The 57,201-nt window shown below is 69.7% G+C and carries 50 protein-coding genes (2 of these 50 cut by a window edge); 29 read left to right on the top strand and 21 right to left on the bottom strand.

Features of this window, described 5'->3' with window-relative positions; genetic code table 11:
• On the top strand, window positions 1-799 hold the 3' portion of the coding sequence (dinB, locus tag HPY32_RS35080; protein ID WP_067589224.1) for a DNA polymerase IV. The gene continues 437 nt to the left of window position 1, outside the view; 799 of the gene's 1,236 nt are visible here — the last part of the coding sequence; its start codon lies beyond the left edge, outside the window; it ends in the stop codon at window positions 797-799.
• An 11-nt stretch (window positions 800-810) separates the two neighbouring features.
• On the opposite strand, the gene HPY32_RS35075 is transcribed toward dinB, so the two are convergent.
• The 3 genes from HPY32_RS35075 to HPY32_RS35065 form a co-directional block, all read right to left on the bottom strand.
• Window positions 811-1,236, bottom strand: a complete 426-nt coding sequence (locus tag HPY32_RS35075) for an NUDIX hydrolase (RefSeq protein WP_067595922.1) — start codon at window positions 1,234-1,236, stop codon at window positions 811-813.
• A gap of 10 nt (window positions 1,237-1,246) precedes the next feature.
• Window positions 1,247-2,473 carry an FAD-dependent oxidoreductase gene (locus tag HPY32_RS35070; RefSeq protein WP_082871489.1) on the bottom strand — a complete coding sequence of 409 codons (1,227 nt, stop codon included), beginning with the start codon at window positions 2,471-2,473 and terminating at the stop codon, window positions 1,247-1,249.
• A gap of 91 nt (window positions 2,474-2,564) precedes the next feature.
• Window positions 2,565-3,146 carry a Uma2 family endonuclease gene (locus HPY32_RS35065; protein ID WP_231951936.1) on the bottom strand — a complete coding sequence of 194 codons (582 nt, stop codon included), beginning with the start codon at window positions 3,144-3,146 and terminating at the stop codon, window positions 2,565-2,567.
• Between the two features lie 265 nt (window positions 3,147-3,411).
• On the opposite strand from HPY32_RS35065, the gene HPY32_RS35060 reads away from it, so the two are divergent.
• Complete coding sequence (locus HPY32_RS35060) at window positions 3,412-4,131, top strand: YoaK family protein (protein ID WP_067589230.1); 720 nt, start codon at window positions 3,412-3,414, stop codon at window positions 4,129-4,131.
• Window positions 4,132-4,142: 11 nt separating this feature from the next.
• Here HPY32_RS35060 and HPY32_RS35055 read toward each other — a convergent pair whose 3' ends face one another.
• The 5 genes from HPY32_RS35055 to HPY32_RS35035 are packed head-to-tail and all read right to left on the bottom strand — an operon-like array spanning window position 4,143 to window position 9,049.
• A complete protein-coding gene (locus HPY32_RS35055) occupies window positions 4,143-5,021 on the bottom strand; it encodes a phosphoribulokinase (protein ID WP_067589232.1) in 879 nt (292 codons plus the stop codon).
• Between the two features lie 28 nt (window positions 5,022-5,049).
• Window positions 5,050-6,117, bottom strand: a complete 1,068-nt coding sequence (locus tag HPY32_RS35050; protein WP_067589234.1) for a class 1 fructose-bisphosphatase — start codon at window positions 6,115-6,117, stop codon at window positions 5,050-5,052.
• An 11-nt stretch (window positions 6,118-6,128) separates the two neighbouring features.
• Window positions 6,129-7,160 (bottom strand): AAA family ATPase, encoded by a 1,032-nt coding sequence (locus HPY32_RS35045; RefSeq protein ID WP_231951674.1) that lies wholly within the window; start codon window positions 7,158-7,160, stop codon window positions 6,129-6,131.
• Entirely contained in the window at window positions 7,157-7,588 is a 432-nt protein-coding gene (locus HPY32_RS35040) for a ribulose bisphosphate carboxylase small subunit (RefSeq protein WP_067589238.1), read from the bottom strand. Before HPY32_RS35040 ends, HPY32_RS35045 begins: the two co-directional genes overlap by 4 nt.
• 18 nt (window positions 7,589-7,606) lie before the next feature.
• Window positions 7,607-9,049 carry a form I ribulose bisphosphate carboxylase large subunit gene (locus HPY32_RS35035; RefSeq protein WP_067589241.1) on the bottom strand — a complete coding sequence of 481 codons (1,443 nt, stop codon included), beginning with the start codon at window positions 9,047-9,049 and terminating at the stop codon, window positions 7,607-7,609.
• A gap of 123 nt (window positions 9,050-9,172) precedes the next feature.
• Between HPY32_RS35035 and HPY32_RS35030 the strand changes: the two genes are divergently transcribed.
• From HPY32_RS35030 to HPY32_RS35020, 3 genes are all read left to right on the top strand, one after another.
• Entirely contained in the window at window positions 9,173-10,054 is an 882-nt protein-coding gene (locus HPY32_RS35030) for a LysR family transcriptional regulator (protein ID WP_231951675.1), read from the top strand.
• A 143-nt stretch (window positions 10,055-10,197) separates the two neighbouring features.
• Window positions 10,198-12,129 carry a hypothetical protein gene (locus HPY32_RS35025; RefSeq protein ID WP_156674519.1) on the top strand — a complete coding sequence of 644 codons (1,932 nt, stop codon included), beginning with the start codon at window positions 10,198-10,200 and terminating at the stop codon, window positions 12,127-12,129.
• 22 nt (window positions 12,130-12,151) lie between these two features.
• On the top strand, window positions 12,152-13,744 hold the full coding sequence (locus tag HPY32_RS35020) for an ABC transporter substrate-binding protein (protein ID WP_067589245.1): 1,593 nt from the start codon (window positions 12,152-12,154) through the stop codon (window positions 13,742-13,744).
• Here the strand turns inward: HPY32_RS35020 and HPY32_RS35015 are convergent.
• Entirely contained in the window at window positions 13,707-14,651 is a 945-nt protein-coding gene (locus HPY32_RS35015) for an LLM class flavin-dependent oxidoreductase (RefSeq protein WP_067589247.1), read from the bottom strand. The genes HPY32_RS35020 and HPY32_RS35015 overlap by 38 nt on opposite strands.
• A 129-nt stretch (window positions 14,652-14,780) precedes the next feature.
• Here HPY32_RS35015 and HPY32_RS35010 point away from each other — a divergent pair, with 129 nt between their 5' ends.
• From HPY32_RS35010 to HPY32_RS35000, 3 genes are all read left to right on the top strand, one after another.
• Entirely contained in the window at window positions 14,781-16,622 is a 1,842-nt protein-coding gene (locus HPY32_RS35010) for an MFS transporter (protein WP_067589249.1), read from the top strand.
• Window positions 16,619-17,065 (top strand): MarR family winged helix-turn-helix transcriptional regulator, encoded by a 447-nt coding sequence (locus tag HPY32_RS35005; RefSeq protein ID WP_082871490.1) that lies wholly within the window; start codon window positions 16,619-16,621, stop codon window positions 17,063-17,065. Before HPY32_RS35010 ends, HPY32_RS35005 begins: the two co-directional genes overlap by 4 nt.
• Before the next feature lie 141 nt (window positions 17,066-17,206).
• Window positions 17,207-18,190 (top strand): aldo/keto reductase, encoded by a 984-nt coding sequence (locus HPY32_RS35000; RefSeq protein ID WP_067589251.1) that lies wholly within the window; start codon window positions 17,207-17,209, stop codon window positions 18,188-18,190.
• 43 nt (window positions 18,191-18,233) lie between these two features.
• On the opposite strand, the gene HPY32_RS34995 is transcribed toward HPY32_RS35000, so the two are convergent.
• Window positions 18,234-18,638 carry a PASTA domain-containing protein gene (locus HPY32_RS34995; protein ID WP_067589254.1) on the bottom strand — a complete coding sequence of 135 codons (405 nt, stop codon included), beginning with the start codon at window positions 18,636-18,638 and terminating at the stop codon, window positions 18,234-18,236.
• Window positions 18,639-18,887: 249 nt separating this feature from the next.
• Here HPY32_RS34995 and HPY32_RS34990 point away from each other — a divergent pair, with 249 nt between their 5' ends.
• On the top strand, window positions 18,888-20,780 hold the full coding sequence (locus HPY32_RS34990) for an elongation factor G (protein WP_067589256.1): 1,893 nt from the start codon (window positions 18,888-18,890) through the stop codon (window positions 20,778-20,780).
• Window positions 20,781-20,792: 12 nt separating this feature from the next.
• Here HPY32_RS34990 and HPY32_RS34985 read toward each other — a convergent pair whose 3' ends face one another.
• Window positions 20,793-21,602 (bottom strand): hypothetical protein, encoded by an 810-nt coding sequence (locus HPY32_RS34985; protein WP_067589258.1) that lies wholly within the window; start codon window positions 21,600-21,602, stop codon window positions 20,793-20,795.
• 177 nt (window positions 21,603-21,779) lie between these two features.
• Between HPY32_RS34985 and HPY32_RS34980 the strand changes: the two genes are divergently transcribed.
• Entirely contained in the window at window positions 21,780-22,496 is a 717-nt protein-coding gene (locus HPY32_RS34980) for a TetR/AcrR family transcriptional regulator (RefSeq protein ID WP_067589260.1), read from the top strand.
• A gap of 4 nt (window positions 22,497-22,500) precedes the next feature.
• On the opposite strand, the gene HPY32_RS34975 is transcribed toward HPY32_RS34980, so the two are convergent.
• Both HPY32_RS34975 and HPY32_RS34970 read right to left on the bottom strand, forming a co-directional pair.
• Window positions 22,501-22,851 carry a hypothetical protein gene (locus tag HPY32_RS34975; RefSeq protein WP_067595925.1) on the bottom strand — a complete coding sequence of 117 codons (351 nt, stop codon included), beginning with the start codon at window positions 22,849-22,851 and terminating at the stop codon, window positions 22,501-22,503.
• Window positions 22,852-22,859: 8 nt separating this feature from the next.
• Window positions 22,860-23,618, bottom strand: coding sequence for an AraC family transcriptional regulator (locus HPY32_RS34970; RefSeq protein WP_067589262.1), 759 nt, complete (start codon window positions 23,616-23,618; stop codon window positions 22,860-22,862).
• A gap of 144 nt (window positions 23,619-23,762) precedes the next feature.
• Here HPY32_RS34970 and HPY32_RS34965 point away from each other — a divergent pair, with 144 nt between their 5' ends.
• Window positions 23,763-24,182, top strand: a complete 420-nt coding sequence (locus tag HPY32_RS34965; protein WP_067589264.1) for a response regulator — start codon at window positions 23,763-23,765, stop codon at window positions 24,180-24,182.
• An 11-nt stretch (window positions 24,183-24,193) separates the two neighbouring features.
• Complete coding sequence (locus tag HPY32_RS34960) at window positions 24,194-28,519, top strand: HAMP domain-containing protein (RefSeq protein ID WP_171983206.1); 4,326 nt, start codon at window positions 24,194-24,196, stop codon at window positions 28,517-28,519.
• Here the strand turns inward: HPY32_RS34960 and HPY32_RS34955 are convergent.
• The gene (locus tag HPY32_RS34955; protein ID WP_156674520.1) at window positions 28,447-28,794 is read right to left on the bottom strand and encodes a hypothetical protein; all 348 of its coding nucleotides are present in this window, start codon (window positions 28,792-28,794) and stop codon (window positions 28,447-28,449) included. The two genes, HPY32_RS34960 and HPY32_RS34955, sit on opposite strands and share 73 nt — an antisense overlap.
• A gap of 155 nt (window positions 28,795-28,949) precedes the next feature.
• Between HPY32_RS34955 and HPY32_RS34950 the strand changes: the two genes are divergently transcribed.
• Window positions 28,950-29,384 carry a pyridoxamine 5'-phosphate oxidase family protein gene (locus HPY32_RS34950; protein ID WP_231951676.1) on the top strand — a complete coding sequence of 145 codons (435 nt, stop codon included), beginning with the start codon at window positions 28,950-28,952 and terminating at the stop codon, window positions 29,382-29,384.
• On the opposite strand, the gene HPY32_RS34945 is transcribed toward HPY32_RS34950, so the two are convergent.
• Together HPY32_RS34945 and HPY32_RS34940 are read right to left on the bottom strand one after the other, a co-directional pair.
• Window positions 29,381-30,760: an FAD-binding protein gene (locus HPY32_RS34945; protein ID WP_171983205.1), complete on the bottom strand. Its 1,380-nt coding sequence runs from the start codon at window positions 30,758-30,760 to the stop codon at window positions 29,381-29,383. The two genes, HPY32_RS34950 and HPY32_RS34945, sit on opposite strands and share 4 nt — an antisense overlap.
• On the bottom strand, window positions 30,732-33,047 hold the full coding sequence (locus HPY32_RS34940) for an ATP-binding protein (protein ID WP_082871492.1): 2,316 nt from the start codon (window positions 33,045-33,047) through the stop codon (window positions 30,732-30,734). Before HPY32_RS34940 ends, HPY32_RS34945 begins: the two co-directional genes overlap by 29 nt.
• A gap of 173 nt (window positions 33,048-33,220) precedes the next feature.
• Here HPY32_RS34940 and HPY32_RS34935 point away from each other — a divergent pair, with 173 nt between their 5' ends.
• Complete coding sequence (locus tag HPY32_RS34935; protein WP_156674521.1) at window positions 33,221-33,379, top strand: hypothetical protein; 159 nt, start codon at window positions 33,221-33,223, stop codon at window positions 33,377-33,379.
• On the opposite strand, the gene HPY32_RS34930 is transcribed toward HPY32_RS34935, so the two are convergent.
• Complete coding sequence (locus HPY32_RS34930; protein ID WP_082871865.1) at window positions 33,380-34,816, bottom strand: glycosyltransferase family 39 protein; 1,437 nt, start codon at window positions 34,814-34,816, stop codon at window positions 33,380-33,382. It lies immediately after the preceding gene.
• Between the two features lie 249 nt (window positions 34,817-35,065).
• On the opposite strand from HPY32_RS34930, the gene HPY32_RS34925 reads away from it, so the two are divergent.
• A complete protein-coding gene (locus HPY32_RS34925) occupies window positions 35,066-37,531 on the top strand; it encodes a GcvT family protein (protein ID WP_067589276.1) in 2,466 nt (821 codons plus the stop codon).
• A 20-nt stretch (window positions 37,532-37,551) separates the two neighbouring features.
• Here HPY32_RS34925 and HPY32_RS34920 read toward each other — a convergent pair whose 3' ends face one another.
• A complete protein-coding gene (locus HPY32_RS34920; RefSeq protein ID WP_067589278.1) occupies window positions 37,552-38,223 on the bottom strand; it encodes a GntR family transcriptional regulator in 672 nt (223 codons plus the stop codon).
• A 106-nt stretch (window positions 38,224-38,329) separates the two neighbouring features.
• Here HPY32_RS34920 and HPY32_RS34915 point away from each other — a divergent pair, with 106 nt between their 5' ends.
• From HPY32_RS34915 to HPY32_RS34880, 8 genes are read left to right on the top strand one after another with little or no spacing between them, the layout of a single operon-like run.
• A complete protein-coding gene (locus HPY32_RS34915; RefSeq protein ID WP_067589280.1) occupies window positions 38,330-39,565 on the top strand; it encodes a sarcosine oxidase subunit beta family protein in 1,236 nt (411 codons plus the stop codon).
• Between the two features lie 12 nt (window positions 39,566-39,577).
• Window positions 39,578-39,856, top strand: a complete 279-nt coding sequence (locus HPY32_RS34910) for a sarcosine oxidase subunit delta (RefSeq protein ID WP_067589282.1) — start codon at window positions 39,578-39,580, stop codon at window positions 39,854-39,856.
• The gene (locus tag HPY32_RS34905; RefSeq protein ID WP_067589284.1) at window positions 39,853-42,708 is read left to right on the top strand and encodes a 2Fe-2S iron-sulfur cluster-binding protein; all 2,856 of its coding nucleotides are present in this window, start codon (window positions 39,853-39,855) and stop codon (window positions 42,706-42,708) included. The genes HPY32_RS34910 and HPY32_RS34905 overlap by 4 nt, the downstream gene beginning before the upstream one ends.
• Entirely contained in the window at window positions 42,701-43,222 is a 522-nt protein-coding gene (locus HPY32_RS34900) for a sarcosine oxidase subunit gamma (protein ID WP_067589286.1), read from the top strand. The genes HPY32_RS34905 and HPY32_RS34900 overlap by 8 nt, the downstream gene beginning before the upstream one ends.
• Before the next feature lie 29 nt (window positions 43,223-43,251).
• Window positions 43,252-43,668, top strand: coding sequence for a glycine cleavage system protein H (locus HPY32_RS34895; RefSeq protein ID WP_067589288.1), 417 nt, complete (start codon window positions 43,252-43,254; stop codon window positions 43,666-43,668).
• Window positions 43,665-45,047 carry an L-serine ammonia-lyase gene (locus tag HPY32_RS34890; protein ID WP_067589290.1) on the top strand — a complete coding sequence of 461 codons (1,383 nt, stop codon included), beginning with the start codon at window positions 43,665-43,667 and terminating at the stop codon, window positions 45,045-45,047. Before HPY32_RS34895 ends, HPY32_RS34890 begins: the two co-directional genes overlap by 4 nt.
• Before the next feature lie 19 nt (window positions 45,048-45,066).
• A complete protein-coding gene (locus HPY32_RS34885; RefSeq protein ID WP_067589292.1) occupies window positions 45,067-46,152 on the top strand; it encodes an S-(hydroxymethyl)mycothiol dehydrogenase in 1,086 nt (361 codons plus the stop codon).
• Between the two features lie 42 nt (window positions 46,153-46,194).
• The gene (locus HPY32_RS34880; protein WP_067589294.1) at window positions 46,195-47,004 is read left to right on the top strand and encodes an IclR family transcriptional regulator; all 810 of its coding nucleotides are present in this window, start codon (window positions 46,195-46,197) and stop codon (window positions 47,002-47,004) included.
• A gap of 10 nt (window positions 47,005-47,014) precedes the next feature.
• Here HPY32_RS34880 and HPY32_RS34875 read toward each other — a convergent pair whose 3' ends face one another.
• From HPY32_RS34875 to HPY32_RS34865, 3 genes are read right to left on the bottom strand one after another with little or no spacing between them, the layout of a single operon-like run.
• Entirely contained in the window at window positions 47,015-48,133 is a 1,119-nt protein-coding gene (locus HPY32_RS34875) for an aromatic ring-hydroxylating oxygenase subunit alpha (protein WP_067589296.1), read from the bottom strand.
• Window positions 48,130-49,308, bottom strand: a complete 1,179-nt coding sequence (locus HPY32_RS34870; protein WP_067589298.1) for an NAD(P)/FAD-dependent oxidoreductase — start codon at window positions 49,306-49,308, stop codon at window positions 48,130-48,132. The genes HPY32_RS34875 and HPY32_RS34870 overlap by 4 nt, the downstream gene beginning before the upstream one ends.
• Window positions 49,305-49,664 carry a bifunctional 3-phenylpropionate/cinnamic acid dioxygenase ferredoxin subunit gene (locus HPY32_RS34865; RefSeq protein WP_067589300.1) on the bottom strand — a complete coding sequence of 120 codons (360 nt, stop codon included), beginning with the start codon at window positions 49,662-49,664 and terminating at the stop codon, window positions 49,305-49,307. The genes HPY32_RS34870 and HPY32_RS34865 overlap by 4 nt, the downstream gene beginning before the upstream one ends.
• 188 nt (window positions 49,665-49,852) lie before the next feature.
• On the opposite strand from HPY32_RS34865, the gene HPY32_RS34860 reads away from it, so the two are divergent.
• From HPY32_RS34860 to HPY32_RS45160, 6 genes are all read left to right on the top strand, one after another.
• Window positions 49,853-50,902 (top strand): quaternary amine ABC transporter ATP-binding protein, encoded by a 1,050-nt coding sequence (locus HPY32_RS34860; RefSeq protein WP_067589302.1) that lies wholly within the window; start codon window positions 49,853-49,855, stop codon window positions 50,900-50,902.
• A complete protein-coding gene (locus tag HPY32_RS34855; RefSeq protein ID WP_067589304.1) occupies window positions 50,902-52,896 on the top strand; it encodes an ABC transporter permease in 1,995 nt (664 codons plus the stop codon). The genes HPY32_RS34860 and HPY32_RS34855 overlap by 1 nt, the downstream gene beginning before the upstream one ends.
• A complete protein-coding gene (locus tag HPY32_RS34850) occupies window positions 52,893-53,876 on the top strand; it encodes an ABC transporter substrate-binding protein (protein WP_067589306.1) in 984 nt (327 codons plus the stop codon). The genes HPY32_RS34855 and HPY32_RS34850 overlap by 4 nt, the downstream gene beginning before the upstream one ends.
• A gap of 33 nt (window positions 53,877-53,909) precedes the next feature.
• Window positions 53,910-55,583, top strand: a complete 1,674-nt coding sequence (betA, locus tag HPY32_RS34845; protein ID WP_067589308.1) for a choline dehydrogenase — start codon at window positions 53,910-53,912, stop codon at window positions 55,581-55,583.
• 84 nt (window positions 55,584-55,667) lie between these two features.
• Complete coding sequence (locus tag HPY32_RS34840; protein ID WP_067589310.1) at window positions 55,668-56,561, top strand: class I SAM-dependent methyltransferase; 894 nt, start codon at window positions 55,668-55,670, stop codon at window positions 56,559-56,561.
• Window positions 56,562-56,721: 160 nt separating this feature from the next.
• Window positions 56,722-57,201, top strand: partial view of a hypothetical protein gene (locus HPY32_RS45160; protein ID WP_231951678.1) — the 5' portion only. It continues 471 nt past the right edge of the window; only the first 480 of its 951 coding nucleotides appear in the window; the start codon lies at window positions 56,722-56,724; its stop codon lies beyond the right edge, outside the window.

Below are 57,201 nucleotides of genomic sequence, written 5' to 3'. Positions count from 1 at the left end.
GGGGTTGCCGATCTCGGTGGGTGTGGCGCGGACCAAGTTTCTGGCGAAGGTGGCCAGCGCGGTGGCCAAACCGGACGGGCTGCTGCTGGTGCCGCCGGAGGGGGAGCTCGACTTTCTGCATCCGCTGCCGGTCGAAAGGCTGTGGGGCGTCGGCGAAGTGACCGCCGCGGCGCTGCATGCCCGGGGCATCACCCGTATCGGTCAGCTGGCCGAGCTCGGGGAGCGGTCGCTGGCGGAGATGCTGGGGCCGGGCGCGGGGCGTCATCTGCATGCGCTGGCGTGCGCTCGCGATCCGCGGCGGGTCGAGACCGGGCGTCGGCGTCGTTCGATCGGTGCGCAGCGGGCCCTGGGTCGGCGGCCGCGATCGGATGCGGAGATCGAGGCGTATGTGCACGGGCTGGCCGATCGGCTCGGCCACCGGCTGCGGGCCGCGCGGCGCGTGTGCCGAACGGTGGTGCTGCGCTTACGATTCGATGATTTCGGGCGGGCCACCCGTTCGCACACCCTGCCGGAGGCCACCGACCACGGGCCTACGATTCTGCGCACCGCCCGCGCCCTGCTGGCCGCGACCCGGCCGCTCATCCGCGATCGCGGCGGCCTCACCCTGATCGGGCTGAGCCTGACCAATCTCGCCGATGCCACCACCATGCAACTGCCCCTGCCGTTCGAGCCGCGCCCGCGATCCACACTCGACACCACCCTGGACGAGCTCCGCGATCGCTTCGGCGCCGGAACCGTCACGCGCGCAGCGTTATTGGGCCGTGGCGAGGGACTGTCGGTGCCGATCCTCCCCGACTGAGGATCGCCGACTCAGCGCGCGCGAACGGGAGTCGCGGGCAGCAGTCCCACCCGCACGAGGTCGTCGAACAGCAGTTGATCAACCGGCGGTACGCGGTCGCGGTCGGCGTAGGTGAACCAGGCCGTTTCGTCGATTTCGCTGCTGGGGGCGATGGTTCCGGTGTAGTCGGCGGTGTAGCAGCTCATGCGGACCAGACCCGGTGTGGGGCCGGGTAATTCGGCCTCGTAGGTGCCGACGTGGACGGCCGTGTCGGGAGCGAGGGCGACGGTCAGTTCCTCGTCGATCTCGCGCAGCAGGGTTTGCAGGTCGCTCTCGTCGCCCTCGCGTTTGCCGCCGGGGATGTAGAACACGTCCTTGCCGCGCGGCCGGGCGCACAGGATTCGGCCGTCCTCGATCAGCACCCATGCCACGGTGTCGATGAGCCGCTCGGTCTGCATGCCGGGCAGCCTACCGGCCTGCGCGCCGCGCGAACTCCGGCGCATGCTCCTGCCGCAATCCCAGGCCCCCGATATACGCCGTCACCCCGGCGAGCACCGGAAACCGGTCGATCACCCGCAGCATCCCCGGAACCTCCGACAGCGTGCCGTCCATCGAGGGCTCCAGCAGCATGGCGTGCTCGCCGCGCTGCGACTGCTGGGTCGCGACGGTGGGCAGCAGGCGGCGGCGCTGCACCCGGGCCAGGGTGCGCGCCGGGACCGGGCCGCGGCGCAGCGGTGCGGCGAGGATGCGGGCGGCGGCGACCGCGTCCTGCACGGCCAGGTTCACCCCGACGCCGCCGACCGGGGACATGGTGTGCGCGGCGTCGCCGAGGCAGAGCACGCCGTCGGTGTACCAGCGCGGCAGGCGGCCCATGGTGACCTCGAGCAGTTTCACGTCGTCCCAGTCGCGAATCCCGTTCAGCACCTGCGCATCCCAGCCGAACAGCTGCGCGAACTGCGCGCGCAGCCATTCGATTCCGTTGGCGCGCAGGCGTTCGTCGGCGCCCTTGGGGATCAGGAAGGAGGTCTGGTAGTAGTCGCCGCGGTCGAGCGTGACCGCCGCCCGCCCCGCGTCGAAGCGCGCGAACACGGTGCCGTCGTGCCGGTCGCCGGGCCGCGCGGGCACCCGGATCCACCACACGTCCATCGGCACCTCGATCATGCGCTGCCGCAGCCCCGCCGCCGCGCGCACCGCGGAATCGCGTCCGTCGCAGGCCAGCACGAGATCGGTCCGCACCCGGTGCTCGGCGCCGTCGGCCGTCCGGTACTCGACCCCGGTGACGCGCCCGGATTCCTCGACGAGCCCGGTGAATTCGGCGCCCATGCGCAGGGTGAAGGTCGGCTCGTCGGCGCCCGCCTCGGCGAGCAGGTCGAGAAAGTCCCACTGCGGCACCATGGCGATATGCCGGTGCCGCCCCGGAAGCCTGCCGAAATCGGCCGCCAGCACGGTCTTTCCGCCGATCACCATGTGCATGCGCGCCAGCCGCCGCTGCGGCAGCGCCGCGAACCGCTCCCCGAGCCCGATCTCGTCCAGCAGCCGCAGCGTCGACGGATGCACGGTATCGCCCCGAAAGTCCCGCAGAAAGTCCCCATGCTTCTCCAGCACGGTCACCCGAATCCCGGCCCGCGCCAACAAAAGCCCCGCCATCATCCCGGCCGGACCACCACCCACCACACAGCACTGTGCGTATTCCATTGCGCCTCACTCCCTCCCACCTCTACTACACCCTATAGTAGCGGTGCTCGTGCTGGAGGAACCGGGCCTGCCGCCGTGTTTCGATCCGAACTCACCCGTCCATGCTCGCGAAGGTGACCACCGCCGGGAACGGACGCTCGAGCAGGAGAGCGTCTTCGTGGGTTTCGACCAGTCGGTAGACCCGGCTGGCCCAATCCAGCCGATACTCCTGAATCATCTTGACGTACAAGTCGCTGTCCAGATGCACGATCAGATAGACCGCAATTCCCTCGTACGCGTATTCCGCCAGCTTGTCCACCGTATCCGTGTAACCCGAACCGGGTGAGACCACTTCGACGACCAACAACGCATCGGCCGTGGTCAATTTGGCGCCGCGGTCGACGCAGCGGTAAATCGTCACGTCGGGACGACGAAACGAGAACGCGCCATCGCGATTCCGCCGTTTCGTGAAGTGAACGTCGACATCGGTCGACACCCGCGTACACGGGTCTTCGGGCTTCGCGGCCTCGAGCTGATTCGCCAGCCGACGCGCCACATCGCTGTGCTCGGCACTTCCACTCCGGCAACGGATTACGCTGCCATCGATCACCTCGATCAGCTTGCGCAGCTGATCGGGCAGCCGGTCGTACTCCTCCTCGGTGATCCTCAACGCGTCCGGGTCATCGGCCCACACCGGCAATTCGGTCACTGGTCGCCTCATTCGAAGAGAAGGGGCTGGTCCGGATCATGGTACGTGAGCCACCGGGTCGAGGCCGACCGCCGTAGCCCGTGCCGACACGATGCTGACAGTTGGCTGTCGGGTGCCGCGGGCGTGGGGGGGCAATCCGGTAGCATCTGGTTGCCGAGGTGTGTTTTCCTTGGTTCAGGTGTGTTGGGGAGCACAATCTTCGAGGGAATGGATCCATGCAGGGTTGTGCATATATTGCTAGCCTGTCGCTGTGACTCCGAACCCTCTCGACTCTCCCGAGCCGTTCTGGAATCTGGAGACCCAGTTGTCGTCCGTGTTGTTGACGCTGGCCGGATTCGTCGGCGCGTCCGCCTATACGCATTCGGCCGGTTACTTCGTCACCTTCATGACGGGTAATACCGAGCGGGCGGTGCTGGGCGGGTTCCTCGGCGATTTCACCATCGCCGCGGGCGCCTTCGGCCTGATTCTGTGCTTTCTCGCCGGTGTCGTCACCGCCTCGGTGTGCCGGCGGCGGTGGTGGCGTAATCATCCGCACGGGGCGACCATGCTGACGACCGGGGCGCTGGCCGTCGGGGCGCTGGTGGACAGCGCCATCTTCTTCCACGACAAGGATCTGGGGCTGACGCCGATTCTGTTCGTGGCCTTCGGCATGGGCTCGCTGAACACCTCGTTCGTGAAGAACGGGGAGACCGCCATTCCGGTCACCTATGTCACCGGCACGCTGGTGAAGTTCGCCCAGGGCATCGAGCGCCACCTCGCGGGCGGTACCCACCGCGACTGGCTGGGGTACGCGGTGCAGTACCTCTCGTTCGTGCTCGGCGCGTTCATCGGCGGCCTGGTCAGCCTCGTGATCGACGGCCGCGACATGCTTTTCGCGGCGGTCGCCGGGTCGGCGATCGTGGCCGCCTACACCTGGCGCGCCGATATCCGCTGGGTCCGCCGCCACGAAGCGCCGAACGAGAAGCGCTGAGGCGCAACGGCTCACGCGGTGCGCTGGGGCCGCTTGTCCATCAGCCGCAGGATCAGCGGGGTGAAGATGAGCTGCATGGCCAGCTCCATCTTCCCGCCCGGCACCACGATGCAGTTGGGCCGGGACATGAACGAATCGTGCAGCATGGACAGCAGATACGGGAAGTCGATCACCTTCGGGTCGGCGAACCGGATCACCACGAAGCTCTCGTCGGCGGTGGGAATCGTGCGGGCGATGAACGGATTCGAGGTATCGACGGTCGGAACCCGTTGGAAATTCACGTAGGTTCGCGAGAACTGCGGGCAGATGTAGTGCACGTAGTCCGGCATCCGCCGCAGGATGGTGTCGATCACCGCCTCGCTGGAGTAGCCGCGTTCGGTCTTGTCCCGGATCACCTTCTGAATCCACTCCAGGTTGATGATCGGCACCACGCCCACCAGCAGATCGGTATAGCGCGCCACGTCGACGCCCTCGGTCACCGCCGCGCCGTGCAGGCCCTCGTAGAACAGCAGGTCGCTGCCGGGCGCCAGCTCCTCCCACGGCGTGAAGGTGCCCGGCTCCAGCCCGTAGGGTTTGGCCTCGATCTCGTCGTGCAGGTAGCGGCGGACCATGCCGACGCCGCTGTCGCCGTAGTCGCGAAACAGCGTCTCCAGTTCCTCCAGCAGATTCGCCTCCGGCCCGAAGTGCGAGAAGTGCAGGTTTCGATCCTGCTCGGCCTCGGCCATGGCCAGCCGCATCTGCGAGCGGTCGAAGCGGTGGAACGAATCCCCCTCCACCACCACCGCATTGATGCCCTCGCGGCGGAAGATCTCCTGAAACGTCCTGGTGACACTGGTGGTTCCGGCACCGGAGGACCCGGTGATCGCCACCACGGGATGCTTGAGCGACATGACACCTCCACACGGACTGCGGGGAAAATCAGTGGCGCGCAGGGCGAAACAGCGACCGCGTGCCGAACAGCGAGGCATCGAAGCGGGGACCCTCGTCGGGATGCCGGTGGTAATGCTCGATCCGCTCCACCTCGTGACGGGAGCCGAAGATCAGCGGCACCCGCTGATGCAGGTCACGTGGTTGTACCTGGAGCACCTGTTCGCGCCCGGTGGTGGCCGCGCCGCCCGCCTGCTCGACGACGAACGCGATCGGATTCGCCCCGTACAGCAGCGACACCCGCCCCGGCGACCGGGTGTCGTACGGATACAGGTAGACCCCGCCGCGCGTCAGGATGTGAAAGGTGTCGGCGACCAGCGAGGCCACCCACCGCATATTGAAATCGCGCCCCCGCGGCCCGTCCACGCCCTCCAGGCACTCGTGCACGTAGCGGCGCACCGGCCGCTCCCAGAACCGCTCGTTGGCGGCGTTGATCGCGAAACCCGAGGTGTCCTCCGGGATGCGCAGGCGCGGATGGGTGAGCACGAACGCCCCGATCTCGCGGTCCAGGGTGAATCCGTCGACCCCGGTGCCGGTGGTCAGCACCAGCATGGTCGCCGGTCCGTAGAGCGTGAATCCGGCGCACACCTGCCGCGTTCCCGGTTGCAGGAAGTCGGCGGCCCCCGGTTCCCGCCCGTCCTCCGGGGCGCGCAGCACGCTGAAAATCGTTCCGACGGGCAGGTTCACGTCGATATTGGACGACCCGTCCAGCGGATCGAACGCCAGCAGATACTTCCCGCGCCGGTACTCGGACGGGACCGGGTGGAAACTGCTCGTCTGTTCCGACAGCAGCGCCGCCAGCGGCCCGGTCCACTGCGACTCCGACACCATGATGTCGTTGGCGATGGCGTCCATCCGCCGGTGCAGCGTCGAGGGGAGACTGTCGCCCGGTTGCGCGCCGAGGGAACCCACGATCCGCCCGCGCGTGACCCGGTTCGCGATGATCTTCGTGGCGGTGGCGAGCACGTTCACCAGCGCGGAGAACTCCCCCGACGAGCCGGGATGCCGGTGCTCCTGCTCGATGGTGTACCGGGTGAGCGTCTTCAATCCCTCGGGCATGGCTGCTCCTGTTATCCCGGTGCGGGCGGCGGTCCGGTCGCGGCGAAAACGCTGCTGCCGTAGACATCGTCGGCGGTGAGCGTGATCAGATCGGTCCGGCTCAGCGGCCGCGCCAACTCGACCAGCCGCTTCGCCTGCCGCAACCGGCAGCGGTCCAGGGCATTGCGGACGCTGCGGGCATTGGCGAATCGCGGCCGGGCCATGCGCAATTCGAGGTAGCGGCCGAACGCGGCGGCGGCGGCCGGGTCGAAGCGGAAATTCTGCTGCGCCACCATGAGTTCGGCGATGGCCGTCAGCTCGTCGTGGGTGTAGTCGGGGAATTCGATGTGGTGGGCGACGCGCGAGGACAGGCCCGGATTGGCGGAGAAGAAGGTCTCCATGCGGTCCGGGTATCCGGCGAAGATCACCACCAGGCTGGTGCGCTCGGTCTCCATCTCCTGCAACAGGATCTCGATGACCTCCTGCCCGTAGTCGCGCTCGTTCTCCGGCCGGAACAGGTAGTACGCCTCGTCGATGAACAGCACGCCCCCGGCGGCCTTGGCCAGCGCCTCCTTGGTCTTGGGCGCGGTGTGGCCGATGAACTGGCCCACCAGATCGTCGCGGGTCACGGTGTGCACCTTGGGTTTACGAATGTAACCCAGGGTGTGCAGCAGCTCCGCCATGCGCAGCGCCACCGTGGTCTTGCCGGTGCCCGGGCCGCCGGTGAAGCTCATGTGCATGGTCGGGCGGGCGGACTCCAGGCCGAAGCGCTGCCGCGCCCGCTCGACGAGCAGCCATGCCGCGATCTCGCGCACCCGCCGCTTCACCGTCGCCAGGCCCACCAGTTCCGCGTCCAGCCGGGCCAGCGTCGCGGCCACGTGCCGCGCCGCGAGATCCGCCGAAAGATCCAGCAGCGCATCGTCTTCCAGGACCGCCGCGCCCTCCTCGTCGGCCGTCACCGCGGCGAGCTCGCGCCCCGGCCGGACCGTGTGGCCGGGGCGGTGCATGCGGAACCCGGACGTGCCGTCCCGAATGCCCTGCGGCGGTGGCTGTTCCGCGCTCACGGTGCGCGACCGCCGTAGCGCTCGCCGGGCCGGGTGTCGGTCGCGTACGCGTGCAGCGCGTAGTGCTGGCGCCGGTCGTCGGAATCGGTTCGGGCCAGCCGGAATCCGGGCTCGTCGGCCGGGCGCTGCACCAGGAAGCTCAGCGCCGTGGTCTGCCGCCCGTAGCTCGCGTCGTAGGCGGCGACCCGGATGTAGTGGCGCGGGAACGTGGCCCGGCAGGCATCGATCTCGGCCAGCACCCCGTCGGGCTCGTCGAGGTCGAACAGCGGCAGCCCCCACATCTCCCAGTAGACGTTGCGCGGGTGCGGGTCGTCGGTGTACTCGATCGACACCGGCCAGTTGTTCAGCAGCGCGTACCGGACCTGGGCGCCGATCTCGGCATCGGTGAGCTCGGGCAGGTGCGAGAACGTGCCCTGACGCAGATACATGGGTTCGGCTCCTGACGGTCAGCGGGTCGCCGTGGGCACGGCGTCCGGGGCATCGGTGGAGGTGTAGTCGTAGGTGACATCGCCCCAGGTGGCGAGGGCGACCTCCAGGGGGCGGCAGTGCCGCGCGGCGTGCCGCAGCGCGTCCGGGCCCTCCTTCATCAGATCGCGACCCTCGTTGCGCGCCTTGACGACCGCCTCCAGCGCCACCCGATTGGCCTCGGCCCCGGCGGCGATGCCCATCGGATGCCCGATCGTGCCGCCGCCGAACTGCAACACCACGTCGTCGCCGAACAGGTCCAGCAGCTGATGCATCTGCCCGGCGTGAATGCCGCCGGACGCCACCGGCATCACCCCCGGCAGACTCGCCCAGTCCTGGTCGAAGAAGATGCCGTTGCGCGGGTTGGCCGGAATGTGGTTGTCGCGCAACGTATCGTAAAAGCCCCGCACCGTGTGCGGGTCGCCCTCCAGTTTGCCGATCACCGTCCCCGCGTGCAGGTGGTCCACGCCGATCAGGCGGCACCACTTGGCCAGCACCCGGAAGCTCACCCCGTGCGTCTTCTGCCGGGTGTAGGTGGAGTGCCCGGCGCGATGCAGATGCAGCAGCATCCCGTTGCGCCGCGCCCACTTCGACATCGACTGCATGGCCGTGTAGCCCACGGTCAGATCCATCATGACGATCACGCTGCCGAGCGATTTCGCGAACTCCGCCCGCTCGTACATGTCCTCCATGGTCGCCGCGGTGACATTCAGGTAATGACCCTTCAGCTCACCGGTTTCCGCTATCGCGCGATTGACGCCCTCCATGGCGAACAGGTAGCGATCGCGCCAGCGCATGAACGGCTGCGAGTTGATGTTCTCGTCGTCCTTGGTGAAATCCAGCCCGCCCCGGCACGCCTCGTACACCACCCGGCCGTAGTTCCGCGCCGACAATCCGAGTTTCGGTTTCACCGTCGCGCCCAGCAGCGGCCGCCCGTACTTGTCGAGATATTCCCGCTCCATGACGGTGCCGTGCGGCGGCCCCGGAAACGTCTTCACATACGCCACCGGAATGCGCATGTCCTCGAGCCGCAGCGCCCGCAACGGCTTGAAGCCGAACACGTTTCCGATCACCGAGGAGGTCAGATTGGTGATCGACCCCTCCTCGAAAAGATCGAGATCGTAGGCGACCCAGGCGAAATACTCCCCCGCCCGGCCCGGCACCTCCTCGACCCGATAGCACTTGCCGCGATACCGGTCGTGCGCGGTCAGCCGGTCGGTCCACACCACGGTCCAGGTGGCCGTGGAGGATTCGCCCGCGACCGCGGCGGCCGCCTCGATCGGATCCACGCCGGGCTGCGGCGTCACCCGGAACACCGCCAGCACGTCGGTATCCTTCGGGCGATATCCGGCGTCGTAATATCCCATCGACGCGTAGGACTGCACCCCCGGATCCCAGCGGTCGCGGATCGTGTCGTCGGCCATGGTTCCTCCCGTGGGCCCCGGTGTGCGCCGTGCAGTTTCAGGATGCGGGCCGCCGCGCGGACGAACAATTCGATTGTTTCTCGTCTCGCTCAATCGAATCGTTGAGTTTGCTACCGTCTAACGATGGGCACCGTGAGTGCGGTGCGAATGGAAACGTTCCTCGCCGTCGCCCGCCACACCAGCATCCGGCGCGCCGCCGCACAGCTGCACATCACCGAGGCCGCCGCCTCCGCCGCCGTCGCGCACATCGAGAAACAGTTGGGCGCCAAGCTGATCGCGAAGGCCGGGCGCGGGATCGCGCTCACCGAGGCGGGCCGGGTGTATGCCGAATACTGCCGCAGCATTCTCGGGCTCATGCACGAGGCGGAGGCCGCCGTGCGCCGCGCGGAGACCGGGCGGCTGCGCATCGGGGTGGTCGCCACCGCCGGGGAGTACGTGCTGCTGCGCCTGCTGGTGTCCTTCCGCGACCGCTACCCGGAGATCGAGGTCGGGCTGTCCATCCACCCGCGCGACGTGCTGTTCATCGAATTGCTGCACCACGAAACGGATCTCGTGATCGCGGGCCGCCCGCCGCGCGACACCGGGCTGGTGGTGCGCGCCCGGCGGCCCAGCCGCCTGGTGGTGGTCGGCTCCCCCGGCCGCTGCCCGAATCCGCTGGCCTGCACCTGGTTGCTGCGCGGCCAGGGCTCGGGCACCCGCGAGACCACCCTCGCCCTGCTCGACCGGCTCCAGATCCGCCCGCCCACACTGACTCTCGGCAGCCACGGCGCGGTGCTGGCGGCGGCGCGGGAAGGGTTGGGCGTCACCCTGATTCACAGCGACGCCGTGGAAGGCGATGTGTCGGAGGGCAATCTGGAGGTACTCGGCGTCGACGGCACCCCGCTGGACCGGCCGTGGCACGCGGTCACCACCCGCACGCCGACTCCGGCCGCACGTCTTTTCCTCGGCCACATCGTCGACGCCGATCGCGTGGGGGCGGCGGCATTTCGAGCCCCCGCAACGTAAACCAAACGACCGGTCCGAGATATGCCATTTGCAATACGGGTAATTTCTCAGCTACCGGAAATTCTTCCTGCCGGTACGATCACTGCGCGGGGGCGGTAATCACGGTAAAGTCCGGCACGCACGGAGGGAGTTACGGCGTGTTCGTGGGGCGCACAGATCAGCTCGGCGTCATCGATGCACTGATCGGGCCGCCGGCGGCGGGGGGATTCGAACGGCCGCGGCCGGTGTTCGTCGTGGTGGGCTGCGGCGGCTCCGGACGCACCGAGCTGTTGCGCGAGGTACGCCGGAAATGGCATCACCGCACACATCTGGCACTGGTCTCCCCGCGGGACTACCCGCCCGACGACGGCCCCGACGCCCACTCCCGCCACCCGATCCGCCCCCTGCTCACCGCGATCATGCTGCGGCTCGGCGACCGCATCCCCGGCTATCGGCTGACCCGCACCCGCATCCTGGTCGCGCACATCGCGCTCAAGGTCGACTTCTCCGCGCTGGCCCCCGACGATCAGGTCGAGCGGCTGCGCACCGAGATCGACAAGCACTGCGACCCAAGGACTTTGCGCACCTTCGTCGACGACCTGGCGCAGCGCCTCGGCGAGCTCACCACCGGGCTGAACCTCCCGCTCGGCTGGGCGTACGCGCCGAGGCTGGTGAATACGGTTGGCGCCCTGCTGGTCTGGGCCGTGCGGGCCCGGCTGCGCCGCCGCTATCGGCGCGCCGTGGCGTGGTTCGGGGATCGCGACCTGAATCTGAACCAGGACGCGGACCGGGCGCTGATCAATCTCAGCATCCACGCCCGCCGCCTCGACCCGGACATTCAGCGCGGCGTCGACGACATGCTCACCGCCGCACTGCTCGCCGATCTGCGAGACAGCGTGGCGCGCATGCCGAAACACACCCCGAATATCGCGCTGCTCATCGACGACGGCGACAGCCCGACGGCGGCGGCGTTCACCGGCTCGCTGCTGCGGGTGCGGCAGCTCATCGCGGACGCGGGCGGCCCGACCGCCGATCCGGTCACCCTGATCACCACCTCCTCCGGCTTCCTCACCGGCACGCTGGCCCGCGCCGCCGCGCCCGCCGACTGGTCCGACGCCGCGCTGCGCGAAGGGCCGGGACGGATCACCCGGCCGTGGATCCGGGCCCCGCTGGGCGGCCTGTCGGTCAGCGAGGTGAAGCTGCTCGCCGAGCGCAGCGACCCGTACCGCGCGGAAGCCGTTGCGAGCACGGTGCATCGGCTCACCCACGGCCATCCCGAGGCCACCGCGCAGTGCCTGCGCCGCATCGGCCGCCATCCCGAGCTGGCCGGGGACATCGACGGCCTGCTGCGCGGCACCGAGCCGGAGCTCGACGGCCCGCTCGAGCGGCATCTGCTGCGGGTGTTCGCCCGCGGCCTGAGCCGCAATCACCGCGACCACGAGGAGCTGCGGCAGGCGCTGGTGACCGTCTCCGCGGCCCGCACCCTCGGCGAGGCGCGACTACTGATGTCGCTGCTGCCCGACGTGTCCAGCCCCGAGGCGCCGGTGTTCACCTCCGAATCGCTGTGGAGCGGACCGACTCCGCAGGCCCGGCGGCTGCATCCGCTCGCCCGCTACCTCGGTCAGCGGGCGCTGGCGGCGCGGGCGGATCCGGAGGCGAGCTGGGAGCGGGTGTGCCGCAGGCTGCGCGATGCCGCCGACCCCGACGACCGCGCCACCCGGCTGCACTACGAGCGGCTGCTGCACAATCACGTCCAGGTGCTCGACGACCTCGCCCGCGACCTGCTCGAAACCCCTTCGGAGCGCTGGCTTTCGCTGTTCGACGAGATCGTGTCCAGCGTCGATCCGTGCCAGCCCGGCGTCGAGGAGATCCGGGGCAAGCACCCGGCGGAGTCGGTCGAGGGTCATCTCGCGGTGCTGCTGGGGTCGGTGCCCGTCTTCGAACTCGACCCCTGTCTCACCGATGTGGACCGGCGTCAGGAGCTGTGCCTGCTGATCGGGCACAGCTACCTGTATCTGGCCGGGAAGGCCGTCGGCCGGGCCCCGCTGCTGTTGCGCGCGAACCACTATTTCGCGCTGGCCCAACGGTTTCTGTGACGGCCGTGGAAGGAAACCCTCGATGAAGTTCCGACAGTGGTTGCGCCGCATCGTCCCCGATCCGAGGCGCCCCTATCCGCACCCGTGGACCGACTGGGTTCCGCTCGGCCTGGTGGTCGTGCTGGTCGCCGCGCTCGGCGTGGGCGTGCTGGAGCGGCAGACCACCCAGCACCTGGTCACCTGCAAGGACGGCTTTCAGATCAGCACCGCCACCTGGAGGGCGGGCAACCGCTGCGTCGGGTTGAGCGAGGGATCCTACGACTTCGGCGTCGACGGTATCGGGCCGGTGATGCGGCTGATCGACAGGCAGAATCGCGCGGCCGACAAGGACTGCCCGGGCACGCCGGTGACCGTCGGCGTGCTGGCCACCCTGACCGACCGCTTCGCCGGCGCCCGCGCCATTCCCGAGCTGGAGGGCATGGCCGTCGGGCAGCGCATCGCCAACGGCACCGGCTGCCTGCACCCGATGCACCTGGTGGTCGGGCAGCTCGGCGACTACTTCGGCTCCGGCGACGCGCTGGCCGTGGCCCGCGAGCTCGCCGACCGCGGCGAGGTGGTGGCCGTGGCCGGGGTCGGGCTCAGCTTCCAGACCACCGCCGATGTGATCGATCTCCTTGCCGCCCACAAGATTCCGGTGGTGTCGGACGTGGTGACCGCGGAGGGCTTCGACCAGACCGGCTCGCGCGCGGACAATCCCGGCTACGACGGCTGCGACCCGACCAGCACCTACCGCACCGGGGTCGGGCGAGATTACTACTACCGCATCGCCTTCCGGATGTTCGCCCAGATCCGGGCGCTGGGCACGGTGATCGGCACGCGGCCGGACTTCGTGATGGTCCCGACCGGCGGCTCGGACCCCTACACCTGCACCGCGCTGCCGCTGCTGCACCGGCAGTTCGGCGCGGACATGCCGGAGGTGAAATTCGATGCGGGCGAACCGAGTACGGTCACCCAGACCGCCAAGCGGGTGTGCGCGGTGGCCAAGGACGTCACGGTCGCGTATCTGGCGCGCGGCCGGGATCTGAGCCGATTCCTCTACGGCCTCGACGACGCCATCACCAACGGGCAGTGCGCCGCCGCCACCGTCACCGTGGTCAGCACCTCCGACGGAGATCGGCTGCGCGCCACCGAATCCGATCCGGTGCTGGAGGATCTGCGCTCGAAGGCGCTGGGCTCGCCCAGCTTCGCCGACGGCCGAATCCGATTGCTGTCCAGCCTGATCGCCGGGGCCGACCGGGGCGGGCCGAACAATCCCGCGTTCGACGGCTACCAGCGCGCCTTCGCCGACGCGGGACTCGACCCCGGGCACGCCACCGACGGCTGGGCGGTGAACGCCCACGACGCGGTCACCACCGTCTCCACCGCCCTGCGCGCCCTGCCCCAGAACAAGACCGTCTCCCGCGCCGACGTGAACACCACCATCAGCGGCTTCAGCTCCCCGGACCAGTCGGTGCCGGGCGCGGGCGGCCCGATCACCTTCGACAACAGCGGAAATCGGACCGGGCCGGGACCGTCGGTGGTGCGGGTGTGCCCGGTGCGGGCGGGTGACCGGAAGGTGAATGTTGTCGGGGTGCTGGCTACGCCGGGCCAGCCGTACCCGGAGTGTCCCCGCTGAGTTGCGGAATGACCTCGGCGGCAATGCGTTCCAGGTGTTCGCGGTCGTCGAACAGCGGGGTGAACAGGAGCAGTTCGGCGCCCGCGTCGATGACCTCCTGGATGCCGCGGACACAGTCGGATACCGTGCCGGTGACCGCGACGTCGGCGAGTTTCGGTGTGCCGTAGAGCTTTTCCAGGGAGGCGGCGATGCGTTGGCGGGCGCGGTCGGGGTTCTCGTCGATGGCGATGTAGACGCGCTTGGCGATGCCGAAGGTGGCGTCGCGGCCCGCGGCGGCCAGTTCGGTGCGCAGCAGGGCGACCTGGTCGGCGAAGGCGGCGGTCGTGCTCGAGCCCGCGCCGAAGAAGCCGTCGGCCAGCCGGGCCGCGCGGCGCAGCGCCTTCGGGTGGCCGCCGCCGAACCACACCGGCGGGCCGGGCTTCTGGAACGGCCGGGCCGCCGCACGCGCGTCGCTCAGCTGCCAGAACCGGCCGTCGAAGGTGACCGACGGCTCCGACCACAGCCGCCGCATCACCTCCAGGCCCTCGGTGAAGCGGGAGATATAGCCCTCGGGATCGATGCCGAACGCCGCGAACGCGCGCCCGGGGCCGCCGCTGCCGAGGCCGACCTCCACCCGGCCGCGGCTCATCTGATCCAGCGAGCTCACCGCCTGGGCCAGATGCACCGGGCTGTGCAGCGTGGACACGAAGACCGAACAGCCCAGCCGCAGCCGCTCGGTCGCCGCCGCCGCGTACGTCATGGTCTCGAGCGCGCTCAACTGCGGCATCCGATTGATCCGCAGCGCCTGCTCCTGGGTCCAGCCACTGTGGAACCCGAGTTCCTCGATGCGACGCACGTACGCGCGGAACGCATCCGGATCGAACTCACCGTCGTCGAAGATCTGCGGGATCGAGATCGCAAAGCGCATGCCGCCGACAACGTCGCGGTCGGCCTGTGTGTTCCGGGGGTCACGAAAATCCCCCTTTCGTTAGTTAGCGTACTGCAACTATATTAAGTGGAGGAATTATCCGTTTTTGCTGTTCAGGGGAGACACCTCTTGGGTTCCGCACCGACCTCCGGCGATCTGGATGTCGGCGACGTTCAGACGATTCGTCGCCGGCTTCGCGTGGATCGCGATCATCCGCACTACAAGTGGGTGGCGCTGTCCAACACCACGCTCGGCATGTTGATGGTGACCATCAACTCCTCGATCGTGATCATCTCGCTGCCCGCGATCTTCCGCGGCATCGATCTCAATCCGCTCTCGCCCGGCAATGTCAGCTACCTGTTGTGGCTGCTCATGGGCTTTCTGCTCACCTCCGCGGTGCTGGTCGTCATGTTCGGGCGGCTCGGCGACATGTACGGGCGGGTGCGCATCTACAACTACGGGTTCGTCGTGTTCACCGTCTCGGCGATCGCGCTGTCGTTCGATCCGCTCTCCCACGGCGGCGGCGCGATCTGGCTGATCGGGTGGCGCGTGGTGCAGGGCGTCGGCGGCGCCATGCTCATGGCCAACTCCGCCGCCATCCTCACCGACGCGTTCCCGGCCACTCAGCGCGGCGTGGCGCTGGGCATCAATCAGGTTGCGGCCGTGGCGGGTTCGTTCCTGGGGCTGCTGATCGGCGGCCTGCTGGCGGAGTGGGACTGGAAGGCCGTGTTCTGGGTGAGCGTGCCGTTCGGCATTCTCGGCACCGTGTGGTCGTACCGGTCGCTGCACGACTTCGGGCAGCGCAGCCCGGGGTCGCTGGACCTGCCGGGCACCCTCACCTTCGCGCTCGGCCTGACCGCGCTACTGACCGGCATCACCTACGGCATCCAGCCGCACGGCAGCGCCAAGACCGGCTGGACCAATCCGTGGGTGCTGGCCGCGGTCATCGGCGGCCTCGCGCTGCTGGCGGTGTTCTGCGTCGTCGAGACCAAGGTGGCCCAGCCGATGTTCCAGCTGTCGCTGCTGCGCAATCGGGCCTTCGGCCTGGGCAACCTGGCCGGTCTGATGGCGTCGGTGGGCCGCGGCGGCATGCAGTTCATGCTGATCATCTGGTTGCAGGGCATCTGGCTGCCGCTGCACGGCTTCGACTTCGAGTCCACGCCGCTGTGGGCGGGCATCTACATGCTGCCGCTGACCGCGGGATTCCTAGTGGCCGGGCCGATCTCGGGCTGGCTGAGCGACCGCTACGGGCCCCGGCCGTTCGCCACCGGCGGGCTGGCGCTCGCCGCGATCACCTTCGTGCTGCTGGTGATCCTGCCGGTCGACTTCAACTACTGGCTGTTCGCGCTGGTCATCCTGCTCAATGGCCTGGGCACCGGCATCTTCACCTCGCCCAATACCGCCGAGATCATGTCCGCGGTCCCGGCGTCGCAGCGCGGCGTCGCCTCCGGCATGCGGGCCACGCTGATGAACGGCGGCATGGCGCTGTCGATCGGAATCTTCTTCTCGCTCATGATCGTCGGCCTGTCCGGCACGCTGCCGGGCGCAATGCACTCCGGGCTGCGCGCGCAGGGCGTGCCCGGCGACGTGGCCGGGCAGATCGCGGACATGCCGCCGGTGGGCAGCCTGTTCGCCACGTTCCTGGGCTACAACCCGCTGAAGGAGCTGCTCGGCCCCAGCGGCACCCTCGACAAGCCGGGCGTGCACGCCGACGTGCTCACCGGGCAGCAGTTCTTCCCGCACCTGATCTCGGGCCCGTTCCATTCCGGCCTGGTCGTGGTGTTCCTCGCCGCGGCGGTCATGATGCTGATCGGCGCGATCTCGTCCTGGTTCGCGGGCGGGAGGTACGGCGTGGACGAGACCGAGGAACTCGCCGAGGCGGACCGTGAGGGCATACTTGCGGGAACAGAAAACGCCGCCGGGTTGCCGGACCGTGGTGCGCCGAACCGAGTAGGAGCGAACACGAGATGATCCAGCAGGAGCGTACGCGCAGCGCCGAACAGCTGGCCGAGGCGGCCGACATGTACCTGGCACTCGGGCGGATCACCCGGCTGCTGCGCCGCTCCGGCGATCTCGGTTCGCTGAGCCCGGGTTCCGCCGCGGCGCTGGCCACCCTGGTCCGCGGCGGGCCCATGCGGCTGGGCGATCTGGCCGCCGCCGAACGCGTGACCGCGCCGACGATGTCGCGGATCGTGTCGGCACTGGAGAAATCGGGGTATCTGGAGCGCACGGCCGATCCGGTGGACGGCCGCGCCCAGTTGCTGCGGGCGACCGAGCCCGCGCATTCGCTGGTCAACGGGCTCACCTCGGCCCGGATCCAGCGCTTCGCCGACGCCCTCGACGATCTCGACGACGCCGAGAAGGCCGCGCTGGCAACGGCTTTGAACAAGCTCGTGGGGCTGCTGGACGAATGATCCCGGCCAAAAGCATGCCGGGATGACGGGATCGAAGCATGCCGGGACCATGACTTGACTTGGAGTGCACTCCAGGTCGTAGCGTCGTGACTTGTGAGCGAGGCTCACGAGAATCGAAACGGACTTGAGAGGACTCTCCGCATGATCGCGACCCGCACACTGGGTGATCTGACCGTCGGCGCGCAGGGGCTCGGTTGCATGGGCATGAGTCACGCGTACAGCGGCGACCGCAACGACGACGAGTCGATCGCCACCATCCACCGGGCGATCGACCTCGGCGTGACGCTGATCGACACCGCCGATGTGTACGGCGCCGGTGTCAACGAGGAACTGGTCGGCCGGGCCATCGCCGATCGGCGCGACAAGGTCGTGCTCGCAACGAAATTCGGCATCCTCTGGGGTGCCGAGGGGCCGACCGGCGCGCGCGGTGACGCGGCGTATGTCCGGCAGTGCCTGGACGAGTCGCTGCGGCGGCTGGGCGTCGACCACATCGACCTGTACTACCAGCACCGGGTGGACCCGGACACCCCGATCGAGGAGACCTGGGGCGCGCTGTCGGAGCTGGTGACCGCGGGCAAGGTGCGGTACCTGGGCATCTCCGAGGCGGCGGCGGACACCATCCGGCGCGCGCACGCGGTGCATCCGGTGACGGCGCTGCAGAGCGAATGGTCGCTGTGGACCCGCGATATCGAGGCCGAGGTGGTGCCGACCTGCCGCGAGCTGGGCATCGGCATCGTGCCGTTCTCGCCGCTGGGGCGCGGCTTCCTCACCGGCGCGATCGGCTCGACGAAGGATCTGGCCGCCGACGACATGCGCCGCCGGCTCCCCCGCTTCAGCGAGGGCAACTTCGACCGCAACCTGGCCGTCGTCGAGGCGCTGCGCAAGCTGGCCGACGAAAAGGGCGTCACCGCGGGGCAATTGGCGCTGGCCTGGGTGCAGCATCGGGGCGCGGACGTGGTGCCGATCCCCGGCACCAAGCGGCGCACCTACCTGGAGCAGAACGTCGCGGCGACCGATATCGCCCTGACCGCCGAGGACCTGGCGCGCATCGAGGCGGCGGCCCCCATCGAGGCCGTCGCGGGCGCCCGCTACCCGGAGGACATGGCCCGCGCCGCCGGGCGCTGACGGGTCAGTTGCACCAGGACATGATCCCCGCCGCGCTGACGGGTCAGTTGCGCTTGTCCTGCGCGACCGAGAGCGTGACGGGCGTGGTGCTCGAGACCGGGGTGCCCGCGGCCGGGGATTGGGCGGTGATCGTCCACGGGAGGGTCATGCTCTTCGGGTCGTGCATGACGTCGCTGCCGTCGGCGGCCGTGATCGCGGTGATGTCGAAGCACAGGGCGGCGCCGACCACCGTGGCGCCCAGCCGCTGCCCGCGAAAATCGGGCAGCGGCCTCGGCCACGGCTGCGCCTGACACTGCGCGGCGGCGTCCTGCGCCGCGCTGGTCGGGGCCGCCTTGGTGGCCTGCGTCGAACTGCCCGCCGCGGTGCCGCCGCCCCCGCTCGATCCCCCGCACCCGGCGCAGCCGAGCGCAACGGCAAGAGCGGACACGACAATCGCAAAGCGGCGCATGGATATTCCTCTGTGGTCATGGCGATCCGAGCTCGACGGATGCGTGACGCACACTAATACGCCCGGGCGGCACGGGCGAAACCCGAATCGCTGTGTCATCGGCCACACGGAAAATTCGATTGCCGAGTTCCCTCCCGGCGTGCCACGCTGCGGTGACCCGTAGGCCACCGAGGGAGAGACGCATGCGCCGAGTCTTCGAAACACCCCAGACTCCCTGCTGGACAGTGACTTTCGAGGACTCTCCCCACGATGCCCATCGACCGTACCCGCAATATCGGGATTCTCGCCCATGTCGACGCCGGTAAGACCAGCCTGACCGAACGGCTGCTGTTCGACACCGGCGCCATCGACCGCCTCGGCAGCGTCGACGCCGGAACGACCCGCACCGACACCGGAACCATCGAGCGACAGCGCGGCATCACCGTGCGCTCGGCCGTCGAGTCTTTCCGCGTCGGCGATACCCAGGTGAACGTCATCGATACCCCGGGGCACCCGGACTTCGTCGCCGAGGTCGATCGGGTGCTCGGGGTGCTCGACGCCGCCGTGCTGGTGGTGTCGGCGGTGGAGGGTGTGCAGGCGCACACCCGGGTGCTCATGCGCACCGTGCGCGAGATCCGGTTGCCGGTGCTGATTTTCGTGAACAAGATCGACCGCGGCGGCGCGCGGTACGGCAGCCTGCTGAGCGAGCTGCGGAAAACCGTTGCGCCGCATCTGCTGTCGATGACCGCCGTGACCGGCATCGGGTCCGGCGCGGCCCGCGCCCTCCCCCGTTCCCTCGACGATCCCGCCTTCGCCGCCGACACCGCCGAGGCGCTCGCCGATCTCGACGACACGGTGCTCGCCCGGGTCGTGGACGGCCCCGCCCTCACCCCGCACGAGCTGCGCGCGGCGCTCGCCGAACACACGAATGCCGGTGCGCTGCACCCGGTCTACTTCGGTTCGGCACGCACCGGCGCGGGCGTCGCGGCGCTCGTCGATGCCCTCACCGGCCTGCCGGGGCCCGCGATCAGCACCGATACCGTCGCGCGCGGAACGGTTTTCGCCATCGATCGCGACCGCTCCGGCGGCAAGACCGCGTATCTGCGCCTGTTCTCGGGCACAGTCGGACCCCGCGACACCCTGACCGTCGAACGCGACGAACCCGAGGGCCGCACCCGCTTCCCCGTCCGGCCCACCGGGCTGCGGGTCGTCGGCTCGGCCGGGAATCGGTTGCACGCCGGGCAGATCGGGGCCCTCACCGGGGTCGACGCGGTCCGGGTCGGCGACCGGCTCGCCGACCCGAGCGAAACCGGCACGCGCCGACCGTATTTCGCGACTCCCACGCTGCGCAGCGTGGTGCGCACCCGCGACGGCGACGCCGCCCGGGTGCACGCGGCCCTGCGGCAGCTCGCCGAGCGCGACACCTTCCTGCGGGTGCGCACCGAACCCGACGGGGCCACCTCGGTTCTGCTGTACGGGGAGATCCAGCGGGAGATCATCGCCGCCACCCTCGCCGACGAGTACGGGCTCGAGGTGAGCTTCGACGCCGCGCGCATCGACTGCATCGAACGCGTCACCGGGACCGGAATCGCGGTGGAGGAGATGGGATATCGGGCCCCGGGACCGCACGGGTTCTGGGCCACCGTCGGGCTGCGCGTGGCCCCGGCCCCGCTCGGCTCGGGGAACGCCTTCGACTACGAGACCGAACTGGGCGCGCTCCCCCGCGCCTTGCACACCGCGATCGAGGAGACCGTGCACGCCGCCCTGCGCCGCGGCCCCGCCGGATGGCCGGTGCGCGACTGCACGGTCACCCTGGTCCGCTCCGGTTTCGCCGCGCCCCTCAGCACCGCCGCCGACTTCCGCTCGCTCACCCCGATCGTGCTGGCGCAGGCGCTGCGCCGCGCGGGCACCCGGGTGCACGAACCCACCCACGCCTTCGATATCGCCGTTCCCGCAGACACTTTCGCCGCCGTCACCGCCCTGCTCGCCACCCTGGAGGCCGAGATCGACACCACCGCGGACGGACCCGCCGGGTGGACGATCACCGGAACCATCCCCGCCCGCACCGTCCGGGCCGCCCAGCAGCGACTGCCCGGCCGCACCCGCGGGGAGGGCGTGTGGTGGTCACGACCGGACGGGTATCGGCCGGTGCGCCCGGCCTGAGCCCGCCCCCGGTCAGGCCGACTGCGGTACGCAGCCCGGGCACAGCGGCAGACCCGGCCCGAGCGCGGGACAGTGCGTGAACAGCGGGCGCACAGCACTTCTCGCGGCCGGGACCGGCGGCGCGGCCGAGCGCGGCGCGGGCACCGGCTCCGCGTGATGGCAGTGGGCCACGTCGTCCGGCATGCCGGGCGGGGTGAGAATTCCGGCCGCCCGATAGAGCTGCGGATGCGATACCACCGCGTAGGCGGCGGTGGTCGCCGCCGCCAGCGACCACCGCCGCATCGGCTCCGCCAGCGGCTGCCGCGATTCCACCGCGATGATCAGATCCGCGTGCGCCGCCCGCAGGTGCCGCGCCAGCGTCAGCAGCCGCATGGCCGGTCGCGGGGCGGCGGCCGGGTGCTGGGCCGCCAATTCCTCGATCAGCGACCGCAGCCCGCGATCCACCGGGGCGATCGGCACCCACGCCGTCAGCCGGACCAGCGCGCGCACCGCGAACGGCACCCGGCGCGGCGATGTTCCGCACGCGGTCAGCAGGTGACCGAACAGGGTCGAATTGCGGCTGGGGACGAGGGCGGCCACCGTCGCCCGGGCGGTCGCGCCGACCGGGCTCACCCCGCGGCAGTGCAGCAGCGACAGCACCGATTGCGCGCACATCCCGGTGCGCAGCAGGCCCACCAGCTCGCGACGGGACAGTCCGCGGCGGCGGTCCCGGCCCAACCGCCACCACAACCAGCTCCCGTATACCGAGACTCGTTGCCGCGGAAGGGTATCCAGGCCCGCGAGCGCGGACTCCCATCGACTGACATCGTCACCGCCGGACATCGTTGTCCCTCACGAGCTTTGGTCGCACCACGCGCCGACACCGCGATCCGGCGGGTCGGCACCCAGACACGAGTGTGATCGCCGTCACGCCCACTTGTCAACGGCGGGTGCGGCCTCCGACAAAGCGGCATCGCCGTTTTCGCCGCGGGGACGGCCACAGCTTGTAGCATCACAGAGATGGTGAACGGCGGAACGACCCCTCGTGCTCCCCGGGTCGATGCCCGCAGCGAACGCTGGCGCGAGCACCGGCGCCGGGTGCGCGCCGAATTCGTCGACGCCGCCCTGCGCGCGCTCGACACGCACGGCCCCGATGTCAGCATGGGCGATATCGCCAAGACCGCGGGAGCCGCCAAACCCAAGCTGTACCGGCACTTCTCGGACAAGGCCGACCTCTACCAGGCGATCGTGGACCGGCTCGGCGACGTGCTGTGGGAGCGGATCATGGCCACCATCGACCTGACCCACGACTCCGCCGCGGACCTGGTCCGCCGGACCGCCACCGAATACGCGCTGGTGATCAGCGATCACCCCAATGTGTTCCGGTTCCTGCTGCACGGGCATTTCACGCAGCAGGCCGACGCCTCCGAGCACGCCCTGCAATCGGCCCGGCGCTCGGCGCGCCGGGCCGCGCAGCTGCTCGCGGACGCCGTCGACGACGCGTCGGTGGACGCCGACAGCGCGGAGCTGGTGATCTATTCGACCTTCGGCGCGGTCGCCTCGGCCACCGACTGGTGGCTGGGAGCGCAGCGACTGACCGACCGGTCCATGCCGGTCGAGGACTTCGTCGGCTACCTGACCGCGATCATCGCCGCGCTCGCGCAGACCTCCGCCCGCCTGGCAGGGTTGTCGCTGGATCCGAATCAGCCGCTGCACCAGGCGTTCTCGCGCACCTAGCGGTTCAGTGCCAGAGCACCGCCACGAAGACGTTCGCGATGGCCAGCACGCCCGCGGCGTGGGTCATGCCCGCAACCGCCTTGCCGCGCTTGGCATCCGCGTGCCCCACCTCGGCGAGCCCGGCGACCGCCACCGCGATCACCAGCTTCACGATGATCTTCGCCAGGTCCAGGTGCTTGTCCAGCGAATGGATCGAGTCGGCCATGCCGACCAGCACCAGCCCGGTGAGGATCTGCGCTCGCGCACCCCAGACCATCACCTCCCCCACCGTCGGCCGACCGGCCGCGTACCCACCGATCACGGCCGCCAGGCCGAGCAGATGAGCGACGACCACCAGGTTGTAGACCACTGTCATGGACGACATTATGTAGTAGAAACGCCGAGGCGCTGGTGGGCGCCCGGGGTGTGGCCGAACGCGCGGCGGAAGACATCGATGAAGGCGCTGGTGGAGGCCCAGCCGCAGGTGTGCGCGACGACGGTGACCGGGGTGTCCTGGGCGAGCAGGCACAGCGCCTGGTGCAGGCGGAGCTGGGTGCGCCACTGCGGAAAGGTCATGCCCAGTTCGGCCCGGCAGAGCCGGGCGAGGGTGCGGTCGCTCACGCCGACGGCCGCGCCGAGCTGGGCGAGGGTCCGGGTGTCGGCCGGGTCGTCGTGCAGGATCGCGCACACCGCGAGCAGGCGCGGGTCCCGCGCGACGGGCACGTGCAGCGGTTGCTCGACGGATCGGCGCAGTCGATCGAGCAGGACGCCGCGCAGGCGGCGGCGTTCGGCGGCGGGATCGCCGGGGCGCTCGGTGTAGGCGATGATCAGCTCGCGCAGCAGCGGGCCGACGCTCAGCACCGCGAGCCGGGTCAGGCCGAGCGGGTTGTCGCGCACCGGCAATCCCACCAGGTACAGGTCGGTATCGCCGAAGGCGCGGTGGGCGTGGCTGGCGCCCGCCGGAATCCACAGCGCCCGATTGGCGGGCGCGATCCAGGTGCCCGCGTCGGTGGTGACCGACAGCACGCCGCGCCCGGCGTAGGCGATCTGGTGCTCGTCGTGCCGATGCGCGTCGATGCCCGCCCCGGCGGGCAGGGGCAGCAGGCGCGTCGACGCGCGTGGGGTGTGGCGGATTTCCGGCATCGGTCCCGATTTTATAGGCAACCGACCGGTATTCGATGGAGTAATTGCCTGTCTCGGATGCTGTACGAGCACAAGATGTTTCGCGCCTCGTCTCGGTTTCGCATACCGCGTCCGGACCGGATTCCGGTCGCCTAGACTGCGCCTATGCCGGGTGCATTCGGCGGCGATCCCGTGCGATTGCTGCTGGTCGAGGACCATCCGATGGTCTCGATAGCGTTGCGGGCCGCCTTCGAACTCGTCGAGGATATCGACCTGGTGGCCACCGTGGGAACCGTCGCGGCGACCCTCGCGACGGCGAGCGAGCTACGCCCACAGGTGATTCTGCTCGACCGCAGGCTGCCCGACGGCGACGGGATCGACGCGATCCCGCGGCTGCGCGGCGTGTGCCCGGAGTCGAGGGTGCTGGTGTTCACCGGCTACGCCACCCGCGCCATGACCGACCGGGTGATGGCGGTCGGCGGCGCCGGTCTGGTCCTCAAGGACGGCATGTTCGAGGATCTGGCGGCCGTGATCCGGCGGGTGGCCGCGGGCCAGGACTGTTTCGACACGACACTCGGACATTGACACAGAGGGCGATGGCAGTGAGCGGCAACGACGAACGCCTCCAGCCGCTGCTGGACGGCCTGAAGGCAGTGCGGGACGGCAATTTCCGCGGCTATCTGCCGCAGGTGGGCGATCCGCTGCTGGACGAGATCTCGGTCGTCTTCAACGACATGGTCGATCAGCTAGCGCTGTTCACCACCGAGGTCACCCGGGTGGCCCGGGAGGTCGGCACCGAGGGCAAGCTCGGCGGCCAGGCGTCGGTGCCGGGCGTGTCCGGCAGCTGGAAGGACCTCACCGACTCGGTGAACGCGATGGCGGACAATCTCACCGCCCAGGTCCGCGATATCGCGGGCGTGGCGACCGCGGTCGCGAAAGGCGATCTGACGCAACAGATCAAGGTGGACGTCAAGGGTGAGCTGCTGGAGCTGAAGAACACCCTCAATACCATGGTCGATCAGCTGTCCGCCTTCGCCGACGAGGTGACCCGGGTGGCCCGCGAGGTGGGCAGCGAGGGCCGGTTGGGCGGTCAGGCGAAGGTTCCGGGGGTATCGGGCACCTGGAAGGGCCTCACCGAATCGGTGAACATCATGGCGGGCAACCTCACCGCGCAGGTCCGGTCGATCGCGGAGGTCACCACCGCGGTCGCGAAAGGCGATCTGTCGCAGAAGATCACCGTGGACGCGCGCGGGGAGATCCTGGAGCTGAAGAACACCATCAATACCATGGTCGGTACCCTGTCGTCGTTCGCCGACGAGGTCACCCGCGTCGCCCGCGACGTCGGCACCGAGGGCCGCCTCGGCGGCCAGGCCCAGGTGTTCGGGGTATCGGGCACCTGGAAGGGCCTCACCGAGTCGGTGAACTTCATGGCCGACAACCTGACCGATCAGGTCCGTTCGATCGCGCAGGTGGCCACCGCGGTCGCGAAAGGCGATCTGTCGCAGAAGATCACCGTCGAGGCCAAGGGCGAGGTCGCCGCGCTGGCCCAGACCATCAACACCATGGTCGACACGCTGTCGTCGTTCGCCGACGAGGTCACCCGGGTGGCGCGGGAGGTCGGCACGGAGGGGCGGCTCGGCGGCCAGGCCGACGTGAAGGGCGTCTCCGGCACCTGGAAGGGCCTCACCGAATCGGTGAACGTCATGGCCGCCAACCTGACCGACCAGGTCCGCTCCATCGCGCAGGTCACCACGGCGGTGGCGCGCGGCGACCTGTCGCAGAAGATCCGGGTCGACGCCCGCGGGGAGATCCTGGAGCTCAAGGACACCATCAATACCATGGTCGACACGCTGTCCTCGTTCGCCGACGAGGTCACCCGCGTCGCCCGCGACGTCGGCACCCAGGGGCGGCTCGGCGGCCAGGCCGACGTGAAGGGCGTCTCCGGCACCTGGAAGGGCCTCACCGAATCGGTGAACGTCATGGCGGACAACCTGACCGACCAGGTCCGCTCGATCGCGCAGGTGGCCACCGCGGTCGCGAAAGGCGATCTGTCGCAGAAGATCACCGTCGAGGCCAAGGGCGAGGTCGCCGCGCTGGCCCAGACCATCAACACCATGGTCGACACCCTGTCCGCGTTCGCCGACGAGGTCACCCGCGTCGCCCGCGAGGTCGGCACCGAGGGCATCCTCGGCGGCCAGGCACGGGTGCCCAATGTCGCGGGCACCTGGAAGAGCCTGACCGACAACGTGAATTCGATGGCGGGCAACCTCACCAGCCAGGTCCGCTCGATCGCGCAGGTCACCACGGCGGTGGCGCGCGGCGAGCTGTCGCAGAAGATCGACGTCGACGCGCGCGGCGAGATCCTCGAGCTCAAGACCACGATCAACACCATGGTCGACACCCTGTCCTCGTTCGCGGCCGAGGTGACCCGGGTGGCGCGCGAGGTCGGCCGGGAGGGGCGGCTCGGGGGTCAGGCCGAGGTCGAGGGCGTGTCGGGAACGTGGAAACGGTTGACCGAGAACGTCAACGAGCTCGCGGGCAATCTCACCCTCCAGGTGCGGGCCATCGCGGAGGTGACCAGCGCGGTGGCGACCGGGGACCTCACCCGCTCGATCTCGGTGGAGGCGCAGGGCGAGGTCGCCGAGCTGAAGAACAACATCAACGCGATGGTGCAGTCGCTGCGCGAGACCACCCACACCAACGAGCAGCAGGCGTGGCTCAATACGAATCTGGCGAAGATCTCCGGACGGCTGCAGGGCCATCGCGATCTCAGCGCGGTCGCCCAGCTGATCATGAGCCAGGTCACCCCGATGGTCGGCGCGCAGTACGGCACCTTCTTCTTCATGGAGACCGACGGCGACCATCCGCGGCTGCGGCTGATCGCGGGGTACGGGCGCAAGGAGGACGGAACGGCCTTCGAACTCGGCGAATCGCTGATCGGCCAAGTGGCGCAGACGAAGAAGCCCGTGGTCGTCGACGAGACGCCGCCGGACTACGTCCGCATCGGGTCCAGCCTCGGCGCGGCCCGCCCGGTCAACCTGATCGTGCTGCCCATCGTGTTCGAGGACCAGGTGCTCGGCGTGATCGAATTGGCGTCGTTCGGCCGATTCACGCCCGTGCAGAAGGATTTCCTCGAACAGCTCATGGAGAGCATCGGCGTGAACGTCAACACCATCATGGCCAACGCGCGCACCGACGCCCTGCTGTCGGAATCGCAGCGGCTGGCAGGGGAATTGCAGCAGTCCAACGCCGAACTGGAGGAGAAGGCGGAGCTGCTGGTCCGCCAGAACCGCGATATCGAGATGAAGAATTTCGAGATCGAGCAGACCCGCCAGGAGATCGAGGAACGCGCCCAGCAGCTGGCGCTGGCCTCGAAGTACAAGTCGGAGTTCCTGGCGAACATGTCCCACGAGCTGCGCACCCCGCTGACCAGCCTGCTCATCCTGGCCGGTGTGCTGGCCAAGAACGCCACCCGCAATCTGACGCCCAAGCAGGTCGAGTTCGCGACCGTGATCCAGTCCGCCGGTAAGGATTTGCAGCAGCTGATCGACGACATCCTCGACCTGTCCAAGGTCGAGGCGGGCAAGATGGACATCCGCGCCGAGCGGGTCCCCATGCGGCAGCTGGTGGAGTACGTGCAGACCACGTTCCGCCCGCTGACCACCCAGAAGGGGCTGGCCTTCGAGATCGAGGTGCACCCCGAGGTGCCCGCGCACCTGGAGACCGACGAGCAGCGGCTGCGGCAGGTGCTGCGCAATCTGCTGTCCAATGCGGTGAAGTTCACCGAGAAGGGCAGGATCCGGCTCGAGGTGCGATCGCTGGACGACCGGGTCGCATTCGCGGTGAGCGACACCGGAATCGGCATCGACGAACAGAATCTGGACACCATCTTCGGCGCCTTCCAGCAGGCCGACGGCACCACCAGCCGCCGCTACGGCGGCACCGGGCTCGGCCTGTCGATCAGCCGGCAGGTGGCGAACCTGCTCGGCGGGGAGATCCGGGCCGAGAGCCGGCTCGGTGTCGGCAGCACGTTCACCCTGTACCTGCCGCTCACCCTGCACTCGGAGATCATCACCGAATCGTGGCTCGGGCCGAAGTCGGTACACCGGTCGGTGCTGGTCGTCGAGGACCCCGAGACCGCACCGCTGAGCCGGATGATCGGCGGCGTGATCGGCGAACTGGCCGACACCGCGGGGCCGATCACCCTCGAGTCCGTCGGCACCCCCGCCGCGGCCCTGGACTCGCTGCCCGCCGGTCCGTATCTGTGCGCGCTGATCGATGCGAGCCTGCCGGGAGCCGCGGCGCCGGAATTCCTGGGCGAGTTGCATCAGATGATGGCGGCGAGAAACGTTCCGGTGCTGGCCTATCCGGTCGGCGAACTCGACGCCGACGGGCGCGCCGTGTTCGAGGCCGACGGCCGCCCCCGCCGGATCGAACTGCTGCGCTCACCCGACGAGTTCCGGGAGCGATTCATCCTGCTGCTGACCCGGACCCGCCGCCGGGCGCTGGAGGCGCCGGCGCAGCGGGAGCGACGCCCGCAGTTGCAGGGCCGCAAGGTGCTGCTCATCGACGACGACGCCCGCAATGTGCTGGCGATCGCGGGAATGCTGGAATTGAACGGGCTTTCGGTGAACCACGCGTCCAACGGCCGCAAGGGCATCGAGGCCCTACAGGCCAACCCGGACGTCGACGTGATCCTGATGGACGTGATGATGCCGGAGATGGACGGGCACGCCACCACCGCCACGATCCGGCGGATGCCGCATTTCGATCGGCTGCCGATCATCATGGTCACCGCCAAGGCGATGGCCGGTGATCGGGAGAAGAGCCTCGCCTCCGGCGCCAGCGACTACATCACCAAACCGGTCGACCCGGACGAACTGCTGGACTGCATCGCCCGCTGGCTGGCACCGTCGGCCTGAACAGCGTGCGCGCGGGCCATGTTCGCGAGCGTGACCAGTCCGGCGTCGCGGATCACGGTGTCGATCTCGTGCAGCACGGTGCCGACCGTGGCGCGCAGTTCGTCCGACGCGGCGTCGCCGCCGTCGAGCAGATGCATGCGCAGCCCGGCGGCGAACAGGTCCCGCACCAGGCGATCGTTGGCCTCGGCGAGCGCGGACACGCCGTCCGAGAGCCGATGCGCGACAAGGGGATCCAGATCGGGCGCGACGCGCCCCGGCCGCACGACGGAAGTCATCGTCCACTCCTGCTCCGACATCAGCACCCGAGCCGCACCGCGGGGCTTCTACAATGTGATGATGTCTACCGAGCATAGGGTCGCGGCCGAATCGTCCAGAAGGGTCTTTGGTCACGGTTTGCCCGGCCACCGCCGCTGACCGGCGGATGCCCACCGTGGGCGAGGAGGTTCCATCCGACACGGCCGATCCCGACTGCGTCGAGGCGCACGGGCTCTCCGACGCCGACTCGCTGGGGTTGCTCGCGGGTATCGGATTCGGCCGGATCGTGTTCTCGCGCTACGCATTACCGGCCGTCCGGCTGGTCAACCACATCGTCGACGACGGCCTGATCGTGGTGGACGCCGGGGGCGACCTCTCGCCCTATCGGCAGGTCGTGGCGTTCGAGGCCGACACCATCGACCCGCGCACCCGGCTCGGCTGGTGCGTGATCGCCACCGGCACCGCCGAATCGGTCACCGACCCGGCCGAGATCGACCGCTATCACGCGCTGCTGCGCCCGCTCCTGCCCGGCAACCGCGACCACATGGTCCGCATCCAGCCCGACATCGTCACCGGCATCGAATACCGGCGCAGCAGCGCGCCCGGCTAGAAGATCTCCTGCCCGGGTGCGAACAGGTGGTTCGGGTCGTAGGCGTTCTTCGCCTTCAGGAAGTCCGGCCAGGCCGACCCGAAATGGTGTTGCCAGTCCTCGTGTTCGAAGGGGATGGCGCCGATCGGGTAGGTGAGCCCGCCCTCGGCGCGGGCGCGCCGGTAGTAGGCGAGATTCGCCGCGAGTTGCGCGTTCACCAGCTCCGGGTCGTCGGGCGGGTACTGCAGGATCGAGACGAGGAAGGTGATCGGCTCGTCGGGGGTGCGCAGGAAGGGGGCGGTGATGTGCTCGGTGCGCACGGGGTAGAACAGCAGCAGTCCCGCGTCGCCGACCTCGGCGGGGGCGATGGTGTCGGTGAGATGGTCGAGGAATTCGCTCGCCCGCCCGACCGGGAGGAAGGCATTCCACCACGGGTGCGGGGTGAGCCATTCACCGGTGGACAGCAGGTATTCCTCGCCCGCGGCAAGGCGATTCATGAAATCCCAGTAGGGCAGGTCGTCGATCTGCTCGGACCCCAGGCGGTAGTTCAGGTCGTGCAGGAGTTCGTCGTTGTCCACGGTGTCCGGCGGGGTGTAGTAGCGGACCACCTCGAGGATATGACGCCACCGGCCCTCGGCCGGGAGGATGTGACCCTGCACGAAATCGAATCGGCCGTCCTCGATCAGCGCGAGCTGATCGGCGGTCGCCGCCTCGGCGGAGTCGTAGTCCAGGTGATAGCGGCGGACCCGCGCCGGGGCCGGAATCAGCCGCAGGGTCGCGCGGGTGATGATGCCGAATTGGCCGAGTCCGGCACGGACGGAATCGAACAGGCCCCGCTCCTGGTCCGGAGAGCAGGTGTGGATCGCGCCGTCGCCGGTGACGACCTCGAGTTCGAGCACATTGTCCAGTTGCAGGCCACGGCCGTAGCTGGTGCCGCCGATGCCGCCCACCGAGAGGGTGCCGCCGACGGTGACGCCGAGGTAGTCGGTGAGCACCGGCGGGGTGAGGCCGTGCTCCAATGTCTTGCGCAGCACCGCCGACCAGGTGGCGCCGGTGGCCACCTCGATGCGGTCGTCGCGGACCTCCCCGATCGAGGTCAGCGCCGTCATGTCGACGACCACGCCGTCCCCGGCCTGCGATTGCCCGTAGCAGGAGTGCCCCGCGCCGCGGGCCGCCACCTTGATCCGAAAGGCGTTGGCGGCCTTGACGACAGCGGCGACGTCCGCCGCGGACCCGGGCCGCAGCACGGCGGCGGGGCGGTGGTGGACGATATTTCCGAAATCGATGGACACGGCTCGCAGCACGGCGTCGTCGTCGATCAGCGCGCCGTCCAGTTGCGGCCGCACCGATTCGGTGAAGCTCCGAATGTCAGCGCCCCTGTCGTGCTGTGGTCCCACTGGTGTCTCCCTCCTCCGGCGGCGGCCGCCGTGGTATTTCGTCGAGCAGCCGGTCGACGCGCGGCGATCGTGGATCGCCGCGCTCGGCGAACAGATCGACCGCCTGCTCCAGATATTCTCTTGCGGTGCCATGGCTGCCGGACCGGTGGGAGATCTCGGCGAGTGCCACGAGGGTGTCGGCTTCGCCCTTGCTGTCGCCGGTCGTGCGGCGCACCTTCAGGGCCTCCTCAAGGCAGCGCAGGGCGTCGTCGAGTTGCCCGAGCGCGGCGTGCACCTCGCCGAGCTGATGCAGCGCGTCGCCTTCGCCGTGCCGATTGCCGCTGGCGCGGTAGATGGCCAGGGCCTCGCTGCACAGCGGCAGGGCCTTGTCGCTGTCGCCGAGCCGGTGGTGCAGGTGGGCGATGGTGTTGAGGGTGGCGGCCTGCCCGTAGTCGTCGTTCGCCTGCCCGAACAATCGCAGCGCCTCGTCGAAACCGTCGAAGGCGGCCGGGATGCGGTCGGTTTCCATGTGCAGCGCGCCCAGGGCCCACATGCCCCACGCCTGATTGTCGATATCGCCGTCCGCGCGGCGGATCTCGAGGGCCTCGCAGATGAGGGTGAAGCTTTCCGGGAAGCGGCGCAGCCCGAGATTCACCAGACCCAATCCGTGGCGCATCCACGCCTCGGCGGACCGGCTGTGCGCTTTCTCCGCCGCCGCCAACCCGATGCGGTAGATGTTCTCCCAGATGCTCCACGGCTGCTGCAGGTGCAGGAATTCGAACAGGGCGTGCGGGATCTGCCAGGCGAGCTCGTACCAGCCCAGCTCGTAGGCCTGCCGGGTCGCGGCGACGATATTGGTGAGCTCGAGCTCGAACCAGCCGACCGCGTCCTCGTAGGAGGTCAGCGCGGGCGGCGGTGGTCCGGTGGTGGGGATCTCGCCGGGGAAGTACTGGTTGCTCGGCCCCAGGATCAGGCTCGCCGCGTGCACGGTGCGCAGATACCAGACCAGTTCCCGGTGCACGGCCGCGGACGTCTCGGCGGGCGGGTCCAGGTCGACCTGCTCGCGCGCGTACAGGCGCACCAGGTCGTGGAAGCGGAAGCGCTCATGCCGCACCTCGTCGACGAGATGCCCGATCACCAGGCGGCCCAGGCTGTTTCGGGCCTCGGCGACGGATACGTCGGCGAGGGCGGCGGCCGCGCCGAGGCCGATGCCGGGTCCGGCGTGCAGCGCCAGCGTGCGGAACATGCGCGCGACCGCGGGGGACAGCCCGCGATAGGACCAGGAGAACACGGCGTGGACGGGGGCCTCGTCGTCGACGGCCAGGGCCGCCAGGCGCGACGACTCGTCGGCGAGATCGGCGGCCAGGTCGGTGAGGGTGAGCGCGGGGCGCGCGGCGATGCGCTCGGCCGCGACCCGCACCGCCAGCGGCAGATTCGCGCACCGGCGCACGACGTCGGCGGCCGCGTCGGGGTGGGCGCGGACGCGATCGGGCCCGACGACGGTGCACAGCAGCTCGATCGCCTCGCGCTCGGTGAACACATCCAGGTCGACCAGGTAGGCGCCGTCGTGGATGGCCAAGCTGGACAACCGATCCCGGCTGGTCACGATGGCGACGGCACCGGTGGCGCCGGGCAGCAGCGGGCGCACCTGCGCGGAGGAGACGGCATTGTCGAGCACCACGACGGTGCGGTGGCCGTCGAGCAGGCTGCGGTAGAGGGCGCTGCGCCCGGATACCGTGCTGGGCACCCGATCCGGTGAGACGCCGAGGGCGCGCAGGAACTCCTCGAGGACCTCGGCGGGCTCGGCGGGGGGCTGCGACGGGGAGTATCCGCGCAGGTCGGCGACGAGGACCCCGTCGGGGTAGTCGTCGCGGATGCGCCGGGTCCAGGACAGGGCGAGGGTGGTCTTGCCGACGCCGGGGCGGCCGTTGACCACGACCACCAGTGGCCCCTCGCCGTCGGCGCGCAGGTCCTCGAGCAGGGCGAGTTGCCGGTCGCGGCCCACGAAATGGGTTGGGCCGGGCGGAAGTTGGGCGGGGCGGACCGGTGGGTGCGCGCGCGGCGGGCGCGGCTGCGGCATCAGGGCGAGCAGCGCGCCGTGGGCGTCGAGCGCGTCGTCACAGGCCCGGATGAATTCCGGGCTGGGGCGTTTCACGCCCTTCTCGACGTTGTTGAGGTGTCCCTTGCTGTAGTTGAGCTGCCGCGCCAGGTGCGCCGCCGAGATGCCGCGTTCCATCCGGAGCTTGCGCAACGCCGCCCCGAACCCCTCCCCCGCTCCCTCCGGAGTCGTATTCCGACTTCCGTCCATATGGAATACCCCCACCCCCTTGGCATGAGCACCTCGATCAGCGAGGCTTCACTATAACAATCTCGGTGGGGGCACCCGGCGGCACCTGCGGCGGGGACACGTGCCACCCTCTCGCCGGACCGCACGAATCCAAGTGTTCATGCTCGAGTTTCGACTTCGAAAGACGGAGTGAGATGCGCGAGATCGGAATTACCGATGTCATTGCCGAATACGGTTACGCGGCGGTCACATCCAGGGTGCTGGAGCTGCGGGCCGCGGGGTACCGCCATGCCGCCTCGGCCATCGAGAAGGAGATGCGGCAGGAGCATATCGACGTCGAGCTGGCCTCCTAGTCAGGTCATGGTCAGGTGCCGCAGCCGCGGCCAGATCGCCTGCCACGACTCGTGCCGGTCGGTGCACAGCCACTGGGTCTCGTATCCGTCGCCGCCGGTCAGCCTGCGGCACAACCCGAAGTAGGCGCGCAATTCGTCCGGGGTGGTTCCGACGTAGAGCACGCTGCGCGCCGAATCCGGGGGCGGCGGGAAGTAGCCGTAGCTGCGGTTGGTGCTGTAGGCCGACGGTAGCTCGGGGGCGTAGACGTCGATGTAGGCGGCGATGATGTAGGACTCGCCCATGATGATCGTGGACCGGCGGTCCCGTTGCGGGAGCGCGCGGTAGGTGGCGCTGGTCTGCTGCGCGATCGTGCGGGGGGTGTCGGGATTGGCAGACATATGCCCGACCACCAGCATGCCCGCCGCCGCCGCACCACTCAGCGCGTACGCGGGCCACGCCACCCAGCCCCGGCCGCCACCGGCCAGTCGGCGCTCCTGGAAGCCGAGCGCACCCGCGGCCATCAGCGGCCCGTAGAGCCCGGCGAGGTAGTAGATGCGGCCGACGGTGACGACGAAGAAGACGTACAGCACCACCGCGGTCACGCCCAGGAAGCGATAGCGGCGCAGCTCCTGCGCGCGCAGCAGCCGCCACAACCCGTACAGCGCCAACACCGTTCCCGCGATACCGGCCGCGGCGATCAGCGCGACGGCCACGCCCGGCCGCCCGCCGTACAGTTCCTCCGCCTCCGAGGCCACCACCGGGCCCATGCGCAGTTGCGGCCAGCCGCGGCGGGCCTGCCACAGCAGCGTCGGCAGCGCGACGATCAGGCCGAGTCCGCCGCCCGCCCACAGCATCGGGCGGCGAAACAGCGCGCGCGGACCGAAGATCGCGGCCGTCGCCGCCAGCACCGCGCACAGCAGCAGCACCTGGAATTTGGTTTCGGCGGCGATCCCGGCGACCGCGCCGAGCGCGAGCAGCAACCGGTCGTCGCGCACCCGGGTCCAGCGCACCAGCAGCCACACGATCAGCAGCCACTGCACCGGTTCCAGCGTGTACGGGGTGAGCCAGTGACCCGCCATGCTCGCCCACAGCGCGGTCGCCTGCGCGGCGGCGGTGAGGATCTGCGCGCGCCGATCGCCGCCGAACTCCCGGGCGATGAGGGCCGCGACGACCACCGCGGCCGCGGTCGCGAGCACCGCGGGAATGCGGAGCAGAATGATCGAACCCGGTGCGAGCCAATCGGATACGGCCGCCAGCGCCGGGGCCAGCGGTGGCTGGTCGGCGGACCCCCAGGCCAGATGGTCGCGGCCGATCGCCACCATCAGCGCCTCGTCGAACCAGTAGCCGCCGCCGACACCGAACGCGAGGTGGACGACCGCGACGACGGCGGCGATCGCCAGGACCGCCCGGCCCGCGAAGGCCGGGACGATCGGGGTGGATGGGTGGGACCGGGTCATGACACGCACGTCGACCTCCATAGCTGGATGCACGACGATCGTGCCCGGTCACGGGTGTTCGGCACATCCACCGGCGCGTGTGGACGTCGTGCGACCGGAGGCGGACCCGGCGACCGGCCGTTCATCCTTACGGATGAGGGGGGGGGCAATCGGATCAATCGCGGGACGGAACGGCCGGACGACACCTACGCTCTTGATATATCAGTCAGTGGCACAGTTGTGGTGCAGACTTCGGTCAGGAGGACCGCTATGGGGACGTCGCCCCGTGTCGTGATCATCGGAGCCGGGATCGTCGGCGCCAATCTGGCGGACGAACTGGTCGCCCGTGGCTGGGATGCGATCACCGTGGTCGATCAGGGGCCGGTTCCGCTCACGGGCGGTTCCAGCTCGCACGCGCCCGGACTGGTTTTCCAGACCAATGCCGCCAAGACGATGACCGAATTCGCCCGGTACACGGTCGAGAAGTTTCTCGGGCTCGAGGACGAGGGCCGGTGGTGCTTCAACCAGGTGGGCGGGCTCGAGGTGGCGACGACCCCGGCGCGGCTCGCGGAGCTGCATCGCAGGCACGGGTGGGCGACCTCGTGGGGGGTCGACAGTTCCGTCGTCGAGCCGCGCGAGTGCGTGCGGCTGCATCCGCTGCTGGACGAGAAGCAGATTCTCGGCGGGCTGTACGTGCCGACGGACGGGCTGGCCAAGGCGTCGCGCGTGGTGGCCGCGCTCGCCCGCCGGGTCGCGGCCCGCGGGGTGCAGTTCCGCGGCCTGACGAAGGTGATCGGGATCGAGCAGAGCGGCGGCCGGGTCACCGGCGTCCGGACCGCCGACGGCGTGCTCCCGGCCGATATCGTGGTGTCGTGCGCGGGGTTCTGGGGCCCCGAGATCGGCGCGATGGTCGGTATGGATGTCCCGCTGCTGCCGCTGGCGCACCAGTACGCCAAGACCGGCCGGATTCGCGAACTCGCCGGGCGCAGTACCGAATTCGCCGAGGCGAGCCTGCCGATCCTCCGGCATCAGGAGCAGGATCTGTACTTCCGCGAGCACGTCGACCGGCTCGGCATCGGCAGCTACGCCCATCGCCCGATGCCGGTCGATCCGCGCGAATTGCCCGACAGCACACGGGTCTCCGCGACGGAGATGCCGTCGATGCTGCCCTTCACGGCGGCGGATTTCGCGCCGTCGTGGAAGCAGGCCCGGCTGCTGCTGCCGAGCCTGGAGGCGACCGAGGTCGAGGAGGGCTTCAACGGCATCTTCTCCTTCACGCCCGACGGCGGACCGCTCATCGGCGAATCCGCCGAGGTCGCGGGTTTCTGGATCGCCGAGGCGGTATGGGTGACCCACTCCGCGGGCGTCGCGCGGTCGGTGGCGCAGCTACTGGTGAACGGCCGCAGCGAGATCGATCTGCACGGCTGCGATGTGCACCGGTTCGAGCAGGTGCAGCTGTCCCCCGACTATGTCAGCGAGACCGCGCAGCAGAATTTCGTGGAGATCTACGACATCGTGCACCCGCTGCAACCCCGGCTGTCGCCCCGCGATCTGCGGGTCAGCCCGTTCCACGCCCGGCAGCGGGAACTGGGCGCGGTATTCCTGGAGAACGCGGGCTGGGAGCGCCCGCACTGGTTCGAGGCGAACGCGGACCTGGTCGCTCAGCTGCCGCCCGAGTGGGTGCCGCCCGCGCGCGACGAGTGGGCGGCCCGGTTCCACTCCCCGATCGCCGCGGCCGAGGCCTGGCGCACCCGCACCGCCGTCGCCCTGTACGACATGACCCCGCTGAAGCGGCTGGAGATCACCGGGTCGGGTGCGCTCGCGCTGCTGGATCGGCTGACCACCGGGAAGATGGACAAGTCGGTCGGGTCGGTCACCTACACGCTGGCGCTGGACGAGGCGGGCGGCGTGCGCAGCGACCTCACCGTGACTCGGTTGTCGGAGAACACCTTTCAGGTCGGCGCGAACGGCAACCTGGATCTCGACCACTTCCGGCGGCAGGCCCCGCCCGGCGACGGCGTGCGGATCCGCGACATCACCGGCGGCACCTGCTGCGTCGGTGTGTGGGGGCCGCGCGCCCGGGATCTGGTGCAGGCGCTCAGCGGCGACGACTTCTCCCCCGAGGGCTTCAAGTACTTCCGCGCCAAAAGGGTTCGCGTCGGCGGCATTCCGGTGACGGCCCTGCGCCTGTCCTACGTCGGTGAGCTGGGCTGGGAGCTGTACGCCTCCGCCGACAACGGCCTGCGGCTGTGGGACCTGCTGTGGGCGCGGGGCCAGCAGTACGGCATCGTCGCCGCCGGGCGCGCCGCCTTCAATTCCCTCCGGCTGGAGAAGGGGTATCGCGCCTGGGGCACCGATATGACCACCGAGCACGACCCGTACGCGGCCGGGCTCGGCTTCGCGGTGCGCATGCGGAAGGGGGACTTCGTCGGTCGCGCGGCGCTGCACCACATGTCGGCCGTACCGGTCGAGCGGCGGCTGTCCTGCCTGGTGATCGATGACGGCAGGTCGGTCGTGCTCGGCCAGGAGCCGGTGTACGTGGACGGCGTGCCGTGCGGGTATGTCACCAGCGCGGCATTCGGGCACACCATCGGCGCGCCGATCGCCTACGCGTGGCTCCCGGCGGCGGCCGGGGTCGGAACCCGGGTCGAGATCGAGTATTTCGGCGCCCGGATCCCCGCGACGGTCACGGCCGAGCCGCTGGTCGCCCCGGAGATGGCGAGGATCAGATGCTGACCTTCCCCCGCGTCGCTCCGTTACAGCAGGCTGCGGATCGCCCGCTCGAAGTTCGAGACATGGGCGGTGGTCAGCGAGGCCGCCGCGTCGGCATTGCCGTCGACGATGGCCCGCAGCAGCGCCGAGTGCTCGCGCACATTGCTCGCGATATCGGTGAGCCGATCCAGGAACAGGCACCAGATCCTGGTGGCGTGCGAATCCAGGCTCACCAGAATGTCTTCCAGGTGCGGATTGCCCGCGGCCCGGTAGATCTCGCGATGCACCCGAATGTCCTTGCGCAGCAACGCCCGTGGATCGTCCGAGTCGCGCAGCCCGGCGACCTCCTCGGCCAGCGCCGCGAGCCGCTCGCGCGTCTCCTGCGAGGCCGTGCGCGCCGCCCGGGCCGCCGCCACGGGTTCGAGTTGGCGGCGGATCTCGGAGATGTCGGCGAGATCGGTCATGTCGACGCCGGTGGCGAAGGTGCCGCGCCGGGGATAGGCGATCACCAGCCGATCGCGCTCGAGGCGCTTGAGGGCCTCGCGCACCGGCGTCCGGCCGTACCCCAGTTCCGCGGCGAGACGGTCGTCGTTGATCGGGTCTCCCGGGCGAATGTCGAGCATGATCAACCGATCGCGGATGACCTCGTAGGCGTTGTCCGCGTTCGTGCCACCGGCCGGTGTCGGCGCGGTGGCCGGTGAGTCGATCACGCCCATCTCCCTCGCTTTCCGGAGCCTTGACGTTCCGTCACAGCTAACCTTAGCCTACTTGACAGTTGATATATCAGTTGCACGCGTACTTATCTTGCAGGGAGGCGCACCGATGACGAGCGACCCGCCCCCGGGCGCGCGGCTGCCCGAGCATCCCGAATTCCTGTGGCGCAACCCGGAACCGAAGAAAACCTACGACATCGTCATCGTCGGGGGCGGCGGGCACGGGCTGGCGACGGCGCACTATCTGGCCCGCAATCACGGCATCACCGATGTCGCGGTGCTGGAGAAGGGGTGGCTCGCGGGCGGGAACATGGCCCGCAATACGACGCTGATCCGGTCGAACTACCTGTGGGACGAGAGCGCGAAGATCTACGAGCACGCCCTGAAGCTGTGGGAGGGGCTCGAGGACGATCTCGGCTATCCGATCCTGTTCAGTCAGCGGGGTGTGCTGAATCTGGCGCACAGCCTCCAGGACATCCGCGACGGGGTGCGCCGCGTGCAGGCCAACCGGCTCAACGGGATCGACGCGGAGTGGGTGGAGCCGGAGGAGGTGCGCAAGCTCTGCCCGATCGTGAACATTTCCGGTGATATTCGCTATCCGGTGCTCGGGGCGACCTATCAACCGCGCGCCGGGATCGCCAAACACGATTACGTGGCATGGGGTTTCGCGCGGCGCGCGGACGCGGCGGGCATCGATATCATTCAGGACTGCGAGGTCACCGGGTTCGCCGTCGACGGTGACCGGGTGACCGGGGTACGCACCACCCGCGGCGATATCTCGGCGGGGCGGATCGCGCTGTGCGCGGCGGGGCACACCTCCACGCTCACCGATATGCTCGGCATCCGGACACCGTTGCAGAGCCATCCGTTGCAGGCGATGGTGTCGGAGCTGCTCGAGCCGGTGCATCCGACGATCGTGATGTCCGGCGCGATGCACGTGTACGTGTCGCAGGCGCACAAGGGTGAGCTGGTCATGGGGGCCGGGATCGATGCCTACAACGGGTACGGCCAGCGCGGCGCGTTCCACATCGTCGAGAGCCAGATGGCCGCGGCCGTGGAACTGTTCCCGGTGTTCGCCCGCGCGCATCTGCTGCGCACCTGGGGCGGCATCGTCGATGTGAGCCCGGACGCCTCCCCCATCGTCGGGCGCACCCCGTACGAGAACGTCTATCTCAATTGCGGTTGGGGCACGGGTGGTTTCAAGGCCACGCCCGGTATCGGGTGGTGCCTGGCCGATACCCTCGCCACCGGGGAACCGCACGAGTACGTCGCGCCGTTCGGCCTGGACCGGTTCGTCACCGGCGCGCTGGTCGACGAGCACGGCGCCGCCGCCGTCGCCCACTGATCGGGAGCCGCCATGCAATTGATCGAATGCCCGTGGTGCGGGCCGCGCGAGGAAACCGAATTCCATTACGGCGGACAGGCACACGTCGCCTACCCGCGGGATCCGCAGGCGCTGACCGACGAGGAATGGGCGCGGTACGTGTTCTATCGCGCCAACCCCAAGGGCCTGTTCGCCGAGCGGTGGAGCCACAGCGCCGGATGCCGACGCTGGTTCAATGCCGTCCGCGATACGACCACCTACCGGTTCCATCGCGTCTACCGCCCGGACGAGCAGCAGCCGGTGATCGCGTGAACGCACCACTGCGCACGCCCCGCGGCGGGCGGATCGACCGCGACACCGCCCTCGCCTTCACCTTCGACGGCCGGGAACTGACCGGGCACCCCGGCGACACCCTCGCATCGGCCCTGCTGGCCAACGGAATTCACCGGATCGCGAGCAGCGTCAAGTTCGGCCGCGCGCGCGGGGTCACCGCGGCATGGGCCGAGGACACCGGCGGGCTGGTCCAGATCGAGACGCCCTTCCCGGAACCGATGCTGCTGGCCACCACCGTCGAATTGTTCGACGGGCTGGTGACCCGCGGCCTCCCCGGGCAGGGACGGCTGGCCGAGACCCCCGACCCCGCGACCTACGACGCGAAACACGCACACGCCGACCTGCTGGTCGTCGGCGCGGGCCCGGCGGGGCTCGCCGCGGCGCTGACCGCGGCGCGGGCGGGCGCGCGGGTGGTGCTCGTGGACGAGCAGAGCGAGGCCGGGGGCGCGCTGCTGGGCGACACCGAAATCATCGACGGCGCACCGGCATCGGAGTGGGTGGCGGCCGCGGTGGCGGAGCTGGCGGCCTGCCCGGAGGTCGTGCACCTGCAACGCACCACGGCCTTCGGGCATTACGACGACGGTTTCGTACTGGCCCTCGAGCGACGCACCGATCACCTCGGCTTCGACGCCCCGGCTTCGCTGAGCCGCCAGCGGGTGTGGCGCATCCGGGCCCGGCACGTGCTGATCGCCACCGGCGCGCACGAGCGCCCGGTCGTGTTCACCGACAACGACCGCCCCGGGATCATGCTCGCCCACGCCGCCCGCACCTTCCTGCACCGCTACGGCGTCCGAATCGGTACGCGGGCGGTGGTTTTCACCACCAATGACAGCGCCTACCCCGTCGCCCTCGAGCTGCACGACGCCGGGGTCGGGATCGAGGCCGTCGTCGAGGCCCGCGACGAGTGCCCGCCGCGCTGGCTGCGGGAATGCGAGCGGCGCGGTATCGCGGTGCGGACGGCATCGGTGGTCTGCGGCACGCGCGGCGCGGACCGCGTCACGCACGCGCTGGTGACCGGGCGCTCGGACACCGCGCGGCGGGTGCCGCTGGCCTGTGATGCGCTGCTGGTCAGCGGCGGCTGGAATCCCGCGGTGCACCTGTACAGTCAGGCCCGCGGCGCGCTGCGGTACGACGCTGCGCTCGGTGCGTTCCTGCCCGGCGAGCCGCTGCCGGGGGTGACGGTCGCGGGCTCCGCCAACGGGATCTTCGAGCTGGCGGGTTGCCTGCGCGCGGGCCGCAGCGCGGGTGCGGCCGCCCTGCTCGGGCTCGGGTTCTCCCCCGCGCCCGCCGCGGACCCCGGCGTCGCGGATTCCGGCGCACCGTCGCCGCCCCTGGTGCTGTGGCGGGTTCCCGATTCCGACGGTGCGGCACGCCAATTCGTCGATGTGCAGCGGGACGCGACCGTGGCCGATCTCGCCCGGGCCGTGGGCGCGGGCATGCGGTCGATGGAACACATCAAGCGCTACACCACCATCGGCACCGCGCACGATCAGGGCAAGACGTCCGGCGTGATCTCCTCCGGCATTGCCGCCGAACTGCTCGGCACGCGGATCGAGGACCTCGGCACCACCACGTTCCGGCCGCCGTACACGCCGGTGGCGTTCGCGGCGCTCGCCGGGCGCAACCGCGGCGCGCTGTTCGACCCGGAACGCGTGACGGCCGTGCACGATTGGCACGTCGCCCACGGCGCCGTGTTCGAGGATGTCGGCCAGTGGAAGCGGCCGCGCTACTATCCCCGGCCCGGTGAGGACATGGCCGCGGCGGTGCTGCGCGAATGCGCGGCGGTGCGCGGCGGCGTCGGGATTCTCGACGGCTCCACCCTCGGCAAGATCGACGTCCAGGGCCCCGACGCCGGGACGCTGCTCGATCTGATGTACACGAACATGATGAGCACGCTGCGGGTCGGGATGGTCCGCTACGGCGTGATGTGCGGCGTCGACGGCATGGTCCTCGACGACGGTACGGTGATGCGGTTGGCCGACAACCGGTTTCAGGTGTTCACCACCACCGAGAACGCGGCGCGGATTCTGGACTGGATGGAGGAGTGGCTGCAAACCGAATGGCCACACCTGCGCGTGCGGCTCACCTCCGTCACCGACCACTGGGCGACTTTCCCGGTGGCCGGGCCGAAGTCGCGGGATGTGGTCGGCGCGGTCTTCCCGGACCTCGACGTCGGCACAGCGGCGTTTCCGTTCATGGCCTGGCGCGACACCCGCCTCGGCGAGGTACCCGTGCGGGTCGCGCGGGTGAGCTTCTCCGGTGAGCTCGCCTTCGAGGTCAATGTGGACAGCCGCCACGCAATCGCGCTGTGGGAGCGGCTGATCGCGGCCGGGCAGCCGTTCGGCATCACGCCGTACGGCACCGAGACCATGCACGTGCTGCGGGCCGAGAAGGGGTATCCGATCATCGGCCAGGACACCGACGGCACGGTCACGCCGCAGGATCTGGGCATGGAATGGGTGGTGTCGAAGAAGAAGCGCGACTTCCTCGGCAAGCGCTCCTTCGACCGGGCGGCGAACCGGAATCCCTTGCGCAAGCAGTTCGTCGGGCTGCTGCCGCTGGACCGGGAGACGGTGCTGCCGGAGGGCGCGCAGATCATCGAGGCGGTCGCCGACGGGCAGCTGCCGCCCCCGCCGGTGCCGATGCTCGGTCACGTCACCTCCAGCTATCGCAGCGCCGAGTTGGGGCGGCCGTTCGCGCTCGCGCTGGTCGCGGCGGGCCGCTCCCGGCTGGGCGACACCCTGCACGTCCCGGTGGGCGAGAAGCTGATACCGGTCGAGGTCACCGGCACCGTCCTCGTCGACCCGGAAGGAACACGACGCGATGGCTGACACCGTGACCATAGCGGCGGAACCGTTCGCCGCGATGGTGAACCTGTGGACCGACCCGGCCGGTCCCGGCGGCGCGGCGGCCGGGCGGGTGCTCGGCCTCGAACTACCCACCGCGCCTTCGACATTCGCCGAGGCGGCGCGGGTGTGCGCGATCTGGCTCGGCCCCGAGGAGTGGCTGGTGACCGACCGGGCCGCCGCGGCGACGGTGTTGGAGGCGGAGTTGCGGGCCGCGGTCGGCGCGCACGGCGGCGCGGCCGTCGACGTCTCCGGACAGCGAACCGCGGTGCGGCTCGGCGGTTCTCGCGCCCGCGACCTGCTGGCCAAGGGCTGCTCGATCGACCTGCACCCGCGCGTGTTCCGGGCCGGTTCGGCGGTGCAGACCATGCTCGGCCGCGCCGCGGTCATCCTGAGCGCCCTCGACGACGCCGGAACCGACTACCGGATCCTGGTCCGGTCGTCGTTCGCGGGCCATCTCGCGCGGTGGCTGACCGACGCCGCCGCGGAGTTCGGCTGAGACACCCGAATACCGACAGAAGGAATGTCATGCAGGTTCACCAGCTTCCGATCGATCGCGCCTACACCGGCAAGCACCTCTGGGTGGCGCTGGCCCCCGGCGAGGGTTTCGCCGACAGCCCGCTGCGCGTCGGGCTCACCGCGGCGGCCGTGCCGGACCGCGCCGTCGCCGCGCTGCGCCTTCCGCCGATTCGAAGCATCGTCGACGCCGGTGTAGCCTGTGGTGCGGTCCGGATGGCGGACGGGTCGGAATTCGCGATCCACGCACCGATCGGCGGTCTGGTCACCATCCACAACGCCGCGGCGCTCGAGCAGCCGGAGCTGCTGGCCCAGGACCCCTTTCACGCCGGGTGGTTGTTCGCCGTGCTGCCCGCGCCCGGTTCGTCGAGCGACGGACTGCTCACCCACACCCGCTATCTCGAGGAGCTCAGGACCGTGACCCGATGACCATCAGCATCTTCGACCTGTTCTCGGTGGGCATCGGGCCCTCCAGCTCGCACACGGTCGGGCCGATGCGGGCCGCGGGCCGATTCGTCGCCGACCTGGCGAGCCTGGACGCGCTCGCGCACGTCGCCACGGTCCGGGTCGACCTGTTCGGCTCGCTCGCGGCGACCGGGGCGGGACACGGCACCATGACCGCGATCCTGCTCGGGCTCCAGGGATGCGCGCCGGAGACGCTGGAGAACGACGAGATGGAGCGGCGGCTGGCCGCCATGCGCGGCAGCGGCCGCATCCGGCTCGGCGGCGTGACCGACATCGCCCTCACCGAGGACGATATGGTGCTGCGCCCGCTCACGGTGCTGCCGTTCCATCCCAACGCCATGACGATCACCGCGCTCACCGCCGAGCACACCACCGTGCACACCGAGACCTACTTCTCCATCGGCGGCGGCTTCGTCGTCACCGAGGCCGAGGCCGGGCATCCCGCGGCGCCCCGCACGGGCGAGTGGTCGTTCTCCTCGGCGAAGGAACTGCTCGAGCTGTGTGCGCGATTCGACTGCGGCATCGGCGCGGTCATGCTCCGGTTCGAGCGCGAATTCCGCCCGGAGGCAGCGGTTTTCGAACGGCTGCTGCACATCCGCGACGTGATGGTGGACTGCGAGCGGCGCGGCATCTCCCGCGAGGGCGTGCTGCCCGGCGCGCTCGGTGTGCGGCGGCGCGCCCACGACTGGTACGTGCGGCTGGACTCCGAGGATCCCGAGCGCGACCCGGCCTTCGCCGAGGACTGGGTGAATCTGGTGGCGCTGGCGGTCAACGAGGAGAACGCCGCGGGCGGTCGGATCGTGACCGCGCCGACGAACGGGGCCGCGGGCATCATCCCGGCCGTGCTGCACTACGCGGTGCACTACACCCCGGCCGGGCGCGCCGACCCCGACGACACCGCCGTCCGCTTCCTGCTGGCCGCCGGGGCGATCGGCTCGCTGTACAAGGAGCGCGCGTCGATCTCCGGCGCCGAGGTCGGCTGCCAGGGCGAGGTGGGTTCGGCCGCCTCGATGGCCGCCGCGGGCCTCGCCGAGATCCTGGGCGGCACCCCCGCGCAGGTGGAGAACGCGGCCGAGATCGCCATGGAGCACAGCCTGGGCCTCACCTGCGACCCCATCGAGGGGCTGGTGCAGATCCCGTGCATCGAACGCAACGCCATCTCGGCGGGCAAGGCCATCAATGCCGCGCGCATGGCATTGCGCGGCAACGGGATTCACCGGGTCAGCCTGGACCAGGTGATCGAGACCATGCGGGTCACGGGGCAGGACATGAGCTCCAAGTACAAGGAGACCTCGACCGGCGGTCTCGCGGTGAACGTTCCGGTCAACATCGTGGAGTGCTGAGCACGCGAAGGAGAACACCATGCCCCAGCAGGTACGCGGCGTCATCGCCCGGTCGAAAGGCGCACCCGCCGAAGTCACCACGATCGTCGTCCCGGATCCCGGTCCGGGCGAGGTCGTGGTGGCGGTGCGGGCGTGCGGCGTCTGCCACACCGACCTCACCTACCGCGACGGCGGCATCACCGACCAGTTCCCGTTCCTGCTCGGGCACGAGGCGACCGGCGTGATCGAGTCCGTGGGCGCGGGCGTCGAGTCGGTCGAGGTGGGCGACTTCGTGATTCTGAACTGGCGCGCCGTGTGCGGGCAGTGCCGCGCCTGCAAGCGGGGCCGCCCGCAGTACTGCTTCGACACCTTCAACGCGACGCAGAAGATGACCCTGGCCGACGGCACCGAGCTCACCCCCGCGCTGGGCATCGGCGCGCTGGCCGAGAAGACGCTCGTGCACGCGGGCCAGTGCACCAGGGTCGACCCGGCCGCGGATCCGGCGGTGGCCGGTCTGCTCGGGTGCGGGGTGATGGCCGGGCTGGGCGCGGCGGTCAATACCGGCAATGTCGGCCGCGGCGATTCGGTCGCGGTGATCGGCTGCGGCGGTGTCGGCGACGCCGCGATCATGGGCGCCCGGCTCGCGGGCGCCAACCGCATCATCGCCATCGATCGAGACGACACGAAACTCGCGTGGGCCCGCGAACTCGGCGCGACCCACACCGTCAACGGTGCCGAGGTGGATGTGGTCGAGGCCGTGCGCGAATTGACCGGGGGCTTCGGCGCGGACGTGGTGATCGACGCGGTCGGCCGCCCGGAGACCTGGAAGCAGGCGTTCTACGCCCGCGATCTGGCGGGCACCGTGGTGCTCGTCGGCGTGCCCACCCCGGACATGACCCTCGACATGCCGCTGATCGACTTCTTCTCCCGCGGTGGATCGTTGAAGTCGTCCTGGTACGGCGACTGCCTGCCCGAGCGCGACTTCCCGATGCTGATCGACCTGTACCGGCAGGGGCGGCTGCCGCTGGAGAAGTTCGTGACCGAGCGGATCACGCTCGACGATGTGGAGCGCGCCTTCGACACCATGCACGCCGGGACGGTGCTGCGCTCGGTGGCGGTGCTGTAAACGACCGGCCGGGCGGCCGAAAAGCCTTCGTATAGTAGGCGCATGGCCAACAGCAACGGGCAGCGGGAGCGGTCCTCCGACGGCGGCGTGCAGTCCGTCGATCGCGCGTTGAGCGTGCTGGAGATCCTTGCCCGCAAGGGCGAGGCCGGGGTCAGCGAGATCGCCGGGGAGATCGGGGTGCACAAGTCCACCGTGTTCCGGCTGCTCGGCTCGCTGGAGGACCATCAGCTGGTGGCGCAGACCTACGAGCGGGGAAAGTACCGGCTCAGCATGGGAATCCTGCGCCTGGCCGCGGCGGTGCCGGAGCGGCTCGAGGTCACCGAGCAGGGTCATCTGGTGTGTGAACGGTTGGCGCACAAGCTCGGTGAGACGGTCAATGTCGCGGTGCTGCGCTCGCATTTCGCGGTGAATCTGGACCAGGCGCGCGGCCCGGCCTCGATCGGCACGCACAATTGGATCGGCCAGCCGACGCCCGCGCACGCCACCTCCAGCGGCAAGATCCTGCTCGCCCACCTCGAGGCGGACCTGCGCGCCCAATTGCTGCGCGAGGCCGGGCTGCCCCGGTTCACCGAGCACACCATCACCTCGCGCGAACTGCTCCAGCACCAACTGGACGCGGCCCGCGGCAACGGATTCGCCATGACCGTCGAGGAATACGAGATCGGCCTGAACGCCATCGCCGCCCCGATCCGCAACTACGCCGGACACACCGCCGCCGCATTGAGCGTGTCGGGCCCGGTCTACCGATTCACCGAGGAGCGCATGCTGGCCGCGGCGCCCGAGGTGATGGCCGCGGCCGCGGAGATCAGCGAGCACATGGGATTTCGCGACACCTACCCGCCCGGCACGTGAATCCTTCCGATCAGCGGGAGATTTCGGCGCACAGCCAGTCGTGGAACGCGCCGATGTGGTGCTCGCTGGGCACCAGCACACCGCCGTCGCGGTAGCGGCGCGAGCTCATCGCGGGCTGGCACCGCTCGCACGCGTCGAAGTCCTGCCGGTTGACCCGATGGAACAGCTCAACCGACCGATCCAGGTTCGCGCCCCCGTCGACCACGTCCGGCAGATAGAGCCAATCGCATTCCACCATGGTGCGATCGGCGGCCAGCGGGAACATGCGGTGCAGGATCACATGGTCGGGGACCAGGTTCACGAAGACCTGCGGCCGCACCGTGATCGCGAAGTAGCGGCGGTCCTGTTCCCGGGCGATGCTCGGAATCCTGCGGTGCCCGGCGGATCCGTCGACGGTGAAACCCTCGATGCCGTCGCCGAATTCGGCGCCGTGGCCGACGTAGTACTGGGCGGCGTACCCGTCGGCGAACTCGGGCAGCACCTCGGTGAGCTCCGGATGGATGGTCGCGCAGTGGTAGCACTCCATGAAGTTCTCCACCAGCAGCTTCCAGTTGGCCCGCACGTCGTAGACGACGCGGCGGCCCAGGCTCAGCTCGTCCATCGCGTACCGCTCGATCGACTCGATATCGCCCAGGCGGTCCCGCACGTCCCGGAGCACGGTGGCCTCGAACGGCGGCGGCGCCTCGGCGAGGCTCAGCCACACATACCCCAGCCACTCCCGCACCGCGACCGATCGCAGCCCGTAGCGGACCCGGTCGATATCGGGCATCTTCGTCAGATTCGGTGCGGCGACGAGCCTTCCGTCGAGATCGTAGGTCCAGGCGTGGTACGGGCACTGGAACGCGCGCGTCACCTCGCCGCTGTCCGCGGTGCACAGCCGCGCGCCGCGATGGGAGCAGATATTGAGGAACGCGCGGATTTCCCCGGAGCGAGAACGGTTCACGAGCACGCTTTCCCGCCCGACCTGCACCGTCCGGTACGCACCGGGCTTGTTCAGGTCCGCGGCGCGCACCGCGCAGAACCACAGGCGCTCGAAGATCATCTCCTGCTCGCGGGCGAAGATCTCGGCGTCGGTGTAGAAACGGCCGGGCAGTGTCGATCGCAGGCTCTCCGGCAGGCTCGTCGTCACTGGGGGGCTCCTTCTCTCGCTCTGGTGGACAGCTCCCGCCGCCACCGGGTGAACAGCCGCACCTGGTCGACGCCGAGCACCGCGACCGGCCGCCCGGCCCGGCGGTAGACCGCGACGAAGCTGCGCTCGGCGAGGCTGCCCGCCTCCACGGTCGGCTCGTCGCCGGGAAACACGGTGCCCGCGAACTGGATTCGGCAGCCGTACTGATCGGACCAGAAGTACGGCGGCCGCGGCGCGACGCCCGGGGCGCGGCCGCCGGACAGCAGCGTCGCCACCGCGATCGCCGGGCGCTCCGACGCCGCCGTCCAATGCTCGATCCGGCGATGGCCGCCCTCGGCCGGGTCGTACCAGGCCGCGCAGTCGCCGACCGCGACGATCCGCGAAACCCTTGTGGCGCCGCCGGAATCGCAGCGCACGCCGTCGCCCAGATCCAGGCCGCTGCCCCGCAGCCATTCGATATTCGCGACGCCGCCGATGCCCGCGACCACGACATCGGCCGCGAGCCGCCGCCCGTCGCGGAGCTCGACCCCGGTCACCCGGTCCGCACCTGTCAGCCCGGCGACCCCGACGCCGCAGTGCAGCACGGTGCCGTGGTCGGTATGCAGATTCGCCACCGCCGCACCGAGTTCCGGGCCGAGCGGACCGGCCAGCGGGGTGGGCGCGGCCTCCACGACGGTCACGTCGAGACCGAGCCCGCGGGCGGTCGAGGCCACCTCGGAACCGATGAACCCGGCGCCGATCACCACCACGCGCGCCCCGGGCCGCAGCGCGGCGCGCAACCGCATCGCGTCCTCGAGGGTCCGCAGGGTGTGCACGCCCGCGAGCCGGTCGCCGCCCGGCCACGGCCGTGCCCGCGAACCCGTCGCGAGGACGATGCCGTCAGCGCACAGCCGGGTGCCGTCGTCCAGCAGGAGGCTGCGCGTGCCGGTGTCCAGACCCGTCGCGGTGACGCCCAGCATCCACTTCGCTTGCAGCTCTTCGGTATCCGTCTCGAGCCGCAGGCCGTCCGCGTCGACGGCGCCCGCCAGGAACTCCTTCGACAGCGGCGGGCGGTCGTAGGGCCGATGCCGCTCGGCCCCGACGAGGGTGAGCTCCCCGGCGAATCCCTGCGCACGCAGGGCACGGGCCGCAGACAGACCCGCCAGGGAGGCCCCGACGACGGCGATCCGCTTCACGCGGATCCCTCCGCCGCCAAGCGATTACGCACATCCGGGGGCAGGTCGGTCGCGTCGTCGAGGTCCACATGGATCGTGCCGTCCTCGATCACGACCCGGTGGGTGCGCACCGGACGCTTCGCCGGGGGCGCGTCCACCGCGCCGGTGCGCAGATCGAATGTCGAAGCGTGCAAAGGACATTCGACCCGGCACCCGTCGAGCCAGCCGTCCGCCAGCGACGCGTCCTGATGCGTGCACGTGTCGTCGATGGCGAGGATCTCGCCGTCGTCGGTGTGGAACACGGCGATCGGGGGGCTGGTGTCGACGCGACGCGCCGCACCGCGGGGCAATGAGATCAGGGGACAGATCGCGAGCATCCGATGCCCTCCCTGTAGCGCAATGGGAAACGCGATGTGCGTTACGCAACAGTGTGAGCGGGGTCATAGAGCAGTGTCAAGGATGTCCGGACTTGACAGAATGCCGGGATCGGCCGATTCTGTTGCCTGTCAAGCGATTAAGTGCGTGATACGCAACACTCGCTGGTTCCGGCAGTGAGGAGTCACCGGTGACCACTCGGGAGCACGGCGACGCGGAATTGAGCGTGCACGGCCTGTGGAAGGTGTTCGGCCCCAAGGCATCCGGCATTCCCGGCGATCCGGAGCTGGCCGGGCTCGATGTCCGGGAGGTCAAGCGGCGGACCGGCTGCGCCATCGCCGTCCGCGATGTCGGATTCACGGTGGCGCGCGGCGAGGTGTTCGTGGTGATGGGACTGTCCGGGTCGGGGAAGTCTACGCTGGTGCGCTGCCTGACGCGGCTCATCGAGCCGACCGCGGGCCGGGTGCTGTTCCAGGGCACCGACGTGACCGAGGCCGGGGAAGCCGAGCTGCGCGAGCTGCGCCGCCGCCGAGTGTCGATGGTGTTCCAGCACTTCGGCCTGCTGCCGCACCGCCGGGTCATCGACAATATCGCCTACGGGCTGGAGGTGCGCGGCACGGCCAAGAAGGTGCGGCTACAACGCGCCGCGGAGGTCACCGAGCTGGTGAATCTCGCGGGCCACGAGAACTCTTACCCGGACCAGCTTTCCGGGGGCATGCGGCAGCGGGTCGGGCTGGCGCGCGCCCTGGCCAACGACCCGGAACTGCTGCTGTTCGACGAGCCGTTCTCGGCGCTGGATCCGCTGATCCGGCGCGATATGCAGAACGAGGTGATCCGGCTGCACCGGGAGATGGGCAAGACGATGGTGTTCATCACCCACGACCTGTCCGAGGCGCTGAAACTCGGCGATCGCATTCTGATCATGCGCAATGGCGAGGTCGTTCAGGTCGGGACGGGCGATCGGCTGGTCGGCGCTCCGGCCGACGACTATGTGCGCGACTTCGTCCGGGACGTGCCGCGCGCGGATGTGCTGACGCTGCAATGGATCATGCGCGACCGCCGGTCCGACGACCCGCTCGACGGTCCCGAGCTCGGGCCCGGGGTGGTGATCCGCGATGCCATCGACGCGGTGCTCACCGCGGACCGGCCGGTCAAGGTGGTCGCCGACGAGACGCTGCTCGGAATGGTCGGGGCCCGTGAGATTCTCGCGGTGGTCGCCGCCGAGCGGGGCGGTGTGTAATGGCGACGCTCGCCGTCACCGCGCCCGCGCGGCGCGGGATCCGGCGGCTCACCGCGAGCGGACCCGCCCTGGGCGTGGCATCGGTCGCCGGGGTGCTGGTCGTGTGGATCGTGCTGTTCACCCCGCTGCGCGGCCGCGATACGCTGGCGCTCGCCCCGGCCGACACCACCGGCCTGCATCGATGGCTCAGCCGGGTGCAGACCGCGGTCGGCGAGCATCGCGGCAGCAGCCCGATTTTCACCTACCTGTTCAATCCGGTGCGCGCGGTGATCGACGGATTCGCCGGCGCCCTCCAGGATCTCATCGCACTGCCGGTGGACGGGCGGCCGGTCCCCTACATCGGCTGGCTCGGCGTGGTGGCGCTGCTGTCCTACCTCGCGTGGGTGCTCGGCAGCGGGCGGGTGGCACTGCTCACCGCCGGTGTCCTGCTGTTCGCGGGGTTGCAGGGGCTGTGGCAGGAGACCATGGAGACCCTGGCGTTGACCCTTGCGGCGGTGGCGATTTCGCTGCTGATCGGCATACCGCTGGGGGTGTGGGCCGGGGTGTCGGGATGGTTCCACCGCGCGATCACACCGGTGCTCGACTTCATGCAGATCATGCCGACCTTCGTCTACCTCGCACCGCTGACGCTGATGTTCCTGATCGGCCCGGCGGCCGCCGTCATCGCGACGGTGATCTACGCGGCCCCGCCGGTTATCCGCCTGACCGCGCACGGGATTCGGGCGGTGCCGGAGGACACCCGCGAGGCCGTGCGGTCCCTCGGCGCGACCGGGTGGCAGGAGCTGCGCGGCACGCTGCTGCCGATGGCCAAGCGCACCATCGTGCTCGGCATCAATCAGACGATCATGTGCGCCCTGGCGATGGTCACCATCGCCGCGCTCATCGCGGCCCCCGGCCTGGGTCAGGTGGTGGTGCAGGCGCTGTCGGCGCAGGACGTCGGGTCCGCCTTCAATGCCGGGCTGGCGATCGTGCTCATGGCCATCGTCCTGGATCGCGCCACCACCGCGGCCAGCGTCCGGATGGAGACCCGGCGGCGGACAATGATTCTCGGCGCCGCCGCGACGGTGGTCGCGGTCTGGCTGTCCTACACCTATCAGCTGGTGGCGATCTTCCCCTCCTCCTTGACCATCGGATCCCGGCGCCTCGGCCTCGATCTCGGCACCCACATGCAGAGCGTGGCGAACGCGGTGACGAAATGGGTTCAGTCGCACCTGGCTACGGCCACCGGTGACCTCAAGGACTTCGTCACCACCTGGGCGCTCAATCCGCTGCAAACCCTGCTCGACAGTTCGCCCTGGTGGCTGACCGCGATCGCGCTCGTCGCGATCGCGCTCGTCATCGGCGGTGGTCGCGCCGCGCTCGTCACGGCGGCCTGCCTGGGGGCGATCATCGCGGTCGGGCTGTGGCGCGACAGCATGGACACCCTGGCCGCGGTGCTGGTCGCGACGGTGGTGGTGGTCGCGCTGGGCGTGGTGGTCGGCGTGTGGATGGGCCGCAGCGGTCGCGTGGACCGCGCGGTGCGGCCGCTGCTCGATGCCGCGCAGACGATGCCGTCGTTCGTGTACCTGGTGCCGTTCCTCGCGCTGTTCGCCGCGTCGCGGTTCACCGGCATCGTCGCCGCGATCGTCTATGCCGCACCGGTTTCCATCAAGATCATGGCCGACGGTATCCGCGCGGTCCCGCCGGAGACCATCGAGGCCGCCCGCTCGGCCGGGTCGAGTTCCTGGCAGGTGATCGCCAAGGTGCAGCTGCCGATGACCGCGCGCACCCTCACGCTGGCGACCAATCAGGGCCTGATCTACGTGCTGTCGATGATGGTGGTCGCCGGGCTGGTCGGCGGCGGCGCGCTCGGCTACGACGTGGTGGCCGGGTTCTCGCAGACCAGCCTGTTCGGCAAGGGCCTGGCGGCCGGGGTGGCGATCGTGCTGCTGGGCACCGTGCTCGATCGCACGACGGCGGCCGCGGCGCGGCGGATCGGACGGGTGCGGGCATGAGAGCGAAGATCCTCGCGGCCGCCGCCCTGCTGGTGCTGCTGCTGTCCGGTTGCCACGCAACCACTGTCGCCGATCTCGAGCATCGGGGCGCGCTGCGGGCGGGCAGCAGGCCGTGCGGCACCTTCGATCTGGCGGTCAACGCCTGGGTCGGCTACGAGGCGGACGCGGCGGTGGTGTCGTATCTGGCGCGAAACGCGCTGGGCTGCATGGTCAAGGAGAAGCAGCTCGACGAGCAGGTCTCCTGGCAGGGCCTGTCCACCGGGCAGGTGGACGCGATCCTGGAGAACTGGGGACACGACGACCTGAAGAAGCAGTACATCGACGTGATGGGGGTCGCGCGCAGCGCGGGGTCCACCGGGAACGTCGGGCAGATCGGCTGGTATGTGCCGCCGTGGATGGTCCAGCAGTACCCCGACATCACCGACTGGCGCAACCTGAACAGGTACGCGGAGCTGTTCCGGACCACCGAATCCGATGGCAAGGGCCAACTTCTGGACGGTTCCCCCGCCTATGTGACCAATGATGCGGCGCTGGTGCAGAACCTGGGCCTGAACTACAGGGTCGTGCAGGGCGGCAGCGAGACCGCGCTGATCACGAGCCTGCGCCAGGCACAGCAGCAGCGGACGCCGATGCTGGCGTACTTCTATTCGCCGCAATGGTTTCTCAACGAGGTGCCGCTGGTGAAGGTCGACCTGCCGCCCTACGCGCCCGGCTGCGACGCCGATCCGGCCAAGATCGCCTGCGATTACCCGCGCTACGACCTGGACAAGATCGTCTCCGGCAGATTCGCCGAATCCGGCAGTCCCGCTTACACATTGGTGAAGAACTTCCACTGGACCAATGCCGACCAGAACGCGGTCGCCCGGTCGATCGCCGTGGATCGGCTCAGCGACGACGACGCGGCGAAGAAATTCCTGGACGCGCATCCGGAGCTGGTCGCGCAATGGCTGGCCGGAACCGGGGCGCAATCGCTGCCGTAGCACCCACTCCGGCGTAGTCAACAAGGAGGACATATGGCTTCGAGTCGCTACGACTTCGTCATCGTCGGCGGCGGATCGGCCGGTTGCGCGCTGGCGAACCGGCTGTCGGCGAATCCGGCCACCCGGGTGCTGGTGCTCGAGGCCGGGCGCGCCGACTGGCCGTGGGACGTCTTCGTGCACATGCCCGCGGCGCTGCCCTTCCCGATCGGAAACCGGTTCTACGACTGGAAATACGAGTCCGAGCCGGAGCCGCACATGAACGGGCGGCGCGTCTATCACGCCCGCGGCAAGCTGCTCGGCGGCTCCAGCAGCATCAACGGCATGATCTTCCAGCGCGGCAACCCGATGGACTACCAGCGCTGGGCGGCCGATCCGGGCATGGGCGACTGGGACTTCGCGCACTGCCTGCCGTATTTCAATCGCATGGAGAGCTGCCTGGCGGCGGCCCCGGACGACCCCTATCGCGGGCACGGCGGACCGCTCGCCCTCGAGCGCGGACCGGCGGACAATCCGCTGTTCGAGGCGTTCTTCACGGCCGCCGAACAGGCCGGGTATCCCCGCACCGACGATGTGAACGGGTACCGGCAGGAGGGTTTCGCGAAATTCGACCGCACCATCCGCCACGGCAGACGGCTCTCGGCCGCGCGCGCCTACCTGCACCCGGTGCGGCATCGGCCGAATCTGGAGGTGATCACCCGGGCCACGGTCGACCGGGTGATCTTCGAGGGCAAGCGTGCGGTGGGTGTGGAATACCGGCGGCGCGGCGGCGTGCGGCGCGTGGACGGCGGGCAGATCGTGCTGTGCGGCGGCGCCGTCAATACCCCGCAGCTGCTTCAGCTTTCGGGCATCGGCCGGGCGAGCGAGCTGGAGGCGCTGGGCATCGACGTGGTGCAGGACCTGCCCGGGGTGGGCGAGAACCTGCAGGACCACCTCGAGGTATACATCCAATACGCCTGCACGCAGCCGATTTCCGTGCAGAAATATCTGAAGTGGCGCTACCGGCCGTGGATCGGGGCGCAGTGGTTGTTCTGCCGCCGCGGCCCGGGCGCGACCAATCATTTCGAGGGCGGCGGATTCGTGCGCAGCAACGACGAGGTCGCCTACCCGAACCTGATGTTCCACTTCCTGCCCATCGCGATCCGCTACGACGGCTCCTCGCCCCAGGGCGGCGACGGCTATCAGGTCCACGTCGGACCGATGTATTCCGACGCGCGCGGCAGCGTGAAAATCGTCAGCCGCGACCCCCGCGTGCACCCGGCGCTGCGGTTCAATTACCTGTCCACCCAACAGGATCGGCGCGAATGGGTGGAATCGGTCCGCGTGGCGCGGCGCATCCTCGAGCAACCGGCACTGGCCCCCTACAACGGCGGCGAGACCTCCCCCGGCCCCGGCGTGCACACCGACGAGGAGATCCTCGCCTGGGTGGCCCGGGACGCCGAAACCGCCCTGCACCCCTCGTGCACCGCGAAGATGGGCACCGACGCACTCTCGGTCACGGATCCGAACACCATGGCGGTGCACGGCATCGAGGGCCTGAAGGTGGTCGACGCCTCCGTTATGCCGTACGTGACCAACGGCAATATCTACGCCCCCGTCATGATGGTGGCGGAGAAGGCCGCCGACCTCATCCTCGGCAACGAGCCGCTGCCCCCGGCGACCGTCCCGTTCTACCGCCATCGGCCCGAGGGGGTTGCCAGATCGTTCTGAGTGGGAGCAAAATCGACGGGGTGGATGCGGGGCGGCCGCTCCGCTTGACGGTAGCTCCATCGCCGATGTCATGAGGTGACAGTTATGCGCACGGACGGGGACAGCTGGGACATCGTGTCGAGCGTGGGCCTGACCGCCTTGGGGGTCGCCGCGTTTCGCGCACTCGAGACCATCGATCCGGACCCGATGATCCACGACGAGTACGCGGCGTGGTTCGTCCGGGCGGCGGGGGAACCGCACTTCGTGGAGTTGCTGGACGATCCGGAGGGCGTCGGCATGGCGGCGCGGTTCGGACGGTTCATGGGGGTGCGGACCAGGTTCTTCGACGAGTTCTTCGCCGCGGCCTGGCGGCGCGGGGTGCGGCAGGCCGTGATTCTGGCCTCGGGCCTGGATGCTCGCGCCTACCGGCTGGATTGGCCCGTGGGCACCGTCGTCTTCGAGATCGACCAGCCGCGAGTGCTGGAGTTCAAGGACCGCGTGCTCGCCGAGCACGACGCGGTCGCCAGGGCCGACCGGCGCGCGGTCGCGGTCGACCTGCGCGACGACTGGCCCGCCGCGCTCGCCGCCGCGGGGTTCGATCCGGCGCGGCCGACGGCATGGACCGCCGAGGGGTTGCTGCCGTTCCTCCCGGGCGCGGCGCACGACGCCCTCTTCGAGCGCATCGACGCGCTGTCCGCGCCCGGAAGCAGCGTGGCCGCCGACGATTTCGCGGGCGACGTCTCCCCCGACCGGTTCATCGACACCGAGCAGAAGTTCTTCGGCAGCAACCCGTTCGGCAATCTGGACGTGGGCGACCTGTGGTACGACGACACCCGCGCCGACCCCGGCGACTGGCTGTCCCGCCACGGCTGGACGGTCCAGCACACCACCCCCTTCGACCTGGCCGCCGCCTACGCCCGCCCGATGACCGACATGCCCGACGAACTGGTCGACCTCATCCGCCGAATGGGGTACGTGAGCGCCGAGAAGCAGGGCTGACATTCCGCTCGCCCGCGCGGCTGCGAAGGAACTGGGCGTTAGCTTAGAAAATCGGTGATTTCAACACGAAAGGCACCCCGGCGCATCGAGAATCGAGGCAGCCATCATTCGGCTCCGGCCCACCGACAGGGTCCGGTCGAGCTCTCACCGGGGTGCACCAATGGTCGATTCGCTATTCGCGGACGTATCCGAATTCCAAGTGCCGGTTGACGATTCCTATCCTTACCAGATCTTCTCGTTCCGCTCCAACGACGGTACCTACCAGGACCACAACTTCGCCCGGAACTACGCCTGGGCCGCCGGGGCGGCCGATTCCGGACGGATCGCCTGCTTCATCGTGTACATGTACTGGCGGTCGAACTGGCAGGACACCATCAATACTCATATGAGCATGGTGGGCGACGCCGGTGGTCCGCATCCGACAATGATTTCCATGCTCGACGTCGAATCGGGCGGCAATCCCGGTGGCGACCAATCCGACGGAATCAACAGGGCCTATTGGGGATTGGCGAACTGGCTCGGTTCGACCCCACGGGTCATCGGTTACGCCAATGCCGCCGACTTCGACAGCATGTGGCCCATCCGCCCGGACGGGCTGCGCGTGATCGGCGCGGGCTGGGGCAGCAATCCGAATCTGCCC

Origin of the sequence: Nocardia terpenica, from assembly GCF_013186535.1 — a bacterium.
Taxonomy (GTDB): Bacteria; Actinomycetota; Actinomycetes; order Mycobacteriales; family Mycobacteriaceae; genus Nocardia; species Nocardia terpenica.
The sequence above is the reverse complement of the archived record's forward strand: the minus strand, read 5'-3'. Positions and strand labels throughout refer to the sequence as shown.

What these genes read in the sequence shown, in the direction of transcription:
- HPY32_RS35075 (WP_067595922.1), bottom strand. Translation starts at nt 1,236, where the DNA reads ATGCAGACCGAGCGGCTCATCGACACCGTGGCATGGGTGCTGATCGAG.
- HPY32_RS35070 (WP_082871489.1), bottom strand. Translation starts at nt 2,473, where the DNA reads ATGGAATACGCACAGTGCTGTGTGGTGGGTGGTGGTCCGGCCGGGATG.
- HPY32_RS35055 (WP_067589232.1), bottom strand. Translation starts at nt 5,021, where the DNA reads ATGTCGCTCAAGCATCCCGTGGTGGCGATCACCGGGTCCTCCGGTGCC.
- HPY32_RS35050 (WP_067589234.1), bottom strand. Translation starts at nt 6,117, where the DNA reads ATGCCCGAGGGATTGAAGACGCTCACCCGGTACACCATCGAGCAGGAG.
- HPY32_RS35040 (WP_067589238.1), bottom strand. Translation starts at nt 7,588, where the DNA reads ATGTATCTGCGTCAGGGCACGTTCTCGCACCTGCCCGAGCTCACCGAT.
- HPY32_RS35035 (WP_067589241.1), bottom strand. Translation starts at nt 9,049, where the DNA reads ATGGCCGACGACACGATCCGCGACCGCTGGGATCCGGGGGTGCAGTCC.
- HPY32_RS35030 (WP_231951675.1), top strand. Translation starts at nt 9,173, where the DNA reads ATGGGCACCGTGAGTGCGGTGCGAATGGAAACGTTCCTCGCCGTCGCC.
- HPY32_RS35020 (WP_067589245.1), top strand. Translation starts at nt 12,152, where the DNA reads ATGAAGTTCCGACAGTGGTTGCGCCGCATCGTCCCCGATCCGAGGCGC.
- HPY32_RS35015 (WP_067589247.1), bottom strand. Translation starts at nt 14,651, where the DNA reads ATGCGCTTTGCGATCTCGATCCCGCAGATCTTCGACGACGGTGAGTTC.
- HPY32_RS35005 (WP_082871490.1), top strand. Translation starts at nt 16,619, where the DNA reads ATGATCCAGCAGGAGCGTACGCGCAGCGCCGAACAGCTGGCCGAGGCG.
- HPY32_RS35000 (WP_067589251.1), top strand. Translation starts at nt 17,207, where the DNA reads ATGATCGCGACCCGCACACTGGGTGATCTGACCGTCGGCGCGCAGGGG.
- HPY32_RS34995 (WP_067589254.1), bottom strand. Translation starts at nt 18,638, where the DNA reads ATGCGCCGCTTTGCGATTGTCGTGTCCGCTCTTGCCGTTGCGCTCGGC.
- HPY32_RS34990 (WP_067589256.1), top strand. Translation starts at nt 18,888, where the DNA reads ATGCCCATCGACCGTACCCGCAATATCGGGATTCTCGCCCATGTCGAC.
- HPY32_RS34985 (WP_067589258.1), bottom strand. Translation starts at nt 21,602, where the DNA reads ATGTCCGGCGGTGACGATGTCAGTCGATGGGAGTCCGCGCTCGCGGGC.
- HPY32_RS34980 (WP_067589260.1), top strand. Translation starts at nt 21,780, where the DNA reads ATGGTGAACGGCGGAACGACCCCTCGTGCTCCCCGGGTCGATGCCCGC.
- HPY32_RS34975 (WP_067595925.1), bottom strand. Translation starts at nt 22,851, where the DNA reads ATGACAGTGGTCTACAACCTGGTGGTCGTCGCTCATCTGCTCGGCCTG.
- HPY32_RS34970 (WP_067589262.1), bottom strand. Translation starts at nt 23,618, where the DNA reads ATGCCGGAAATCCGCCACACCCCACGCGCGTCGACGCGCCTGCTGCCC.
- HPY32_RS34965 (WP_067589264.1), top strand. Translation starts at nt 23,763, where the DNA reads ATGCCGGGTGCATTCGGCGGCGATCCCGTGCGATTGCTGCTGGTCGAG.
- HPY32_RS34960 (WP_171983206.1), top strand. Translation starts at nt 24,194, where the DNA reads ATGGCAGTGAGCGGCAACGACGAACGCCTCCAGCCGCTGCTGGACGGC.
- HPY32_RS34955 (WP_156674520.1), bottom strand. Translation starts at nt 28,794, where the DNA reads ATGACTTCCGTCGTGCGGCCGGGGCGCGTCGCGCCCGATCTGGATCCC.
- HPY32_RS34940 (WP_082871492.1), bottom strand. Translation starts at nt 33,047, where the DNA reads ATGGACGGAAGTCGGAATACGACTCCGGAGGGAGCGGGGGAGGGGTTC.
- HPY32_RS34935 (WP_156674521.1), top strand. Translation starts at nt 33,221, where the DNA reads ATGCGCGAGATCGGAATTACCGATGTCATTGCCGAATACGGTTACGCG.
- HPY32_RS34930 (WP_082871865.1), bottom strand. Translation starts at nt 34,816, where the DNA reads ATGACCCGGTCCCACCCATCCACCCCGATCGTCCCGGCCTTCGCGGGC.
- HPY32_RS34925 (WP_067589276.1), top strand. Translation starts at nt 35,066, where the DNA reads ATGGGGACGTCGCCCCGTGTCGTGATCATCGGAGCCGGGATCGTCGGC.
- HPY32_RS34920 (WP_067589278.1), bottom strand. Translation starts at nt 38,223, where the DNA reads ATGGGCGTGATCGACTCACCGGCCACCGCGCCGACACCGGCCGGTGGC.
- HPY32_RS34915 (WP_067589280.1), top strand. Translation starts at nt 38,330, where the DNA reads ATGACGAGCGACCCGCCCCCGGGCGCGCGGCTGCCCGAGCATCCCGAA.
- HPY32_RS34910 (WP_067589282.1), top strand. Translation starts at nt 39,578, where the DNA reads ATGCAATTGATCGAATGCCCGTGGTGCGGGCCGCGCGAGGAAACCGAA.
- HPY32_RS34900 (WP_067589286.1), top strand. Translation starts at nt 42,701, where the DNA reads ATGGCTGACACCGTGACCATAGCGGCGGAACCGTTCGCCGCGATGGTG.
- HPY32_RS34895 (WP_067589288.1), top strand. Translation starts at nt 43,252, where the DNA reads ATGCAGGTTCACCAGCTTCCGATCGATCGCGCCTACACCGGCAAGCAC.
- HPY32_RS34890 (WP_067589290.1), top strand. Translation starts at nt 43,665, where the DNA reads ATGACCATCAGCATCTTCGACCTGTTCTCGGTGGGCATCGGGCCCTCC.
- HPY32_RS34885 (WP_067589292.1), top strand. Translation starts at nt 45,067, where the DNA reads ATGCCCCAGCAGGTACGCGGCGTCATCGCCCGGTCGAAAGGCGCACCC.
- HPY32_RS34880 (WP_067589294.1), top strand. Translation starts at nt 46,195, where the DNA reads ATGGCCAACAGCAACGGGCAGCGGGAGCGGTCCTCCGACGGCGGCGTG.
- HPY32_RS34865 (WP_067589300.1), bottom strand. Translation starts at nt 49,664, where the DNA reads ATGCTCGCGATCTGTCCCCTGATCTCATTGCCCCGCGGTGCGGCGCGT.
- HPY32_RS34855 (WP_067589304.1), top strand. Translation starts at nt 50,902, where the DNA reads ATGGCGACGCTCGCCGTCACCGCGCCCGCGCGGCGCGGGATCCGGCGG.
- HPY32_RS34850 (WP_067589306.1), top strand. Translation starts at nt 52,893, where the DNA reads ATGAGAGCGAAGATCCTCGCGGCCGCCGCCCTGCTGGTGCTGCTGCTG.
- betA (WP_067589308.1), top strand. Translation starts at nt 53,910, where the DNA reads ATGGCTTCGAGTCGCTACGACTTCGTCATCGTCGGCGGCGGATCGGCC.
- HPY32_RS34840 (WP_067589310.1), top strand. Translation starts at nt 55,668, where the DNA reads ATGCGCACGGACGGGGACAGCTGGGACATCGTGTCGAGCGTGGGCCTG.